This window comes from Rhodococcus sp. ARC_M6 (assembly GCF_022810305.1).
GTDB lineage: Bacteria > Actinomycetota > Actinomycetes > Mycobacteriales > Mycobacteriaceae > Rhodococcus_F.
Map to the genome: position 1 here is coordinate 1 of NZ_JALGQH010000013.1, position 56,240 is coordinate 56,240.

At 61.6% G+C, this 56,240-nt stretch carries 57 protein-coding genes and 5 pseudogenes (1 of these 62 running past the window's edge); 25 read left to right on the forward strand and 37 right to left on the reverse strand.

What is annotated here, in order from left to right; genetic code table 11:
* Nucleotides 1–1,100: 1,100 nt before the first annotated feature.
* Both MTX36_RS15180 and MTX36_RS15185 read right to left on the reverse strand, forming a co-directional pair.
* A complete protein-coding gene (locus MTX36_RS15180; protein ID WP_243620586.1) occupies nucleotides 1,101–2,222 on the reverse strand; it encodes a YncE family protein in 1,122 nt (373 codons plus the stop codon).
* 600 nt (nucleotides 2,223–2,822) lie between these two features.
* Nucleotides 2,823–3,428, reverse strand: coding sequence for a TetR/AcrR family transcriptional regulator (locus MTX36_RS15185; protein ID WP_243620588.1), 606 nt, complete (start codon nucleotides 3,426–3,428; stop codon nucleotides 2,823–2,825).
* A 267-nt stretch (nucleotides 3,429–3,695) separates the two neighbouring features.
* Between MTX36_RS15185 and MTX36_RS15190 the strand changes: the two genes are divergently transcribed.
* The gene (locus MTX36_RS15190; protein WP_374230491.1) at nucleotides 3,696–4,607 is read left to right on the forward strand and encodes an IclR family transcriptional regulator; all 912 of its coding nucleotides are present in this window, start codon (nucleotides 3,696–3,698) and stop codon (nucleotides 4,605–4,607) included.
* A 217-nt stretch (nucleotides 4,608–4,824) separates the two neighbouring features.
* Nucleotides 4,825–5,307, forward strand: a complete 483-nt coding sequence (locus MTX36_RS15195) for a carboxymuconolactone decarboxylase family protein (protein WP_243620589.1) — start codon at nucleotides 4,825–4,827, stop codon at nucleotides 5,305–5,307.
* Between the two features lie 216 nt (nucleotides 5,308–5,523).
* On the opposite strand, the gene MTX36_RS15200 is transcribed toward MTX36_RS15195, so the two are convergent.
* From MTX36_RS15200 to MTX36_RS15215, 4 genes and pseudogenes are all read right to left on the reverse strand, one after another.
* Entirely contained in the window at nucleotides 5,524–5,817 is a 294-nt protein-coding gene (locus MTX36_RS15200) for a hypothetical protein (protein WP_243620591.1), read from the reverse strand.
* A gap of 245 nt (nucleotides 5,818–6,062) precedes the next feature.
* Nucleotides 6,063–6,605, reverse strand: a complete 543-nt coding sequence (locus MTX36_RS15205; RefSeq protein ID WP_243620592.1) for a hypothetical protein — start codon at nucleotides 6,603–6,605, stop codon at nucleotides 6,063–6,065.
* A 14-nt stretch (nucleotides 6,606–6,619) separates the two neighbouring features.
* Nucleotides 6,620–7,087: pseudogene (locus tag MTX36_RS15210) on the reverse strand (LysR substrate-binding domain-containing protein); the annotation flags it as partial.
* Nucleotides 7,087–7,176: pseudogene (locus MTX36_RS15215) on the reverse strand (NlpC/P60 family protein); the annotation flags it as partial. The pseudogenes MTX36_RS15215 and MTX36_RS15210, both read right to left, overlap by 1 nt.
* A 516-nt stretch (nucleotides 7,177–7,692) precedes the next feature.
* Here MTX36_RS15215 and MTX36_RS15220 point away from each other — a divergent pair.
* The 3 genes and pseudogenes from MTX36_RS15220 to MTX36_RS15230 all read left to right on the forward strand — a co-directional run.
* Nucleotides 7,693–7,847 (forward strand): annotated as a pseudogene (locus MTX36_RS15220) (IS3 family transposase); the annotation flags it as partial.
* A gap of 665 nt (nucleotides 7,848–8,512) precedes the next feature.
* A complete protein-coding gene (locus MTX36_RS15225) occupies nucleotides 8,513–8,707 on the forward strand; it encodes a hypothetical protein (protein ID WP_243620593.1) in 195 nt (64 codons plus the stop codon).
* 72 nt (nucleotides 8,708–8,779) lie between these two features.
* Nucleotides 8,780–8,968 carry a hypothetical protein gene (locus MTX36_RS15230; protein ID WP_243620594.1) on the forward strand — a complete coding sequence of 63 codons (189 nt, stop codon included), beginning with the start codon at nucleotides 8,780–8,782 and terminating at the stop codon, nucleotides 8,966–8,968.
* Nucleotides 8,969–9,398: 430 nt separating this feature from the next.
* On the opposite strand, the gene MTX36_RS15235 is transcribed toward MTX36_RS15230, so the two are convergent.
* Nucleotides 9,399–9,812: an ATP-binding protein gene (locus MTX36_RS15235; protein ID WP_243620595.1), complete on the reverse strand. Its 414-nt coding sequence runs from the start codon at nucleotides 9,810–9,812 to the stop codon at nucleotides 9,399–9,401.
* Between the two features lie 612 nt (nucleotides 9,813–10,424).
* Here MTX36_RS15235 and MTX36_RS29885 point away from each other — a divergent pair.
* From MTX36_RS29885 to MTX36_RS15250, 3 genes and pseudogenes are all read left to right on the forward strand, one after another.
* A pseudogene (locus MTX36_RS29885) lies at nucleotides 10,425–10,556 on the forward strand (transposase family protein); the annotation flags it as partial.
* Nucleotides 10,557–10,680: 124 nt separating this feature from the next.
* The gene (locus tag MTX36_RS30565) at nucleotides 10,681–11,085 is read left to right on the forward strand and encodes a DDE-type integrase/transposase/recombinase (protein ID WP_374230493.1); all 405 of its coding nucleotides are present in this window, start codon (nucleotides 10,681–10,683) and stop codon (nucleotides 11,083–11,085) included.
* Nucleotides 11,086–11,306: 221 nt separating this feature from the next.
* Nucleotides 11,307–11,420, forward strand: a pseudogene (locus MTX36_RS15250) (IS30 family transposase); the annotation flags it as partial.
* Between the two features lie 200 nt (nucleotides 11,421–11,620).
* On the opposite strand, the gene MTX36_RS15255 reads toward MTX36_RS15250, so the two are convergent.
* Nucleotides 11,621–12,100 carry a helix-turn-helix domain-containing protein gene (locus tag MTX36_RS15255; RefSeq protein ID WP_279394664.1) on the reverse strand — a complete coding sequence of 160 codons (480 nt, stop codon included), beginning with the start codon at nucleotides 12,098–12,100 and terminating at the stop codon, nucleotides 11,621–11,623.
* A gap of 111 nt (nucleotides 12,101–12,211) precedes the next feature.
* Here MTX36_RS15255 and MTX36_RS15260 point away from each other — a divergent pair, with 111 nt between their 5' ends.
* Nucleotides 12,212–13,084: an aldo/keto reductase family oxidoreductase gene (locus MTX36_RS15260; protein WP_243620596.1), complete on the forward strand. Its 873-nt coding sequence runs from the start codon at nucleotides 12,212–12,214 to the stop codon at nucleotides 13,082–13,084.
* 225 nt (nucleotides 13,085–13,309) lie between these two features.
* Here the strand turns inward: MTX36_RS15260 and MTX36_RS15265 are convergent, their stop codons facing one another.
* From MTX36_RS15265 to MTX36_RS15310, 10 genes are all read right to left on the reverse strand, one after another.
* Complete coding sequence (locus MTX36_RS15265) at nucleotides 13,310–13,693, reverse strand: IS110 family transposase (RefSeq protein ID WP_243620597.1); 384 nt, start codon at nucleotides 13,691–13,693, stop codon at nucleotides 13,310–13,312.
* A gap of 33 nt (nucleotides 13,694–13,726) precedes the next feature.
* Nucleotides 13,727–14,122, reverse strand: a complete 396-nt coding sequence (locus tag MTX36_RS15270) for an IS110 family transposase (protein ID WP_243620598.1) — start codon at nucleotides 14,120–14,122, stop codon at nucleotides 13,727–13,729.
* Between the two features lie 162 nt (nucleotides 14,123–14,284).
* Nucleotides 14,285–15,331: a hypothetical protein gene (locus tag MTX36_RS15275; protein WP_243620599.1), complete on the reverse strand. Its 1,047-nt coding sequence runs from the start codon at nucleotides 15,329–15,331 to the stop codon at nucleotides 14,285–14,287.
* Nucleotides 15,332–15,587: 256 nt separating this feature from the next.
* Nucleotides 15,588–17,822, reverse strand: coding sequence for an acyl-CoA dehydrogenase (locus MTX36_RS15280; RefSeq protein ID WP_243620600.1), 2,235 nt, complete (start codon nucleotides 17,820–17,822; stop codon nucleotides 15,588–15,590).
* 8 nt (nucleotides 17,823–17,830) lie between these two features.
* Nucleotides 17,831–18,778: an SDR family NAD(P)-dependent oxidoreductase gene (locus MTX36_RS15285; protein ID WP_243620601.1), complete on the reverse strand. Its 948-nt coding sequence runs from the start codon at nucleotides 18,776–18,778 to the stop codon at nucleotides 17,831–17,833.
* Nucleotides 18,775–19,587, reverse strand: a complete 813-nt coding sequence (locus tag MTX36_RS15290) for an enoyl-CoA hydratase/isomerase family protein (RefSeq protein ID WP_243620602.1) — start codon at nucleotides 19,585–19,587, stop codon at nucleotides 18,775–18,777. Before MTX36_RS15290 ends, MTX36_RS15285 begins: the two co-directional genes overlap by 4 nt.
* Nucleotides 19,584–20,597 (reverse strand): TIGR03617 family F420-dependent LLM class oxidoreductase, encoded by a 1,014-nt coding sequence (locus MTX36_RS15295; protein WP_243620603.1) that lies wholly within the window; start codon nucleotides 20,595–20,597, stop codon nucleotides 19,584–19,586. The genes MTX36_RS15290 and MTX36_RS15295 overlap by 4 nt, the downstream gene beginning before the upstream one ends.
* Complete coding sequence (locus tag MTX36_RS15300) at nucleotides 20,594–21,211, reverse strand: TetR/AcrR family transcriptional regulator (RefSeq protein WP_243620604.1); 618 nt, start codon at nucleotides 21,209–21,211, stop codon at nucleotides 20,594–20,596. Before MTX36_RS15300 ends, MTX36_RS15295 begins: the two co-directional genes overlap by 4 nt.
* Nucleotides 21,212–21,298: 87 nt before the next feature.
* Nucleotides 21,299–21,742: a PPOX class F420-dependent oxidoreductase gene (locus MTX36_RS15305; protein WP_243620605.1), complete on the reverse strand. Its 444-nt coding sequence runs from the start codon at nucleotides 21,740–21,742 to the stop codon at nucleotides 21,299–21,301.
* Between the two features lie 108 nt (nucleotides 21,743–21,850).
* Nucleotides 21,851–22,453, reverse strand: coding sequence for a hypothetical protein (locus tag MTX36_RS15310; protein ID WP_243620606.1), 603 nt, complete (start codon nucleotides 22,451–22,453; stop codon nucleotides 21,851–21,853).
* Nucleotides 22,454–22,672: 219 nt separating this feature from the next.
* Here MTX36_RS15310 and MTX36_RS15315 point away from each other — a divergent pair, with 219 nt between their 5' ends.
* The 5 genes from MTX36_RS15315 (at nucleotide 22,673) to MTX36_RS15335 (ending at nucleotide 26,193) form a co-directional block, all read left to right on the forward strand.
* The gene (locus tag MTX36_RS15315; protein WP_243620607.1) at nucleotides 22,673–23,260 is read left to right on the forward strand and encodes a hypothetical protein; all 588 of its coding nucleotides are present in this window, start codon (nucleotides 22,673–22,675) and stop codon (nucleotides 23,258–23,260) included.
* 138 nt (nucleotides 23,261–23,398) lie between these two features.
* Entirely contained in the window at nucleotides 23,399–23,863 is a 465-nt protein-coding gene (locus tag MTX36_RS15320) for a hypothetical protein (protein WP_243620608.1), read from the forward strand.
* Nucleotides 23,864–23,967: 104 nt separating this feature from the next.
* Complete coding sequence (locus MTX36_RS15325; protein ID WP_243620609.1) at nucleotides 23,968–24,834, forward strand: PhzF family phenazine biosynthesis protein; 867 nt, start codon at nucleotides 23,968–23,970, stop codon at nucleotides 24,832–24,834.
* A 389-nt stretch (nucleotides 24,835–25,223) separates the two neighbouring features.
* Nucleotides 25,224–25,757: a hypothetical protein gene (locus MTX36_RS15330; RefSeq protein WP_243620610.1), complete on the forward strand. Its 534-nt coding sequence runs from the start codon at nucleotides 25,224–25,226 to the stop codon at nucleotides 25,755–25,757.
* Nucleotides 25,758–25,803: 46 nt separating this feature from the next.
* Nucleotides 25,804–26,193, forward strand: a complete 390-nt coding sequence (locus MTX36_RS15335) for a hypothetical protein (RefSeq protein WP_243620611.1) — start codon at nucleotides 25,804–25,806, stop codon at nucleotides 26,191–26,193.
* Here MTX36_RS15335 and MTX36_RS15340 read toward each other — a convergent pair.
* The 5 genes from MTX36_RS15340 to MTX36_RS15360 all read right to left on the reverse strand — a co-directional run bounded on the left by MTX36_RS15340 (nucleotide 26,141) and on the right by MTX36_RS15360 (nucleotide 31,575).
* Nucleotides 26,141–27,682 (reverse strand): cobyric acid synthase, encoded by a 1,542-nt coding sequence (locus MTX36_RS15340; protein WP_243620695.1) that lies wholly within the window; start codon nucleotides 27,680–27,682, stop codon nucleotides 26,141–26,143. The genes MTX36_RS15335 and MTX36_RS15340 overlap by 53 nt on opposite strands.
* A 2-nt stretch (nucleotides 27,683–27,684) precedes the next feature.
* Nucleotides 27,685–28,542, reverse strand: coding sequence for a type I methionyl aminopeptidase (map, locus tag MTX36_RS15345; RefSeq protein ID WP_094272329.1), 858 nt, complete (start codon nucleotides 28,540–28,542; stop codon nucleotides 27,685–27,687).
* A gap of 29 nt (nucleotides 28,543–28,571) precedes the next feature.
* Nucleotides 28,572–29,291: a transglutaminase-like domain-containing protein gene (locus MTX36_RS15350; protein ID WP_243620612.1), complete on the reverse strand. Its 720-nt coding sequence runs from the start codon at nucleotides 29,289–29,291 to the stop codon at nucleotides 28,572–28,574.
* Nucleotides 29,292–29,318: 27 nt separating this feature from the next.
* Entirely contained in the window at nucleotides 29,319–30,704 is a 1,386-nt protein-coding gene (locus MTX36_RS15355; protein ID WP_243620613.1) for a hypothetical protein, read from the reverse strand.
* A 163-nt stretch (nucleotides 30,705–30,867) separates the two neighbouring features.
* A complete protein-coding gene (locus MTX36_RS15360) occupies nucleotides 30,868–31,575 on the reverse strand; it encodes a GntR family transcriptional regulator (RefSeq protein ID WP_243620614.1) in 708 nt (235 codons plus the stop codon).
* A gap of 110 nt (nucleotides 31,576–31,685) precedes the next feature.
* On the opposite strand from MTX36_RS15360, the gene MTX36_RS15365 reads away from it, so the two are divergent.
* From MTX36_RS15365 to MTX36_RS15390, 6 genes are read left to right on the forward strand one after another with little or no spacing between them, the layout of a single operon-like run.
* Nucleotides 31,686–32,813, forward strand: coding sequence for a TIGR03364 family FAD-dependent oxidoreductase (locus MTX36_RS15365; protein ID WP_243620615.1), 1,128 nt, complete (start codon nucleotides 31,686–31,688; stop codon nucleotides 32,811–32,813).
* Nucleotides 32,814–32,839: 26 nt separating this feature from the next.
* A complete protein-coding gene (locus tag MTX36_RS15370; protein ID WP_243620616.1) occupies nucleotides 32,840–33,517 on the forward strand; it encodes a phosphonatase-like hydrolase in 678 nt (225 codons plus the stop codon).
* A gap of 26 nt (nucleotides 33,518–33,543) precedes the next feature.
* Nucleotides 33,544–34,593 (forward strand): 2-aminoethylphosphonate ABC transporter substrate-binding protein, encoded by a 1,050-nt coding sequence (locus tag MTX36_RS15375; protein WP_243620617.1) that lies wholly within the window; start codon nucleotides 33,544–33,546, stop codon nucleotides 34,591–34,593.
* A gap of 2 nt (nucleotides 34,594–34,595) precedes the next feature.
* The gene (locus MTX36_RS15380; protein ID WP_243620618.1) at nucleotides 34,596–35,771 is read left to right on the forward strand and encodes an ABC transporter ATP-binding protein; all 1,176 of its coding nucleotides are present in this window, start codon (nucleotides 34,596–34,598) and stop codon (nucleotides 35,769–35,771) included.
* Entirely contained in the window at nucleotides 35,768–36,676 is a 909-nt protein-coding gene (locus MTX36_RS15385) for a 2-aminoethylphosphonate ABC transporter permease subunit (RefSeq protein ID WP_243620619.1), read from the forward strand. Before MTX36_RS15380 ends, MTX36_RS15385 begins: the two co-directional genes overlap by 4 nt.
* Nucleotides 36,651–37,436, forward strand: a complete 786-nt coding sequence (locus MTX36_RS15390) for an ABC transporter permease (protein WP_243620620.1) — start codon at nucleotides 36,651–36,653, stop codon at nucleotides 37,434–37,436. The genes MTX36_RS15385 and MTX36_RS15390 overlap by 26 nt, the downstream gene beginning before the upstream one ends.
* A 53-nt stretch (nucleotides 37,437–37,489) precedes the next feature.
* Here the strand turns inward: MTX36_RS15390 and MTX36_RS15395 are convergent, their stop codons facing one another.
* Nucleotides 37,490–39,112, reverse strand: a complete 1,623-nt coding sequence (locus MTX36_RS15395; RefSeq protein WP_243620621.1) for an AMP-binding protein — start codon at nucleotides 39,110–39,112, stop codon at nucleotides 37,490–37,492.
* Between the two features lie 174 nt (nucleotides 39,113–39,286).
* On the opposite strand from MTX36_RS15395, the gene MTX36_RS15400 reads away from it, so the two are divergent.
* Nucleotides 39,287–40,099, forward strand: a complete 813-nt coding sequence (locus MTX36_RS15400; protein WP_243620696.1) for a LuxR C-terminal-related transcriptional regulator — start codon at nucleotides 39,287–39,289, stop codon at nucleotides 40,097–40,099.
* Between the two features lie 4 nt (nucleotides 40,100–40,103).
* Here MTX36_RS15400 and MTX36_RS15405 read toward each other — a convergent pair whose 3' ends face one another.
* The 5 genes from MTX36_RS15405 to dxr all read right to left on the reverse strand — a co-directional run bounded on the left by MTX36_RS15405 (nucleotide 40,104) and on the right by dxr (nucleotide 46,506).
* Nucleotides 40,104–41,918, reverse strand: coding sequence for a penicillin-binding transpeptidase domain-containing protein (locus MTX36_RS15405; protein WP_243620622.1), 1,815 nt, complete (start codon nucleotides 41,916–41,918; stop codon nucleotides 40,104–40,106).
* Nucleotides 41,919–41,966: 48 nt separating this feature from the next.
* The gene (locus MTX36_RS15410; protein WP_243620623.1) at nucleotides 41,967–42,803 is read right to left on the reverse strand and encodes a GNAT family N-acetyltransferase; all 837 of its coding nucleotides are present in this window, start codon (nucleotides 42,801–42,803) and stop codon (nucleotides 41,967–41,969) included.
* 92 nt (nucleotides 42,804–42,895) lie between these two features.
* A complete protein-coding gene (gene ispG / locus MTX36_RS15415) occupies nucleotides 42,896–44,053 on the reverse strand; it encodes a flavodoxin-dependent (E)-4-hydroxy-3-methylbut-2-enyl-diphosphate synthase (RefSeq protein WP_243620624.1) in 1,158 nt (385 codons plus the stop codon).
* Nucleotides 44,054–44,127: 74 nt separating this feature from the next.
* A complete protein-coding gene (locus MTX36_RS15420) occupies nucleotides 44,128–45,342 on the reverse strand; it encodes an RIP metalloprotease (protein ID WP_243620625.1) in 1,215 nt (404 codons plus the stop codon).
* A gap of 6 nt (nucleotides 45,343–45,348) precedes the next feature.
* Complete coding sequence (dxr, locus tag MTX36_RS15425) at nucleotides 45,349–46,506, reverse strand: 1-deoxy-D-xylulose-5-phosphate reductoisomerase (protein ID WP_243620626.1); 1,158 nt, start codon at nucleotides 46,504–46,506, stop codon at nucleotides 45,349–45,351.
* A gap of 120 nt (nucleotides 46,507–46,626) precedes the next feature.
* Between dxr and MTX36_RS15430 the strand changes: the two genes are divergently transcribed.
* Nucleotides 46,627–46,896, forward strand: coding sequence for a DUF2631 domain-containing protein (locus MTX36_RS15430; protein WP_243620627.1), 270 nt, complete (start codon nucleotides 46,627–46,629; stop codon nucleotides 46,894–46,896).
* Between the two features lie 83 nt (nucleotides 46,897–46,979).
* Here the strand turns inward: MTX36_RS15430 and rlmN are convergent, their stop codons facing one another.
* Nucleotides 46,980–48,089, reverse strand: coding sequence for a 23S rRNA (adenine(2503)-C(2))-methyltransferase RlmN (rlmN, locus tag MTX36_RS15435; RefSeq protein ID WP_243620628.1), 1,110 nt, complete (start codon nucleotides 48,087–48,089; stop codon nucleotides 46,980–46,982).
* Between the two features lie 102 nt (nucleotides 48,090–48,191).
* On the opposite strand from rlmN, the gene MTX36_RS15440 reads away from it, so the two are divergent.
* Nucleotides 48,192–48,602, forward strand: a complete 411-nt coding sequence (locus MTX36_RS15440; RefSeq protein ID WP_243620629.1) for a lipopolysaccharide assembly LapA domain-containing protein — start codon at nucleotides 48,192–48,194, stop codon at nucleotides 48,600–48,602.
* Nucleotides 48,603–48,697: 95 nt separating this feature from the next.
* Nucleotides 48,698–49,540 (forward strand): CoA ester lyase, encoded by an 843-nt coding sequence (locus MTX36_RS15445; protein WP_243620630.1) that lies wholly within the window; start codon nucleotides 48,698–48,700, stop codon nucleotides 49,538–49,540.
* An 80-nt stretch (nucleotides 49,541–49,620) separates the two neighbouring features.
* On the opposite strand, the gene MTX36_RS15450 is transcribed toward MTX36_RS15445, so the two are convergent.
* The 6 genes from MTX36_RS15450 to rpsB form a co-directional block, all read right to left on the reverse strand.
* Complete coding sequence (locus MTX36_RS15450) at nucleotides 49,621–50,349, reverse strand: class I SAM-dependent methyltransferase (protein WP_243620631.1); 729 nt, start codon at nucleotides 50,347–50,349, stop codon at nucleotides 49,621–49,623.
* Between the two features lie 6 nt (nucleotides 50,350–50,355).
* A complete protein-coding gene (locus MTX36_RS15455; protein WP_243620632.1) occupies nucleotides 50,356–51,252 on the reverse strand; it encodes a phosphatidate cytidylyltransferase in 897 nt (298 codons plus the stop codon).
* Nucleotides 51,253–51,304: 52 nt separating this feature from the next.
* Nucleotides 51,305–51,862, reverse strand: a complete 558-nt coding sequence (gene frr, locus MTX36_RS15460) for a ribosome recycling factor (RefSeq protein ID WP_094272308.1) — start codon at nucleotides 51,860–51,862, stop codon at nucleotides 51,305–51,307.
* A gap of 70 nt (nucleotides 51,863–51,932) precedes the next feature.
* The gene (pyrH, locus tag MTX36_RS15465) at nucleotides 51,933–52,661 is read right to left on the reverse strand and encodes a UMP kinase (protein WP_243620633.1); all 729 of its coding nucleotides are present in this window, start codon (nucleotides 52,659–52,661) and stop codon (nucleotides 51,933–51,935) included.
* Nucleotides 52,662–52,874: 213 nt separating this feature from the next.
* Nucleotides 52,875–53,702, reverse strand: a complete 828-nt coding sequence (gene tsf, locus MTX36_RS15470) for a translation elongation factor Ts (protein WP_243620634.1) — start codon at nucleotides 53,700–53,702, stop codon at nucleotides 52,875–52,877.
* Between the two features lie 114 nt (nucleotides 53,703–53,816).
* On the reverse strand, nucleotides 53,817–54,686 hold the full coding sequence (gene rpsB, locus MTX36_RS15475; RefSeq protein ID WP_243620635.1) for a 30S ribosomal protein S2: 870 nt from the start codon (nucleotides 54,684–54,686) through the stop codon (nucleotides 53,817–53,819).
* 304 nt (nucleotides 54,687–54,990) lie between these two features.
* Between rpsB and MTX36_RS15480 the strand changes: the two genes are divergently transcribed.
* The gene (locus MTX36_RS15480; RefSeq protein WP_374230492.1) at nucleotides 54,991–55,500 is read left to right on the forward strand and encodes a M23 family metallopeptidase; all 510 of its coding nucleotides are present in this window, start codon (nucleotides 54,991–54,993) and stop codon (nucleotides 55,498–55,500) included.
* Nucleotides 55,501–55,511: 11 nt separating this feature from the next.
* Here the strand turns inward: MTX36_RS15480 and MTX36_RS15485 are convergent, their stop codons facing one another.
* A protein-coding gene (locus tag MTX36_RS15485) for a MinD/ParA family protein (protein WP_243620636.1) crosses the window boundary here: on the reverse strand, nucleotides 55,512–56,240 show its 3' portion. 390 nt of this gene lie beyond the right edge of the window; the window shows 729 of its 1,119 coding nt (coding positions 391–1,119); the start codon falls outside the window, past its right edge — the gene reads right to left on this strand; the stop codon is at nucleotides 55,512–55,514.

Below are 56,240 nucleotides of genomic sequence, written 5' to 3' on the forward strand. Positions count from 1 at the left end.
ACTCGGATGGGGACTCGGAAGCCTCGGAGTCGGGGTCGCGTAGTCGCAGTGCCGCGATGCGGTCGGCTCGGGAGGACCTGTCGGCGCATGCGCGTGGGGTGGAGAGCATGAACGAGGCGTTGCACCCTCGACACGATTGATCGTCCGGCACACACGGCGCGGGTGAGCGACAGACACCTGGTGGATCACATCGTCCGGCAACCCAGGATGTGTTGCGACGTCGGTCACCGCCGCGAAACGCACGTGCGCCGGTCGAACACGGACGGATTACTACTGCGCCGGTCCGTGCCGGCACTCAACTCGACCTCTCTCCGATCGAGCCTCTGCTGCAACAACATTGACGGATTTCACATTTCCCCGACGACGTCGAGTGAACCGAGGCGCCTTGCCTCCGGGTGGCCGACAGAGCCCCCGAGGACGCACACTCGCGGCCATTTCGATGTTCGATCATCACCTGCAACTCGATACACATGTAACTTATTGCGGCAGAATGGTTACGAGAGCTGAAAGTGCGTTAAGCATCCACGTGTCGATCGAAAATGCTTCAGGTCCAGTGCTCGGACGACGCTGCCATGAGGCGATCCATCGTCTCGGGGAAAATGTGCTGGCGGGAACGGGAGGAGTCTTGGGGCTACGGCGGGGAACACCCAATTCCGGATACAACGTGCGCGAGACCTCACGAGCCGCGCGCATTACCAGTGGAGCTACTCGCTCGAGCTGAGCGGTGCGAAGGTCTCCGCGCAACACTGTGCACCGCGCCCGAACCGCAACGCCACTTTTTCCACAACCCAGCGCCCGTAGCCCTATCCCCCTCTGTGGGATGTGAACTTCAATCTCTTGCCAGCAAGCTCTCACCAACGCGCGCACAAGCTCACGCGGGCAAGACAATTCGCCCAACAACAACGGCACCTCGACCGATCGACCTACAACACACAGCCGCACAACTCACGCACTCAGCAACGTTCCGCCAGTGGAGGTTGTCGCAGACCAAATTCTCGAAGCCTTCCCCAGCCGAATACGCCCGCCAGAACGAGAATTGGTGAGAGAAGTTCCCGGATCGACTTTGCCTCCGCCCCCACGAAATGGGGATGGAGGCAACGTCAATATGTCGGTACCGGCGGAAAGATCAGCTGCCGAATCCGAAGATCTGCTCGAGCGATCCAAACAGGCCGCCCCCCCGGGGTGCCCGGAGCAGCGGGTGCCACGGTAAGAGTGACATCGAGAGTTGCGGGGGTTCCGATGCCGTTGGCGGCAGTGACCGTGAAGGCGGATGTGCCTGCTGCAATGGGGGTTCCGGACAGAACACCAGCCGGACTGAGGGTGAATCCCGCGGGGAGAGCGCCAGCAGTGACCGTGACGGCGGGTGCGGGTTCTCCGGTGACAGTGAAGGCGTGACTGTAGGTCTGGCCGACAACCCCGGCGGGCGGTACCCCTGTCAGGGTCGGTGCCTTGTCGATCGCAATCACCGATACCGAGCCGCTGATGTGGTTGGCGGTGTAGGCGTAGGCGCCGTCGGGGGTGATCGCCACCCCGTACGGCTGCGAACCGACGGTAATGGTGTCGATTGTGATGGGGGGCGTGGTGGTGGTGTTGATCACCGACACCGAACTGCTGTCGAAATTGCTGACGTAGGCGCGGGTGCCGTCCGGGGTGAACGCCACCGCGTACGGACCCGAGCCGACGGTGACGTCGGCGATCGTGATGGGAGGCGCAGTGGTGGTGTTGATCACCGACACCGAACTGCCGCCGGTGTTGGTGACGTAGGCGCGGGTGCCGTCGGGGCTGAATGCCACCCCCTGCGGATTCCTGCCGACGGTGACGTCGGCGATCCTGGCGGGAGGCGCAGTGGTGGTGTTGATCACCGACACCGAATTGCTGGAATTGTTGGCCGTGTAGGCGCGGGTGCCGTCAGGGCTGATCGCCACCGCGAGCGGCTGCGTGCCGACGGTGACGTCGGCGATTGTGGTGGGGGGCGTAGTGGTCGTGTTGATCACCGACACCGAACTGCCACTGAGGTTGGTGACGTAGGCGCGGGTGCCGTCGGGGCTGATCGCCACCCCGGCCGGATTCGTGCCGACTGTGATGGTGTCGGTGACGGTGTCTGCGGTTGCAGTACCGACCACGCCGCCAACAGAGAAGATGAGGGCGAGAGCAGCAGTACCGAATACCGCGGCAGTCCGGGACCGCCGTCGGCGTGGATGGGGTTCTACGATGACAGTCACGGGTAAGCGCCTTTCCCAAGCGGTGTCCGCACGGGGCGGTGCGGCCACAGGACGCAACCACCCGGCAAAGATAGCGGACATCGGGCACAAGATACCCAATTCGAATAATGGCCGCTTCAGGCCATCAATACGATAAGCACGTATGACCTAAAGCGGCCATAACGCAAACGTAAATGTAGAACACCGATTTTGTAGGTTGACCAGCCCTTATCAACAACGCGGGCCACGTCACGGAACACCGCACCCATCTGAAACGAGACTGCGAAATCTGCGACGAGAATCTGAAGTATCCGCTTCGTAGAACGAACACGCTCTCGTTTCTCGTGGCCACAGTCGTCCCCGGTCACCACTGCATTCCGCGGCCGCGTTTCTTCTGCTGCTCGGTCGTCTTCCGACATTCTGGGTTCAGAAGTGCGATGCACTCGGGATCTGCACTCGGCCGTACCACCGGAGGCGTGCGCTGGATGCGAAGAAAATCAGCGTCCTCAAGGGCGGTGTGCTGACAGCGTCAGATGAGTCGACGCAAACTCGGCCGAGGTTCGCGATCTTGACGCCACTGGCCGGCTTGGACACCGTCGGTTTCACAGCCAACGTTCACTGTCAGGGAAGCAACTTGCGTGTGGCCTCTTCGAGGATCATGAGAACTTCATCGGCGTCACGCCCTGCCGCCACGCCGACCATTGCGCCCAAAAACAGGCAGCTGAGAATCCGGGATGCCGACTCTATATCACCGTCGGTATTTCCCTGTGTATCGCCGGCACGGAGCGTCTCACCGATCCACTTAGCCTTCTCCGGGCCGAAGCCGACTGTCGGATCGGACGCGATCTGCGCCGGGCTGCAGGCGACGTACGCGCGGTACATGGCCTGGTAGAGAAGAGGTTTCCTACTCGCTTCCCTCAAGATCCGCCCGAACACCATCACGAGACGATCTGCGGGTGTCTCCCCGATCAACGTCCCGTGGCGCACGCTCTCTGTCGAGAGTCTGCCGAGAGCCATCAGAGCCTCTACGAGTAACTGGTCTTTCGAGCTCGCGTGTTGGTATGCCGTAGGAACCGACACGCCAGCCCTGGCGGCGATTTGCCGAATGGTGACTGCGTCATATCCGCCCTCTGTTGCCAAGGAGACAGTGGAATCGATCAGTCGCTCCCTGGTGGCCGCCCGGGCAGGCGACAGAATCTGCCGAACTAGATGAGATTTGGGTTCCATGACATGGAGTCTGGCCTGCGATCACCCTTCGACGCCAACGGCGGCGGTAAACATGCGGTTGACGTGTGTCTACTCTTCGGGTGATACTGGTCGGACCGAGGGGCAGACGTCCGGGAGTGAGATGAATCTTCATGGCGCCCACGGCCAGCAGCTCCGCAAAAATTCGTGAGTCTGCTGTACGACCTTGATGCCTGCGGATGAGCTGAGCGAGGTACCTGTCAGGTACCAGAGCGAGACGCCGCCTACGAATTGTTCGGGAAGGTGGCTATGGCCATTGACGTAAACGAACCGGTATCCAGCGTTAGGTCGACCACTACGCAATCCGAGAACGGGGAGTTCAAGAAGGACATACCGTCGTCGATGGTCGAACGGATAACGCTGATTCTCGATGCCTTCGACGGTCGGGCCGCGCGACTCAACCTCGAAGAAGTTGCGTACCGCACCCGGTTGCCTCGCTCCACCGTCCACCGGATTCTCGATCAACTCGTCAAACTCGACTGGGTCAATCATTCATCGATCGGATACGGACTCGGCCGACGCGCATTCGGACTGGGGGGCGGGCACAGTCAGATTCGTGAAGCTGCAGCTCCCGTATTGCACGAACTGCATCTGCGGACCGGACTGGTCGTTCATCTCTCTGTTCTCGACGTGCGCGATAGCGTCTACCTCGACAAGGTGGGCGGACGCTTGGCTACGGGGTTGCCCTCTCGAGTCGGTGGACGTATCCCTGCGCATTCGACGGCGGGGGGCAAGGCGATGCTTGCATGCATCACCCCGGAGCGTGTCGACGCATTGTTCGGTGCAACACTCCCTCGCCGTACCGAGAAGACCATCGGGGAGATCGGGGAGCTACATCAGGAGCTGAACCGCATCCGTCAGCGTCGAGGTTTGGCCTTCGAACGCGGAGAAGCGGCGCGGGGTGTCGCCTGTGTGGCCGCAGTGATTCGGGGGCCCGAAGGTTACGTCGGCAGCATTGCGTTGTGCGGTGACATTCGTACCGCACAACTCGAACGAGTGGCGCCCCTAGTAGGTGATGCTGCCCGAGAAGTCTCGCGGTCGCTGATCCCCGAACTGGATGCTCCCCGCCGCGGCCGTAAGGCTTTGACGGTTTCCGTGGATAACTTTTCGGCGGCGATGATGGACAGCCTTTTGTTCGCCTCCTCGGACCAGTGGATCTGAAGTACAGTTTTGGACGCGCTTTTAGGCAAATCCGCTCTGGGTCCAGGTCGCCCTTACCGGCCCTCGTCCCTGGCCGGGCGCCTCGCTCGAGGAATACGGGTACTTCGGCGCACCGTCCACGCCGCGTCCACGGTCGTGCCGACCAATGAGACTGCGCGCCAGCAACACACGATGTGGCACTACCGTCCACAGGAAATCAACAGAGCAGGAACCAACGATGCACATCACCGTCCCCGACGGCAAGGATCCCACCGAATACGTATGGACCGAACTCGTCCCGGAGATCGGCCGCGCGGCGCGCCGATTTTCACGGACGGTAACCGCGGAATCCACACTGGGTCTACGTGAGTTCGAAGCCGCGCGGCTGCGGATAGCGCAGATCAACGGATGCATCGTCTGTATGGATTGGCGTACCGAACGCGACGGGGTGAGAGTCGAGAGCACTTTCGGTGACGCCGTCGAGCAGTGGAAAACCACGGACAGCTTCGATGTCCGCACGCGACTGGCTGCCGAGTACGCCGAGCGGTACGCCGTCGACCATCACGGTCTCGAGGACGAATTCTGGGGCCGGATGAGTGCGCAGTACAGCCAAGCCGAAATCGTGGAACTCTCTATCAGTATCGGGTCGTGGATCACGTCCGGTCGACTCAATCACGTTCTCGGGCTTGACACAGTGTGTGCGATCCCGGTCAGCGACTGAGAACGTCGTCATGTCCGCGCACGTCAACGGTCGGAGCCGGTTGACCCGGCCCCGACCGCTGGCGCCAATCGCATCGACTGTAAACGACGGTTGAAAGCGGGCTCTGGAACACTTTCCGCGACCGATTCTGAAAGTATCAGTCGCTGAAGAGCATTCGTTTGCGAAGCAAGTCAAATCCAGCACGTCCGTACATTTGCCGTTTGAACAGCTTGATAGTTACGTGGAATCTGAATGGTCAAGGACATTCTCGTCTGCTCTGGTTGACAGAAACAATCGGAGCAGGGTCGCGGTCGCCGGCACCTCGATTTCGCGTGGCGTCGTTCCGGTAGGCGTCGGGACATCGAGCAGCCGGTCGATGAGGTTGTCGAGGGCGCGCTGGCCGTCCTCGACGGCTGCGCGTTCGTCGTCGTTGAGTGGGATGGCGGTGAGCATGCGTTGCAGGTTGTCCTTGGTTTCGAGCAGCTGCGCTTTTCCGGATGTCTTGGGGCGTAGAAGGCACAGCGGGCACACGCCATCCTGGGTGGGCGCTGTTCAAAGAAGGTCAGGTGCAATACTTGAGCCCGAGATCGTAGTACTGCCAGGGTGTTTCATCTCCGACCGCGTTGGAAGTGACAGCGTCGCGATGAGGATCTCGATGGTGCGGCTTTGCGGGCGAAGTACCCGGCGTCGGTGTCGGCCGAGTGAGCGTGGTGGGGCTGATTTTCGCGTAGTACTGGGTGGATTGGGGTGAGCGGTGGCCGAGTCAGGCTTGCAGGTCACACTTCGGTCATCAGTTCCTTGGCGCTATAGAGCTGGCTAGCGATTTCCGGCCGGGCCCGGTGGCTCGTGATGCTGCCTCGGACGTCGGCGGCCGGACACCTGCCTCGTGGCAGAGCATCGAGATGATCGCGTTGTTGACGAAAGGACGAGGAGACTCGGCGGGCACGGAAGGCGAACAGCAGGTCGACCCGCTCGTCTGTGGGGCGGTCGAGAAACTGCGGCTGGGTGGGGCACATCGCCTGCCAGATGTCGAGGGCCTGGCCGAGGATCGGGTCGACCGGCCTGGTGAACGCGGTGCCGGTCTTGTGCGGCGGGACGTCGAGCAGGGTTCTGGCCGAGCAGCGCGGTGATGCTGCGCGGAGTGGCCAGCGCCCGCCCAGGGTCGAAACGCCTTGGCAGCCATTCCCATTCCTGACAATCGTCGAAGAACTTCCGGATCGACGGTCAACCCAAAAGGATATTAGTGCTTCGACGGTTTGACGAAGCCTGCCACAAACCCTCTTAGCAGTACGGACATGCACAAGAGCATAGGACGGCATTGCACGAACGATGTTTAGCGACCGCTCCCTGTCCGCAGGCGAGTGACATTCATGAGAATCACCTCGCGCAACTCAGACTCCGGTTCACTCAACACCCTGCGCCGTGCAACCAACACGAACTCTATGTCACCGGCGTCAGGCAGGCCCCGCGAACTGATCTGTTCCAGACCGTGCGGTGGCAAACTCTCGGCATGCAGCACAACCCCGAGCCCTGCCAGCGCAGCCGCACGCAAACCATTGAGGCTGTCGGTGGTGCAGGTGATCCGACTACCACGTCCACTGCCTCGCAAAACGTCGAGCGCAATTTCACGCGTCAGCGACGGCGCTGGATAGGTAACAAGAGGAACCGGCCCCTCCAGATCAACGAACTGTACGGGGGCAGCATAAAGGACCAGCCGATCCTGAAAGATGAGCTCACCGTGCTGCTCCCCCCTTCGACGCTCGCCGAACATGAGGTCGATGTCGTTGTTGGCGAGCAGACGTAGGTGGTTCGTGAGATCGACACGCCCGCTTGCATATAGGTCCACTGGGCGAGTCCCGAACAATCGAACTCGCCAGGTCCCGTCGCGCCAACCATCCCGCGATCCGGTGCGGTCGAACCGAAGACAACGGGCAGGACCAACGGTCGTCGAAAACTCTATGCCGCGCAACCATCCGCCTGGCCGATTACCAAGGTTGGTCGAATCGCGCCGCCCTCCTGGGTCCGGATCAGACTGACATTCTCACACCCCTCCGTCTCGACAGGTTGACCCTGTTCACCTTGGAAAGGCGACACAACCTCACACTGCACAGCGAGGACGAACCGACACCAGAGCTGCTTATGCGCCGAATTCCGATGAGCGGCAGCGTCAGACGTCCATCCCGCTTCCCCACTGAAGAACGGTCGCCCCTCGTCGGTGGCCGGACGCAGTTCATCCGGCGGCATGCTCAGAGACCGGTTCGGCAACGACGGAGGATTCACGACGTCGTGCTCGGCCGTCGGGAGGAACGCTGTGCGTGCTCGGCCTCCGTGCGTCCGCCTTGGATGAAGTCGGCGTCCACGAGCAATAAGCGACGCCCTCACGAACGATGGTCGATTCGGTAATCGCCGGCGCGGCAGCGAGGCGAGGTATCGTCCGACTCCGTGTTGGAGGAAGAAAACCAGCAGCTACGGGCCCAGATCCGCAAGCTCGAGTCCGAGCGAGAGATCCTGCACAGGGCCGCAAAATATTTCGCGGGCGAGACGAACTGGTGACCCGCTTCGGAGCATCACCGTGTTCGACGCCCACCTGGACCGTTGCCCGGGTGGCACGGATCACGTCCTTGATGTACAAAGTTAGGGCAGCACATCGTGTTCGTTTCACTGTTACTGCTGGAGTCACCTAGAACGTGCCTTAAGCCACAGGGCCGTCGGGGCCGGACCGTATCGCAGGTCCGGAGCACTGATGGAAAGGCCCTGATCTTGCTCATACCGATGTCGCCGAGCGATTCGACGTTTTCGATAGAAAAATCCCTGGATCCGATGTGGAGCGGGGTGCCTGGCGCTGTTCGACGGCCACGGCGCCGCCGCGCGAGATCGTCGAACTGTATTCGGCAACGCGCTCGCCCCCAGTGATGGAACGCCGCAGCAGGTAAACACCCCACCGTTCGGCAACCACACTGACGGATCACCGAGAACTTCTGGAACTCGGTTTCCCTGCGCGGGTGAATTTCACAACCGCCGTCGCCCAGTGTGGGACATGCGCCTGAGCGAGGATTCGCGGACTGCCTCGACGACGATCCCGCGCCCTCGAACGGGCTATCCGCCTGAAGATCCCGGCGAGACGCTTCGCCCACCGCGTCATCAACTGTCCCTCCCCCCCCAGACCCGATATCCACCAGGTCGACTCGGGAAACGACGTAAACCCGGGAAACAACAAGGACACCACATGAACCACCCAGACCGAGACACAAACCCATCCCGAGTACAGGCTTCACGGTTCCGATCGACCTCATGCATCGCCCTCGGCTCCGCCGTGCCGGCCTCCGCGCCGGCGCTGGCATTGACCGGATCGATCGCACTGTGCGCCCTAGTCGCGGCCCTCGTCGTGGCGTGTATCGCTCTAGCCGCCCTCCTCATCTAACCTTCGAATGGCTTTCGAAACGAAACCTTTTTCAGCACAAACCAATTCGAAAATCTCACTGGAAGCAAACGTATGAACACATCGAAGCCTTCTGCAATCCCGCAGCGTGTCGTACCCCGTGGCACGATCAGCACCGAGGAAATCAAGGCACGCATCGAGACGATGTTTGCAGACAGTCCTGCGTCCGACCACCGCGAGAGCGTCCAGCGCCGGAAGGCTCGCATGGCGATGACAGCGCCCAAGCCTGAAAGGCACGGATGAAGCTCTGAACTGGCGCGATACTGTCGCCGACCTACTCATCGGAGGGTGCACGCTCTCTGGAGGATGTACGGTCTCGGCGCCAGCCGAAGGTGTTCGCGGCGGCGGTGATCAGTCATCACCCACGAGATTGCGGATCGCCCCGACTCGCTCGACCAGTCGTACTGAGGCAACGTCGGTGAACCCGCAATTGCTCCACCGTTGGGATTGCCCCGGTCGGAGTCGAGGTTCTTCCGTCCTGCCCTAACAACAGGCCTCGTTGATGTGCGATATCGTCGATGCGCGTACTCGCTTTCTCGAGTGTGGCAGCCGATTGGAGCCACTGAGACCAGGCTGGTGCCGAGCCTTGCCGCACGAATGCGAGAGCACCGGCGCCCACGGTGACACCGCCTGTTCGGTGACGGTGGGCTCGTCGTTGGTGCTCTCGCCATGGCTACGCCTTTGCGTGCAGCGCTTTGGTCAAGATGATTGCCACGTCCCAGCGTTCCAATTCGTGGGGAGTCCGGATGTGTTCGACGGTGACTGCATCGACCAGCGTGTGGAGGACGAACCATCCGAAGGACGTAGCGCTGTGGTCGATCGGTTCCGTGGTCGTCGCAGTGAGGTGCACGCGCAGACGATTGCCAGGGTCGACATCGAACGCACAGGTGAGAACGCTCAGGGGATTAGTATGGTCGAGGAGCGTACTGGCGGCTTCGTCGACTGCGAGAACGAGATCGGCCAGATCGTCCGCCGCAAGACCGCGATGGGTGGCGACAGCCCGCACATAAGCCCGCAGCACACGGAGTTGCTCAGGGGAAGCCGCAACGGACAGCACAGCCGATGAGGTTGACTCGTCGATAATCATCAATGTTCCATGACGATGCACTGGTGGCGCCCCGCACGGCTGGGTGTCATCGGAGACCTTCCCGCTGCGTGGACACACTGATCGGTGCCGGCATTCACACGGGACCATCGCAGCGGCGCGTTTGCCGAGTGACTGTTGTCGCTGAGGGTCATGGTGTGCACCTTTCGAACGATGTTCGTGCCGGCGGATTCCGGTATGTAAGGAGAGGTGTCGGGTTCTCGTGGCGCCGAACTGAGGTGATCCGGCGTGGCCCAGGGGTAGAGACTTCCTATGGTGCATTCGTAGCCACAGCAAGGGCGGATTGGTGAGGGTGGGACGCGATTTCACTGCGGGCGGCCAGATGCTGGCGGATCGCTGGACAGCGAAACTGCGCATCTCTCGGTGTGACGGCTCGTGTAGACGACGGTTGAAAAGTGGTTCTGGCCCACTTTCCCTGACGGCTCCACCTTCGCGCCGTCTGTCGTTCGGGCACGACGTGGATCGGGCGGGAGATGATCGTTCTGGTGTCCTGAGAACTGTTGTGACCTGCGTGCACTTCTTCCGCATCTGTCGGGCGTCGACATCGATTCGGTCGATGCGACCGCAGGCGGAGTCCATATTCGTGCGTCGCCGTTGCCTGTTTCGGCGAGCTGCCCGACGTGCGGTGTTTCCTCAAAACGAGTGCGCAGTCGATACGCACGCATGCTCGCCGATACGGCTACAGCTGGCCGATCGAGCTACGTTTTCCTGCAAGTGCGTCGGTTTCTGTGCTCGAACACCGGTTGTGACCGACGCACATTTGTCGAGCAGATCGACTTCACTGACCACGGCTTACGCGCCGACGTCCACAACCCGGTGCCACATGGCACCTCGACGAGGGTTCATCAAAATGAACGGCACCCAGCATTACCTGTGGCGGGCGGTCGATCAACATGGCAACGTTCTCGATGTGCTGGTTCAGTCACGCCGAAACGCGTTGGCAGCCAAGAAGTTTTGCCGGGGGCTGCTCAAAGGTTTGGAGTATGTGGCACGGGTGGTACCGGCACCCCGTCGCGGTCGAGGAGTTGACGGCTTGAATGGTCTCGCGCCAAAGCGCATACACCTTCGACGAACCGGGATCGAACTCTCGGCGTTTCATGTGCAGTTGCTCTGGCCTACATTGCGTGACCTTGCAGAGCGTGCCGGGTACAAACGCTGCACGGATGCGAAGTGCTCGTTCAAGGCTCCGGACATCGCCGAAGATCTGGACGGACTCGGGGAGTGGGTCAACATCGACATCGCTGCCCGCCACTGATCTGCCTGTCCGAATACAGAAAACGTGGCCGCCCACCCCGGAAATAGGGTGAGCGGCCATGTTTGGCGTGTGATGGCGCCTACAGGGTCAAGACATCTCAGTCGCGACCCGAAGCCCTCCAACGATCCGAGTGATCCGGTCGAGGGCGGCTCCGGGGCTGCGGTGACTGTTGGGAGGTTCCCCGTTGATGGAGTACGTCCAAGAAAGTTCTGTCACTTGGCGATTGCGGCGAGGAGCTCTCCGGGCATGCCCAGTTCGCGCTCGATACCGGCACGAGGGCGTTCTTCGCCGATCCGCATTCGCCGTGGCAGCGACCAACGAACGAGAAGCTCAATAGGTTTTGTCAAGCACGGCCGCAGGCCGTTCCGAGCTGTGGAGCGGCACGCGATGCGGGGCAAATCTCCCGACGATATGTGAATGTGAATGACGAATCGGCAACTGATCGTCTGCGCTGTTGGGCGCTTGAGACGGTGGTCTGGTTCTTCACAGTTGAAGGCGTAGCGCGTGAATTTTCTGAGCTGATGAACGTGAGTCGTCAGATGGTGTGAGCGTCGTGGTTTTCGCGGTTGGCGAACACCTCAGTCATGTGCGTCTGGGCCCAACTCCTGAGTCCGCGCGTCAGTTGGTAGAGCGAGAGGCCGAGATCGGTCAACTCGTAGGAGACGGTGACCGGCACTGTCGCCGTTACGGTGCGAGTGAGCATGCCATCACGTTCCAGCGACCGTAAGGTCTGGGTCAGCATCTTTTGGCTCACCCCGGCCACGAGACGAGAGATCTCGGAGTAACGCAGCGCCTTCGGATCGTGTACTGCATCGGGAACAGGGAAAGCGTCACCGCCCAGCGCGCACAGAATCAGGACGACCCACTTGTCCGAGATTCGATCCAGCAGCTGGCGACTGGGGCATACCGCCAGGAATGCGTTGTACTCGATCTTTGCCTGAGCCTTCTTCTGAGCTGCTGTCGTCACACGGATCACACCACTCTCTCGAGTCTTTTCACCTTCGGGTCTCTTCATGGTGAGTTACGCACTCCAAAGTGCCTACTTCCCGTTAGAGAGCTGCTCTCCAATACTGGTACAGGGACGCGGAACACGCCACCCCAGCGAACAACTACGAAGGGCACCACGTTGAGCACCTCCTCCACTTCTCTTCCCGGCGGCACCTGGACTCTCGGCGACCTGACGGTCACCCGACTCGGCTACGGCGCCATGCAACTAGCCGGACCATGGGTCATGGGGTCACCCGCCGATCACGACGGTGCACTGGCCGTATTGCGCGAAGCAGTCGAGCTGGGGATCACCCACATCGACACCAGCGGCGCCTACGGGCCCCGCGTGACCAACGAGTTGATCCGAGAGGCACTACACCCCTACCCCGAGTCGTTGCACATCGCGACCAAGGTAGGCGCGGAACGTGATACTGACGGTGGCTGGCCTACCGCCCGGCGACCCGAAGACGTGCGCAAACAGGTCCATGAAAACCTTGCGATCCTCGGAGTCGAGGCGCTCGATCTGGTCAACATGCGCATGGGCAACGCTGAGGGCCCGCAACCTGATTCGCTCGCCGAGTCGTTCTCGGCGCTCGTCGAGCTCCAGCAAGAGGGCCTGATCCGCCACCTCGGGGTCAGCAACGTCACCCCCGAGCAGGTCGCCGAAGCTCAGAGCATCGCCCCGATCGTGTGCGTGCAGAACATGTACAACCTCGCCCACCGCCACGACGACGAACTCATCGACCGGCTCGCCGCCGAGGGTGTCGCGTACGTCCCGTTCTTTCCCCTCGGTGGCTTCAGCCCGTTGCAGTCCTCGGCGCTTTCGGCAGTCGCCGGCCGACTGGACGCGACTCCGATGTCGGTCGCGCTGGCCTGGCTGCTGCAGCGTTCCCCGAATATTCTGCTCATCCCGGGGACCTCCAAGGTGGCGCATCTACGTGAGAACGTCGCAGGTGCCGGCCTTTCCCTGTCCTCTGAGGATGTGGCAGAGCTGGACGCTATCAACATCTGAATACCCCAAGGAAGTGCCTTCGGAGTCGACGGCGTGGAGGCTACGGTGCCGACGCCTGGCAGACGGTTTTCCCTGTCTACCTGCACGTGATTCCTCGGCATCTCGATAAGACCAGGGGTCGGCTCGTTCTGCCCTGGCAGTCAGGAACGCCTCACGACGGTGGGCACGATCAATGCCCTGGGTAGCCAGCTCTCCAGAACTTTGGCCGGCCGATAGACCGCGTAGTCACGAAGCATCGCCCACAGCACGTTCAACCTGCGCCGTGCGAGAGCAAGAACCGCCTGCGTATGCCTCGATATTCATCACCTGAACCGCGAACTTCGCGGTGGTTCTCGCTGCTACATCCTGGCCCGCAACACGCGTATGCTGCGACTGAGCGGCGTCGATCGCCTTCACTGCAATCTGATTGGCGTTGTACGCCTTACGTTTCCGCAACCACGTCTCCGGGCAGGCGTGCCAAAGTCTGCGGATCCCATCCGGCGTCTGATACCCCGACAATAAGATCAGCGCCGCTTTGACGTTACTGATATCCAACGACCGCTCAAGACTCGGGAAATAGGTACTCAGGAGTGCACGGAGGCGGTTGATGGTGCGGGTTCGGTCCCGCATCAGATCCGTCCGCCGCGAGGTCAGAATACCCAGTTAGATACTGATCTCGTCGCTGACCCGCACCGAATGCAAGTCTCGGCGCATCCGCGCCCGATCAACGATGATCGCGGCATCTTTCGCGTCGGATTTGCTGTCACCGCGATAACCACCAGTCGCATGATGAACCACTCGGACAGGGATGTAGAGCAGCCGCTGCTCCCGGTCGGCAACCAGTGCGATCAACAACGCAGCACCGCCGTTGGTGAGGTCCACCGCCCACGTCACGTCGTCCTCGTCGAGGCACTGCCGAAGGGCGCAACGGGAAAGATCCTCAAGCGGGGGATCGTCGTGCCGTCCGAGATCCGAAACGGACAATCCGCCGTCCGCTGAGCCGCCGACCAGTTCCGGGCGTCGTTCCCCTGCTACATTTTTCGAGGATGTACCCGGCACCGGATCAATGTTCACTTCGGAGGTGAAAATGGCGAGAAACCTCGGACTCGAGGCCGGCGTGGACGTGGCCGAGCAGATCAGAGTCGAAGCGGCGCCGTTGTTTCGCCACCGTGATTACGGAATGACCGCGATCCGCGAGATGCCGCCACCTCTCCGGCGGCCCTATCTTGTCGCGATCGCGCCTAATGGCTTGTTACTACTGAAGGTCGCCAGAGGTGCCGACGGTTGACCCTGGGACGAGTAGGCCTCTCCCACTGGCAGGAGATTAGTTCCGGAGTAGGGCGCGTTGGGAAAATCAGTCGCTCCGACATTGAGTCCGTCGTACGGGCAACCGACCGAGGTAGAGAAGCACGGGGCTGATGTACCGATCGGACTGTCGCCGAAGGAAGTTGTGTTGTACGCAACCGTCCAGACAACCCGATCGGGAAGTGTGGTCCCAGCGGGGAACGGGAAGTTGACGACCGCGCCAATGGAGCTCTGACACCGACCGCCACTTGGCTGGGACCCGCTAACACCTTGCGCCCCATCAGCATTGAATCGCCGGCCCGCGAATGCGCCGGTGCAGTTCACATTGTCTGCCGAAGGTCGGTACGGAATTGCAGCGGTTTTGGTCACCACAGCCAGGGGCGTAGCCAAGTTATCTGCAGCGTAGATTCTGGCCGTAATCGGAACATTGAAAGTATCCCCGGGGTTCGACACACAGTCTCCGGTGGACCACGCTCCGCTCACGCTGCATGCCCAGCTCGCGAACAACACGTCCAGCGACACGAGCCCTCTCGCCGTGCCCGCGAGGCCTACCGCGTCACCGTATTCATTTACCCTCTGAGCCTGGAAGCCCAAGGAGGGGCCATAGCAGTTGAGCGCGCCAGTGGCCAGGGAATTGTAGGCAAAAGCCGTGTTGCCGCTGTCGCATGCCTTCGACTTGTCGTCGACAGCACTCAGGATCGGATCGACGGGACTGCTCGACGCCGGATCGAGTGAACCGCTCGACCCCGGATCGAGTGAACCTGAACCTGAACCGAACTCGAACCCACCGGACGAACCGAACTCGAACCCACCGAAGCCCCCTGAGCCGAAGCTGCCGGAAGCGCCGGCCGGCGCCACCAGGCCGGTGGCCAGCAGACCGGCAACCAGCAGCGTTCCGGCGGCTACGAGCCCGCAACGTGACCTCCGACTAAAGAGCGAACGGTCTTTTCCAGATCTGAACATGTGTGTGCCTCCGGACTCTCTGAGTTCAACGGACGTCACGGCGAGAACTACAGCTGCCGAGGCATGCCGTACTTGTTCTTGGTTCGAGCTGGGCCCGTCACCGTCCTGCGTCTCCTCATCGAAGTCGACCGGCCGACATGATATTAACTCCACCGCACAGTTTTTGAGGCATTAATCCCAATACAGCTACCGGGGATTCAGAAAGTCGTTTCCCCGCAATATCAGCGGTGACAATGACTTTCAACGTGTGTCTGAATCAGCGTGGCAATCCCAGCACACGCTGAGCGATGACATTGAGCTGAATCTCGATGGTGCCGCCGCCGATCAGGACGGCCGGAACACCGAGGTAGTCCTGAACATACGGCTCTTCCGGACTTCCCACCGCGCCCAGCGGCCCGAGCAGACCAACCAACGCACGGGACCCGTCGCGCTGTGCTATTGCGTGGAAGACCTTCTGCACACTGGTCGCCGATCCAGTCGTGTCCTCCGTTCCGTGCAATCGTTGCAGGACGCTCATCAGATTCATCGCTCCCACGGACAGCTCGCGGCCGGTGTTGCGTCCGAGAACTCGAACCACCTCGTCGCGGGTACTCCCGTACTCTCCCCCGTCGAGCAATTGCCGGACTGTGTCCGCGGATCCGTGTCCGAACTTGGCCGTGCCCATCTTGAGTCGCTCGTTCGACAACGTGGTGACGGCCAGTCGCCAGCCGTCGCCCGGTCCGGCGACGACGCAGTCGTCGGGTACGAACACGTCGTCGAAGAAGACCTCGTTGAATTCCCAGACTCCGGTGGCCTGCTGCAGCGGGCGGACGTCGACGCCGGTGGAGTTCATGTCGATCAAGCAGTAGGTGAGGCCGGCATGTTTCTTCACGTCCGCGTCGGTTCGGGCCAAGCAGACGCCCCAGTCCGCTTCCCTCGCTTGCGAATTCCAGACCTTCTGACCCGAAAGCACCCAACCGCCGTCGACCTTGCGGGCCTTGGTGGACAGACCGGCGAGGTCCGATCCAGCTCCCGGCTCGGAAAACAGCTGGCACCACACGAGTTCACCTCGCAGCGTCGTTGGCACGAACCTCTTCTGCTGTTCCTCGGTGCCCTGCGCGATCAGGGTGGGCAACACCCACTCGGCAATTCCCGTGTCGGGCTGAACAAGTCCCCGTTGCGCAAACTCGTCACCGATGACAGCTTGCTCCAACGGTCCGGCGTCGAGGCCGAAGGGCTGCGGGTAGTGAGGCGCGGTCAAGCCTTCGGCAGCGAGTCGGGCGCGGCGGGCGCCGCCGCGTGACGGTGCCCACCCTTCCGTCGCGACCTCGTCTTCCGGGAGTGCGAGAATATCGTCGAGAACCTCGCCGACGCGTACTCGCAAGTCCGGCAACGTGTCCTGATCCACAAAAGAAAAGTCGCGAGTGGCATGTTGCGCTACCTCGCCAAGTCGCTTGGACCATTCGTCCTCGGTGCCGACGACGGACGCGATGCTCACGGCCCGCCGCCAGTACAGGTGCACGTCGTGCTCCCAGGTGAATCCGATGCCGCCGAGCAGGCTGATGCAATCGAGGGCCTGGTCGATCCCGGATGGGGCGGCATTGAGCGCCGCCTGCGCTGCTACCAGTTGCTGCTGATCGGACGTTCCCTCGGCAGCCCGGGCTGCGTCCCACGCTGCAGCACAAGCAATCTGCGAGCGGACGAGCATCAGCGCAGCCTTGTGCTGGACTGCCTGGAAACTGCCCACCGGACGCCCGAACTGGTGTCGCGTGCGCACATAGTCCACCGCGGTTTCCAGACACCAGGCTGCGATCCCGCTGGCCTCCGCCCCCAACAACGCCGTGACGATGAGGTCGACACGCACCTGGTCGATGCCTGCCAGTACCTGGTTCTGAGCGATCGAATGGCCGGCAAGTTCGAGCCGTCCTACTGACCTTGTCAGATCGAGGGCGTCGCAAGGTGTCACTGTCGCAGTCGCAGACGCCCCGGCCCCGTCGAGCCAGAACCACAGGTTCACGTCAGGCGCATCTACATCTGCCGCGCGCACGAGAAACTTGGCCGCACCAGGTAATCCGAGTGTCGGATCCGAAAGACCGTCCACAACCCAGCCGGTGGCCGTCTGGCGTGCCGTCAACCGATTCCCCGCAACGATCGCGCCGGTGGAACCCTCACTGAACGCGAGGAGCAGATCGCCGGCACCACTCGAGGCCGTCGCCGCAACAGCACTCGCAATCACGGTCGGCACATAATGTCCGGGGAACATGGACTTGCCGAACTGCTCGACCACTACCGCGAGAACATCAAGCCCGCACTCCGAACCGTCAACGGACTCCGGCAAGTGCATGTTGTGCCATCCTTGACGCACCACCGCATCCCACACCATGCCGGGTCCGCTACCAGCAGACAACGCGTCGACATGAGTCCTGGTCTCGGCGATCGGCGCGGTCCGTCGGGCAAATGCCGCAACAGAATTCGCCAGCGCCTGCTGATCCTCGTTGATCGGTAGAGCCATCAGTCCTCCTATTTCACGTGCATGGTGGTGAGCTTGGTGGAGAGTTCCCACAGATCGGCGGCGGTCGTGGGGTCGGTCGCATGGGCACTGGCCGCGCCGACGCTGCAGTCCGCGAGATAGCCACCGCCGATGGAATCGAGCTCGGGCGCGATTGCACCCCAGACCGATGTCGCTGCGGCAGCCGGGATGGACTTGAGATTCGAGAGTGAATTCGACGTCCCCGACGCCAGACGCTTCATCTCGGCCATGTCTTCTCGAGACATGTGACGCGCGATTCCGGTGGCGCACACCCCCGGATGAACTGCGAATGCATGCACACCGTCCCCTCCGACCCGTCGTTCGAGTTCGACGGTCATCAGCACGTTCGCCGACTTGGACTGCCCGTAGGCAACAAACTTGTCGTAGGCGCGGCGTTCGAAATTCGGATCGGCGAGATCAACCGGGTGAGCCCGATGTGCGTCGGAAGACACCGTGATCACTCGGGCCGCTCGACCGGATTTATCGGCGGTAGCTACCAACATCGGCAACAGCGCGGTGGTCAGCGCAAAGTGACCGAGGTGGTTGGTACCGAACTGACGCTCGAAACCGTCCCGAGTGTGCTCGAACGGCGTGTACATCACCCCCGCATTGTTAATCAGAACGTCCACCGTCATAGATCGTTCCGACAGTCGATCTACCAGTGCGCCAATACTTTCCACGTCACCGAGATCAACCTCGAAAACATCCAACTCGGCGGTGGGGTGCGCGGCGCGGATTCGAGTCGCCACTGTCCCCGCAGCAGAAATGTCACGCGCGGTGAGGACGACGTGGGCACCAGCACCGGCGAGGGCTCGGGCCGTCTCCGCGCCCAGTCCACTCGAAGCGCCGGTGACGACAACGGTTCGACCGGTCAGGTCAACGCCCGCGAGGACATCGCCGGTGGTGAGCGCCGGAACGTCTGTAGGCTGCGACGTCATTTCGGCGCAACCTCCTGCCATTCCTCGGACAGTTTCGAAACCCATTGGGGGTCACGCTTTTCCAAATAGGCACCGACACCCTCAGCGGCGTCGGGTTTGCCCATGACCCGCAAGTGCAATTCAGTCTCGAGTTCCGCCACCCGTTCAGGTTCGAATCCCCGCCGTGCGGTCTGCCACAGGAGGCGTTTGGACAACGCTGCCGACATCGGCGCAACATTTACCGCGATATCACGGGCGATGTCCAATGCGGCGGGCAACACCTCGTCGGCCGGCAGACAACGGCTTCCCAGGCCCAATCGCACGGCCTCGGCACCGTTGAATGTGCGACCGGTCAACAGAATATCTGCCGCGACCGCCATCCCCGCGATGTGCGGAACTGTCCAGTGCGACATGCCGTCCGGCAGCACGCCCCGCCGAACCTGCGGTATCGAGTACTTGGCGTTATCGGCGAAGATCCGAATGTCTGCCTGCATCGCGATAGTCAAGCCGATTCCGATCGCATGCCCGTTCACCGCGGCGATAACAGGCTTACGAAGATCGAAGGCGGGCGGATTCACGGGAGACGCCGTGAACGTGTCAGCCGGAGCGTCGAAGGTATCTGCGCCGCCACCGAGATCCGCGCCCGCGCAAAATGCCGGAGGTGCGCCGGTCAGCACGATCGCGCGAACCGCGTCGTCGTCATCGAGGGCGCGGTAGGCCGCTCCCAGCGCCCGACCCATCACCCCGGTGAACGCATTGCGCTGCTTCGGACGATTGAGCGTAATGACGGCGACGCCACAGTCAACTTCCACCGATAGCCCCGTTGTCATTGATCCACCTCGAGCGCTGAAATCATCTCCGCGATATGTTGATCCACCACCGGATAGCCCGGGAAATAGCAGCACACACGATCAGCATGGCCTCCGAAGCGCGCGATGATCTTTGCTGCACATTCTTCGGGAGTTCCCACCACCGCAATGGCGTTCATCATGTCGCGATCAATCAGGTCTCTCATCGCGTCGAATTCGCGATTCCGCGCCAGCGAATTGAGTTCCGGTTGAACGTCTTCCCACCCGTCAACCTCGAGCACCGGCCGATACGCCGGGGTGGATGCGTAGAACCCGAGCAGGCTCCGGACCCCACGCTCGGCAGCATCCAGTTCATCGGGCGTGCGACCGACACCGACCAGAACCTGGGGGTAGATCGCCAGGTCCGATTGCGTGCGCTCGCCCAGTGCGAGCCCCTCCTCGATCGCGGGCATCGTACGTTCCCGAAAGTGCCGGGCACTGTTGAAGGGCATGACGAGCAATCCGTCCGCCACCTCCGCTGCCGCCCGAGTCATCAAGGGACCCAAAGCTCCCAGACAAATTTCCGGCCTGCCGTACGGATTTGGGCCGGGGTCGAATGTCGGGGGCATGAAGGTGTGCCGCGTAAACTCGCCGACGAAGTCGAGTGGTGAACGTTCCTCCCACGCAGTGAAGATCGCCTTGACCGCCAAAACCGACTCCCGCATCCGGGCCGCCGGACGCGACCATTCGGTGCCGTAACGTCGCTCGATGTGCGGACGTACCTGCGAGCCCAAGCCCAGCCGGAATCGTCCCCGACTCAAGGACTGTAGGTCATTCGCGACATGAGCCAGATGTAACGGGCTGCGGGGCAACGCAATTGCCACGTTAGTCATCAGGTCTGTTTGGACGGCACCCGACGCCGCGACGAGCGGGACGAACACGTCGTGCGCTCCCTCGAACGTGAAAAGGCCGTCTGCGCCCAGGGCGACCAGTTCTTTCGCCCGTGCTGCCGCATCCTCGGGTCGGCCATTCAACTGAAGGTCGATCTTCACTTATGCACCGCTTTCATCTCGCGCGTCTCGGTGGCGTGCGCAGCCAACACGAACAGGGAACCCGCAAGCGAATCGACAAAGTCGTCTTCGTCCTCGGTACCTCTGGTCAACCCGCGCATTGTCGTTGCACCGGACATCAAGTCGAACAGGAACATCGCGTCTACGCCGGCCGGTACTTCGCCTCTGGCTGCGGCACCTTCGAGCAGACCTTGGAAGGCCTTACGGACCGGCGCACCGATCGCCAGCAGTCGTTGACGGGCCTCGTGGCTTTGCGAATCGGCAAGTAGGCCCGGCACACCGGCGCGCGCAGCCGGACGCGCAGCACGAACGAGGAAAACACGTACCCAGAGGGCAAGATCGGTCCGGAGGTCACCGGATTCATCAGGCAGCGGGTGCCCTCCCGTGCCATGCACTGCCTCCTCGATCAAAGCCTCCCGCGTAGGCCACCGACGATAGATAACAGGCGTATTCACGCCGGCCAGACGCGCGATCGCCGCAATCGTTGTCTGTTGGTAGCCGACATCTGCCAGGAGTCGACGTGCTGCAACGAGCACTGCCTGATCCTTGCTCAGGTCACGCGGACGTCCAGGGCGCAGTTGGATCTCGGAATTCACTATTACATAGTAACTCGTAACGTTATTATTCCGTGGAGATTTGCAACTATTTAAGTAGCGCGCCTGAAGCCTTCACCACTCGTTTGCCTACTTTCCGGGCGCTCCGTACACGTGATCCGCGCGCAGGCTCAGAATCTGGCGGCGCTCGGCGACCATGGCGCGGCGGTAGTCCTCCCAATCAGGATGCTCCTGGCCACTGATGTCGCGGTACAACTCGACCAGCGCATCAGCAACCTCGTCATGCGGGTCCGCCGCCACCGGAGTCAGTTCGGCCAGCCCCTCGATCACCGCATAACTCCAGAAATCCGGCGCGCTGACATGTAGCGATACACGCGGGTCCCGGGCAGCATTTTTGCTCTTCGCGCGGTCTGCCGTAATCGACACCGATGCAATTCGCGACTCTGCGTCCCAGGAAAAAATTATGTTGGACAGCTGAGGTCGACCGTCGCGTTTGATTGTCACCAAGACTCCATGTTTCCCTTTGGCAACAAGCTCGAGCAACGTGTCCCGGATTTCGGTGTTGTCAGTCATAGTTCGATCAACCACGACGGAGTTCACGTTGTTCCTGACGTCGGGCTGTGACTCCCGGAATTATTGGCACGTTTGCGCCAAATGATTTCCCTTGCCATCCAACGTCATTCAGAAGTAGCGGTCGGGATCGGTGGCGGCGTACGGGGCAACGGCTACTGCATCGATCCGCGGATCTGCGATGAGAAGTTCGATCGCCTCGGCCGGCCCTCCGATCACTGCGAAGTCAGGATCGATATCGTTTGCGACACACCACGCGTGATCCGACGGCCAGATGAACGCCGGGTCAGCGCCAGACGCACCGCGCGGACTGAACTGAGCATCGCGGCCCCAGTCCTTCCAATCCGTGAGTGCACCGCGGAACAGCCAGTAGTCACGGTTAGGGATCTTCACCATCGGAACGTCATCGCCGATGACCTCACATCCCCAACCGTCCCACAAGCAGAAGTAGCAGTTGTCGGGTGTGGAGGTGTAGTGGGACAGTATCTCCAGGACAACTGTGAACTGCTCGGATTCGGTGTTGTCCTCGTACCAACTGTCTACAAAGCCCACATCAGTTGTCTTCTGGCCCTCGAAGGGGGCGTCGGGAAGGAACCGGAGCCTCGCATAGGCCGGAAACCCGACCGGACCCTTCACGGAAAGTTGGTACCACGGCATATCCTGCCCAACCAACCAATCGGACGCCGATATGTCGGTACACACGCTCAGGCTCATCCGCTTATTCTTCCCGGACAATCTGCCAACCGTTCACATCTGAGTACAACGACACGCCACCACATCAAATGTCTCCCGATTCCCTACGGCACCCAACAATCGAGCTGAAATGGTAGACAAATAGAACAACGTCACTGTCCGGGCTGACAGACTGCGATCTGAAAAAGTACTTCGGGAATCATTACCGAATCCCGCGGCTACTCTGACAATGTGCGAAGAATGAGAGGTCACCGTGACAACAAGCTTCTCAGAACACATCCGCCTGGACTCGGCTTCGCTCTCGCCCCAGTCCCGTTCCTAGCCCTGCTCGCTGGGGTCCGTTACGACTGGTGGCGATACTCCCGTCCCGCAGTTATCCTCCTCGAAGCTGCAACGGTTGGGATAGCTCTTCTAGGGTTGACTGTTGTCGGCTCACTCTGGATCTTCCGGTCCTACGGTTACTGGAAACGTGAGCAGCAGTTGTCGTGGCGAATCGGGCTTGCCCCACTGGTCGTGGCGTCGACAGCCTTGGTGTTTGTGCTGGTTCCGACGCCGACGGAGAGCGCCTTCGACCGGGCTCGGGGCGAGATGGAGCAACTCGCAGACTCGATGCAGCAGAACCAGACACCCTATACCGGCCGAAGAACCGTGATCGACGTACTCGAGTTCCACGTCTATATCAGAGAGGACAACTGCGTGTATTTCGCCGACCTCGAGCAGAGCGTCGTACTCAATGCCGGGTGGATATACACGGCGAACTGCGCCCCGAACCCGGACCAATTCGGTCGTTATAACGTGGTTGCTGACAACTGGTACGCATTTCCGTAAGTAGCGGCCACGCAACAGGCCGGCAGGAGGCACCCCTGTACGGAGCGTGCACAGCAGAATCGAGCAGCTCAACAGCCTCATTGAGATCCTCGAAAGTGCAGGTGCCCAGCCGGTTTCACGAAGACTCAAGGAGTCAGAATGGAAATACGAGACACGGAAGGGCTTGTCATTCGCCTCTACCCTGACTATGGCCATCCCAGTTCTCTCTGGCCTTCGAAGGAACTGGTAAGAATCAGCCGGCCGAGGCAGCCGTACGTTCTCCCCAGCCAAATTGGGATTCACGATGCTCTGGGAAAGAAGATACTGGCGTGGACTGACCGCTTCCAAAAGTTTTTCGTGGAGGAGGTCGACGGTTTCGCATCGCGTCCGCGTTGGCTTCCCGGGATAAATGTCTTCGACTGGTATGACGAGGGCTACGAAATTATTGAGGAGCTTCGCGCACAGTTCCCCGACGTGCAGGTTAAGCCCCAATTTGCGCAGTATGTTTTTTCGGCTAACGAGCGCCGGGAAAGCATGGGGCTATTGCCGATCAGCCTTCCCAACGAACCGAAGGCTGGGTATATAAGCATTTCTGATGTCCTGCACCCCAAGGGACCGAAATAGTCGACGCGTGACCTACAAGTCAATTCCGAGTCACGGCGTCGGGCAGTCCAGTTCCGAGAATCCGGCCCTTCCCGCACCGCATTTCCTCGGTGGAGAATAGATCCATGGCCCTCACACCCGATATCCTTCGCTACACCGCGTTCAGTTCCGATCCCGCCGGCGGCAATCCCGCAGGAATCCTTTTGGATGCCCGCGGAATCGACGATCAAGAGTTGCAGGCAATCGCGACTCACATCGGATATCCGGAGACCGCCTTCATTACCGAACCAGGGTCTGCAGAGAACCAGCAGCACAGCACAATTCGATACTTCTCCCCCATTTCGGAGATCCCGTTTTGCGGTCACGCCACCATCGCCACCGCCGTGGCACTCACCGAACGTGACTGCGCCGGCACCTTCGTGTTCGAGACTTCCGTTGGGCCGGTGCCGATCACGACCCAGATCGACGAGTCAGGCATCCGTGCCACTTTCACCAGCGTCGAACCGTCGGTGACGGATATCGACCATGCTGTACTCACCGCCCTACTGGGACTCGTCGGTCTCGACTCCTCGGCCATCGACACCGACTTCCCTCCTCGACTGTCCTATGCCGGCAACACCCATCCCGTAGTGGTTCTTCGGGACCAGTCGACATTCGACCAGTTCACCTTCGACCCGTCGACAATGCGCGGACTGATGGATGCGCAAGGCTGGCCTGGGACCGTGACATTCCTGCATCGATTGGACGACAACACCTTCGAAGCGCGGAACCTTTTCCCCGCCGGCGACATCATTGAAGATCCGGCAACAGGATCCGCCGCAGCCTCGACGGGCGGATACCTTCGTGCTCTCGATCCCGCAAACACTCCCCGCCGCATCACCATTCACCAGGGCCGGCATGTCGGTAGGCCAAGCATCCTGCTGGTCGACATTCCGACGCAGGGCGGTATCTCGGTGACGGGAACAGCGGTCCCGATCACCGCAGCCGACTGATGAGACTTCTCGCCATCGCCTCGGTAGCGTCTCTGTTTGCCGTGACTGGTTGCGCGTCCACAATCCCTGAAAGAGGCCCGGTCCGCGCACCGGCCGAGATTGTCGAGGCCGCCGCGTGCGCTGCCCCGTTTACCCCCGAAGCGGTCGCGTCGACGGACCGGATAAGCAACCTCAGCCCGAGGCCGGGCACGGTACCCACCGGCTTCCATCCCGTGTCAGCGATAATGTGTGAGCTGCAAGCAGATTCAGTCGTAACAGAAGGACCGACTGCCACGTTCTACGAGGTCCGATGGACTGGCGATCTGACTACCACCATCGAATCCCTGAATGGACCGTCGACAGCACCAGGCACTGCAACTCGCGTGTGCGCGCTGTCATCAGAAGCATCGATGCCGGATCTTTGGTTGATCGACGACAAGGGTCGAGGAATGCGTGCCTCCTATCCCGAGGATCAGTGTGGGTACAACATTCCCGACGGACTCGGCGAGGTACGCGCGCTCACGGAGTCGAGCCGAACCGCGCGGCCAATCACCCTCTCGGCCAGCGGCTTACACGGATACACCGGCTGTGACCTCGATCTGCCACTGCCGACACCTGGATTGACAACCATGGACGCCGACGCCCTGTCAGTCCCAGCTCGCTCGTTCTGCCACTACAACATCGACGGGTCCGAAGTTTCGTTCGTCGAATCGGCCCGGGCGCACGACATTGCATCCCTGCGCGGGATTGCGTTTCTGGAACCAGCGTCCGAGTGCTCGCTACCGGCATCCCGTGCTTCTGCGCTGACGATAGAGGTCCGAGGCGCAGACGGCGTCGCTATGGAGAAAACCGCCGTGGTCGAAATGGACGGTTGCCAGCGGGTCCTGATCGACGGGTTTGTTCCCACCATGTCGACGCCACTGCTACTGAGCATGCTCGCGTAGCCGAACCCTGACCGATCGCAACCCAACGTCGAGCTACATTCGAACGATGACACGAGCACGTCTTCGACGGATGACGCCACTTCTGGCTGTTCTCATCGTCCTGATCCTGATCTTCGGCAGCGTCTACATGCGGGCTCGCTACCACTCGTTCAATTGGCTTGAAGCGCCGCCGCGAATTGACGTCGCCGGCAGGACGTACGAAGGTCCCGAACCGTTCACACGGGCACAGGTTCTCGAAGATTCGACGCTGCCCGACGGTCGGACTCGGGACGGTATCTCGTTCAACAAGATTGGGTGGCTGCCACCGCTGCATTCGATCTACGCATTCGGCCCGACCGAAGGGGTGTGCCGATGCGGGTATACCTCGAGTGTGAAGATCAGTTTTACGAGTACGGAATTCTCGGCGGCCCTTGACCAAGCCCGACCCGAGAAGTGATGATGGGCAATCCATTCGGCACTCCCCCGCCGATCAGTTTGTCGAGCGCATCCTGATCGACATATTTCTCGACGAGGTCGGCCAGGAGGTCGAGTTGCTGTTCACGGACCTCAGCGACCGAAACATTCTCGGCAACAACAAATCCATTACCGGCGACATCCGTCAGTAGCATCCGGCGATAGTCATCGCTTTCCAAAAGCCCGTGCCAGTGAGTCCCGCGAACCGAGCCTCGAATGCTTCCCTCCGGAGTGCCGTCGGCATTGTGCAGGAGTGGCGAGTCGCCGTTGCAAACCACCCGTCCATGGTGAATCTCGTACCCGGACACTGCAACACCGTCGGCGTTCCCCTTCACCTGGGCCAGCACCTTGTCCGCAGCGAACTCGATTTCGAGATCCAACAAACCGAGACCAGGCGTGGTGCCGGATCCCGATTCCACGTCATCGACAATCGTCTTACCCAGCATTTGGTACCCACCACAAATGCCGAGAATCGGCTGCCCGCGACCCGCTCGGGCAATGATCTCGTCGGCCAGTCCGGTACTGCGCAACCATTCCAGATCGCTCACGGTGGACTTGCTGCCCGGGATCACCACGAGGTCCGCATCGCGAACCCGCGAGGGATCCGTGATCCACGAAACCGCAACGCCCGGTTCACAAGCCAGCGCTTCGACATCTGTCGAGTTGGAGATGCGAGGCAATCGGATTGCGGCAACGGTCAGCCACGACGATCCAACTGGTGGCCCGGGTCGACCTACGGGAGCATTGCCGGTCACCCCCAAGGAGTCCTCGGCGTCGAGCCACAGATCTTCGGCGAAGGGAATGACACCCAGCGTCGGACGCCCCGTCAACTGGCGCAGTTGCTCGAGTCCCGGTTCCAGCAGTCCGACCTCGCCGCGAAACTTGTTGATCACAAACCCGGCGATCAAGGCTTGGTCACTTTCCGACAGAACCGCGACAGTTCCGAAGAGATGCGCAAGGACTCCCCCACGGTCGATGTCACCGACCACGATCACCGGAATCTGCGCCGCCTCGGCCAGCCCCATGTTTGCGAGATCTGTTGCCCGCAAATTGATCTCGGCCGGAGAACCAGCTCCCTCACAGATCACGACGTCGAAGTCCTCGCGCAACGACGCCAGATCTTCCGCCACGACGCCCCGCAACCACGCTCGATGCTGCATGTAGTCACGCGCACCGACCGCTGTCATCGCTTTGCCGCGCACCACCAGCTGCGACGTGCGATCACTTCCCGGTTTGAGCAGTACGGGATTGAAACGCACACTCGGCTCGAGCCCACAGGCCCGTGCCTGAAGTGCCTGCGCACGTCCGATTTCGCCACCATCCAGGGTGACGACGGAGTTATTGGACATGTTCTGCGCCTTGAACGGCGCGACACGAACACCGCGGCGTGCCAACATCCGGCAGAGACCGGCCACAAGCACGCTCTTACCCGCATCCGACGTCGTGCCGGCTACGAGCAGGGCACCGCGCAGGGTCAAGGCAGGGTCAGGATCTCGGCACCGGTGTCGGTGACGACCAAGGTGTGTTCGAACTGCGCCGTCCACTTACGGTCCTTCGTGACGACGGTCCAGTCGTCTTCCCAGATCTCGTAGTCGATGCCACCGAGGTTGATCATCGGTTCGATGGTGAAGACCATGCCGGGCTCGATGATCGTCTCGACGGTGGGCTCGTCGTAATGCAGAATGACGAGGCCGTTATGGAAGGTCTCACCAATGCCGTGGCCGGTGAAGTCGCGGACGACGCCGTAGCCGAAGCGATGAGCGTACGACTCGATGACGCGGCCGATGACGTTGAGTGCGCGACCCGGCTTGACTGCCTTGATTGCCCGCATCGTGGCTTCGTGGGTGCGCTCGACGAGCAGTCGATGCTCCTCGGATACATCCCCGGCAAGGAACGTTGCATTGGTGTCGCCATGGACGCCACCGATGTACGCGGTGACGTCGATGTTGACGATGTCACCGTCCTGAATGACGGTGGAATCGGGGATACCGTGGCAAATCACCTCGTTGAGGGATGTGCAGCAAGACTTGGGAAAGCTCTTGTAGCCCAACGTCGACGGGTAAGCGCCGTGGTCGATCATGTACTCGTGGGCGATGCGATCAAGCTCGTCCGTGGTAACGCCGGGAGCAACCGCTTTGCCGGCCTCTTGCAGCGCCTGCGCAGCGATTTTGCTGGCGATACGCATCGCCTCGATGGTCTCCGGAGTCTGGATCCACGGCTCGTTGCCTTCCTTGGCGGTCGGCCTCCACGCGTACTCGGGCCGCTCGATCTTGGAGGGCACGGCAAGTACAGGTGAGACGGTTCCGGGGACCAACGGTGTGCGCACAGACATGCAGAACAGCCTAGACCTCGATCCTCGAGCTAGCCGGACGCACTCCAATTCCGGAACACAGGATCGATGACAGCCCTGATCGGAGTAGACATCGTCTGACCGAATTCGGTGAAGAGTACATCGCGAGAATCGAAGGTACCCAGCTCCTTTTCAACGAACTCGGAGAAGTCCAGGCAATCGCACGAACTGGTTTCACTCCAGCTGATCGGTACCCGCGAAAGTGCGTCGAACAGGGTCTCGGCTCCGGCGTTGGCGAACGGCTCGAACGACGTCGCCTCGGCGGGTTCCACCAGCACCTCGGATACGTCACACCAGTTGCCGTCGATCAGGAACTCCGGCCAGGCCAGCAACACGCGCTCGGGGATGAAGGCATGCAATCTACGGAATCGGGGGTACCAGAACTCGCCACGCAGGATCAGCCCGGTCACCCGCGTCGTAATCCCGTGGCGACGCGCCAACGCCTCGAGAACGGCCAGACGCTGACTGCACGAGCCACGTCCCCGTCCGAGAGTGACAGAAACTGGCTGGGTGTCATCAAGTGCGTAGACAGCGCGAACTTTCTGCTGGATCGCTCGATGCGCAACCATGAGGAACTCGCGCTCGGACATCGCATCGTGCGTGATATCGGTATAAAGCTGTTCGACCCTCAGGTGACCCCAATCGAGAATCGCCGACGCGTGGACGCCGCCCACAGCATCACCACGGGTCGCGTCGCCGATTCGAAGGCCTGACATCACAGCGCACGTCATCCCTGCACAGTAACCACGTTCCGCCTGTCACACCCACACTCGACCGAAAGCGTCCGGTGATTGTGATCTCAACCGTCGGACGCCGCCGGTTTCCATGATGTCCAGGTGTATCGAACCCAGCAGCGTCGGCGCACCTCGCCACAACGCAGGTTGACCATCGCGATTGAAGAGGCCGAAGCGTCGAGCGCACACAACGCCGCGCAATTCCGAAAGTTGGAACGTCACCAACACAGTGGTGAACGGGAACCATCCTTCGATCTCCACGTCGATCAAGCCGAGGTCCCTGTTCTCCTCGATGAGTCGCGCCCGTTCCCGGCAGGCCCACACTTCGGGATCGCCAACTTCGGCTGGTGGATTCACCGGCAGGTAGGGCATGGGGAGGTCCTGTTGATCCGCTTCACGCAACTCGATTTCACCGCCTCGGCCCAACGAATCCGGTTCGGAGACATACAGATCCTCGGTCGTCGAAATCCACAATTGCCCAGAAGACGCCAGCACTGCAAGGTCTTTCGGAAATCCCGGCGCGAACGCCCAAGCGGCCGGACGGGTGAGGTGGCGGTCGAGTCGATAGTAGGCGAAACTCTCAGCCCGAGAGTTGAACACGACGTCGAACCGGTCGTCGCGATGTGCACTCGCGACATGACTCCCGGTTGCCGCGAACCACGGCCCACCCACCACAGGCCACGGCCCGAAGGATGAACTCAAGGGAATCCTCAACGCCGGGAAGAGGTTGTCGTCGAGAACTTCAGCGGACATCGAGGACCGTGACACCGCCAATGGTGCGCCGATATCCACCAACTGCACATCCATCGTCTTCCAGTACCGCCGCGGCCACGCTGTACCGATCGTGCATGTTCCGTCCAACGCGACTCTCGCGCACCAACATCCGCGGTCGAATAGTGCAGCACTCGTTCCTTGCACGCCGGTTCGCATGAATACCAGAAATCCAGACTGCTCGACGCCGATACTCTGAACATCAGCCGGTACCGTGACCTCTTTCACGCTCCCCTGAATTGTCCGGAGCCGGATCGGCGTCGGTGCGCCGCCATCGCGTCCGTATCGATGGGTCGTGTATGCGAGGACTCCGCTTACCAGTGCCGCACTAAGGACCGGAGCCTCGTCGAGCACTCGCACCACGCCTGCGGAATCACAATGCGCGATCCCGTCCGGGCCGGTGATCCAGCATCCGGACTCGTCGGCCCACAGTGACCGAATCTTGTATCCCACAATCCCCGAACCACGTATCGGTCCTGGTATGACGTGCTCGGCAACCTCGCCGTTTCCGACCCGACGCAGCAGAAGTGGGTGACTGACGTCGAGTACCCAGAGAACACCGCCGTGGCCGGCCATCGAACCTGCCTTGAATGCACGTCGCGGCGGCGCAGCGCGGAACTCGTCTTGCGGGGCGCTCATGCGCCTTTCATAGTGTCGCATTCACTCATACCGGTCACGATACCGGCAGCAGACTAAATATGACCGTACATTCGACCGACCCGAGGTAGCCCGCAGTGACCCGGCCACTACCGGGCAGACGTACTACAGGGATCGGTCGACGCGTCAACTTCGCGCGCCGGATCTACTCGCGCAGAGTTGTCAGGAACGCAATCCGATCACCGCGGTAGAGCGAACGCACACGCTCAATGGGAATGCCGTCGGGATCCACGGACGTACGGTGCAGCAAGAGCATCGGCATCGAGGTCGTGGACTCCATCAGTGTCGCCTCGCGGGGCGAAGCCAATACTGTTTCAATTCGCTCGGTGGCCGATCCGAAGACAACGCCGATGGAACGAATAGCCGCATAGAGCGACGTCGTGGCGTCAAAGGTGTCCAGCATTTCACCAAACCTACTGTCCGGCATATACGTTGATTCCAGTCCGATCTTCTCACCGTCCGCGAGCAGGACGCGTTCGAGATGTACGACAGAATCGCCGACGTCGATTCCTAACTCGGCCGAAAGTCCGTCGTCGGCGAGGATGCGCTCAAATGTCACCACCCGTCGTCCCGGGACTCGCCCCGCACTGACCGCACCTTCCGTATACGACCGCAGCGAAAGCGGTTGCACCAGCTTGGGACTCGAGACAACGGTTCCGCGCCCGCGGCGTTCGATGCGCCCCTCGACCAGCAGATCACGCAGTGCCTGACGCACGGTTTCGCGGGCGACGGTGAATCGAGCGGCAAGTTCCCGTTCGGACGGAACCGCATCTCCTACTTCGAGCCCATCCAGAATCGTCTCGATCTCTGTGCGCACGCGGTAGTACTTGGGTTCCGGTTCTGCAACACTCATCTGGCGATTCACGGGGATCAGATTACGCGAAAATTGGTCTATACCAAACGTTAACCTACTGTTCGCCTCAATTATCCCCATTGGTCTAGACCAAACGTCATTATCTCTACATGCGAATTTTGATTGTGGGTGGAGGAATCCTCGGAACGGCCCATGCCGACGAGGCAATCCGCCGAGGACACGAAGTCATCCATCTCGAACGCGAGCGTGAAGCCCGCGGTGCCACGGTACGGAACTTCGGGTTGGTCTGGGTATCGGGGCGCGCTCCCCACGAACTCGAGGCTGCCGTGCGGTCACGTGAACTGTGGGCTGACCTGGCAGTTCGAGTACCGAAGATCGGGTACCGCGCAGCTGGTTCGATTACGTTGATGCGCACCGACGAAGAAGTGGCCGTCGCAGAAGAAGCCTTTGCTCGTCCCGACGCCGACACTCGCGGTTTCACACTCCTCGACGCCGACGGTGTCCGCGCCGTCAACCCAGCACTGCGCGGCACGTTCCTCGGTGGTCTGCACTGCTCACTCGACGCCGCCGTCGAATCCCGCCAAGCCCTCCCCGCCATCCGCTCCTACCTGGAAGCCACTGGTCGGTACACCTTCCAGGCCGGCACCGAAGCCCGCGAGATCACCACCACCGAATCCGGCGTTCACATCCGCGACGACCACGGCCGCAGCTACGACGCCGACTTCGTGATCGTGTGCCCCGGAGCAACACTGGGCGGACTAGCCCGCGACCTCGCCGGTGACCTGCCGCTGCGCCGCGTGCGCCTCCAGATGATGCAAACCGCGCCGCTCGGCGAAAAGCTCACCACCGCAATCGCAGACGGCGACAGCTTCCGCTACTACCCTGGCTTCGCGGGTTCTGCCCTGGACACCCTGCGCACGGTTCAACCGCAGGAACCGACCGCCGAAGAGCACCGCATGCAACTCCTGTGCGTCCAGCGCCTACACGGTGGCCTTACTATCGGCGACACCCACGAGTACGAAGAGCCCTTCAACTTCGATGTCGACGAGGCCCCTTACCAGCACCTCGCTTCCGTCACGGAAGCCCTTCTCGGGCGCGATCTTCCGCCGATCGTCAAGCGGTGGGCCGGCGTGTACAGCCAGTGCCTCGATCCCGCACAACTAGTGCATCGCGCGCAGGCCGCCGACAACGTCTGGGTAATCGCCGGCCCCGGCGGACGCGGCATGACGCTCGGACCAGCCCTCGCTGAGCACACCGCCGATCAACTCGGTCTCTGAAACTTCTCCGACACAAAGGAATCCCCATGTCTCCCATCACACTGGCCGTTCTCGACATGGCCGGCACCACAGTCGCCGACGACGGCCTGGTGCTTCGCGCCTTCGCCGCCGCGGCCGAAGCCGGCGGACTACCCGCCGAGGGCCCGGACGCCGATGCCGCCCGTCAGTACGTCCTCGACACCATGGGCCAGTCCAAGATTGTGGTCTTCCGCGCAATCTTCGGCGACGAGGATCGTGCTCAGGCCGCCAACGCGGCCTTCGAAACCACCTACGACGCGTTGATCGATCAGGGACTCGCGCAACCTATTCCGGGCGCCGAGAAGGCGATCACCACATTGCGCGAAGCCGGCATCAAAGTAGCCCTGACCACCGGATTCAGCCGATCAACCCAGGACAAGCTCCTTGCCGCCCTGGGCTGGGAAACTCTCGCAGACCTCACCCTCTCCCCCGCCGAAGCCGGCCGCGGGCGCCCCTACCCGGATCTGATTCTCACCGCACTCCTTCGCCTGGGAATCGACGACGTCCACCAGATCGCCGTAGTCGGCGACACGTCCAACGACGTGCTCAGCGGAATCCGTTCCGGTGCATCGATTGTGGCCGGAACCTTGACCGGCGCCCACGACGAACATCAGCTTCGTGATGCCGGCGCCACCCACATCGTCGAGTCCGTAACGGACTTCGCCGAACTCCTCGTCAACTCCTGATCTCACCTTCTGAAAAAGGAATCGTCATGCGTCTCCGCCCGAACCTTGCTGCGGCCGCCCTCGCCGTGTCCGTCCTTTCCCTCACCACCGCCTGCGGTGGAACCGGCACTGCCGCGGGATCAGGTACCGAAACAGTCACCGTCTACAGCGCCGACGGTCTGTCCGGTTGGTACGAAGGAAGATTCGCCGCCTTCACCGCCCAAACCGGCATCGCGGTCAACCTCGTAGAAGCCGGATCCGGCGAAGTTGTCTCCCGAGTCGAGAAGGAACAGTCCAACCCGCAGGCCGACGTCATCATCACGCTGCCGCCGTTCATCCAGAAGGCTGACGCCCAGGGACTGCTCGAGCCGAGCGGAATCGATACCTCCGCCGTTCCCGCCGCCGAGAAGGACGCCGCCGGCAAGTACGTCCCCGTCGTCGAGAACTACCTTTCGTTCATTGCCAACCCGACCGCGTCACCGGCGCCGACGACGTGGGACGACCTGCTGACCGAACAGTTCAAGGGCAAGTTGCAGTACTCCACCCCCGGCCAAGCCGGCGACGGAACCGCCGTACTCCTGCTGCTCCAGCACCTCATGGGCAAGCAGGGCGCACTCGACTACCTCGGCAAACTACAGACCAACAACGTCGGACCGTCGTCGTCCACCGGAAAGTTGCAGCCCAAGGTCAGTAACGGCGAACTGCTGGTCGCCAACGGTGATGTCCAGATGAACCTCGCATCCATCGCCGACGACGGTTCCAAATTCGACATCTTCTTCCCCGCTGCAGCCGACGGCAACCGCACCACTATCGCGCTGCCGTACGTCATGGGTCTCGCGAAGAGCGCCCCGAGCAGCGAGCAGGCCAAGAAGCTGATGGAGTTCCTACTCTCCGAAGAATCGCAGAAGACCATTGCGAAGGATGCGCTCGGCATATCGGTTCGTGAGGACGTACGCAGCGCTGCAGGCGAATCCACCGACAAGAACACACCCAGCGGTGTTCTCCAGGGCGTCACCGTCTGGACCCCGAACTGGAACGACGTACTCACCACCCTCGACGCCGACGTCGCCGCGTACCAGAAAGCCACCGGGAGCTGATCATGGCCAGAACCAGACTGGGGCGCACGCTCCCACAAACATTGGGTGTACACGGAGCAATCGAACATTCCGCTCCCGCCATCACCTTCGACCGTGTCAACGTTGCCTACGGCCGCGGGAAGACCGCGACTCACGCATTGGTCGATTTCAATTTGCGAGTAGCGCCGGGTGAAACCGTTGCACTGCTAGGGCCCAGCGGTTCCGGCAAGTCGACGGCCCTCAAAGCCCTCGCAGGCTTTGTGCGCCCCACGTCTGGTTCTGTCAGGCTCGGCACCCGCGACATCACCGATCTCCCTCCGGCGCAACGTGGTATCGGCGTCGTCGTACAGTCGTATGCACTTTTCCCACACATGAAAGTTTCCGACAACGTCGCGTTCGGACTCCGAGCGCATCGTGTACCTCGATCCGAGATCGCGGCTCGGGTGGCGGAAGCCCTCGAGATGGTCGGCATGTCCGCCTACGGAAAGCGGCTCCCCCGTGAGCTTTCCGGCGGCCAGCAGCAGCGCATTGCCATCGCCCGGGCACTGGCGATTCGGCCGGGCGTACTACTACTCGACGAACCACTCGCCGCACTCGACGCTCAACTCCGCGAAAGTATGCTCGGCGAGTTGACCCGACTTCGTGCCGCTCTGCCCAATACAGCAATGCTGTACGTGACTCACGATCAGAGCGAGGCACTGGCCCTTGCCGACCGTATTGCGGTCATGCGCAACGCCCGTCTTGCGGATATCGATACGGCACAAAACCTCTGGAAGCGACCGCCGTCCAGCTTCACGGCCGCATTCCTCGGCGGCGCGAACCTACTGCCGTGCAACGTAACCCGGGTCATCGGAACGTCCGCGTTGGTGTCGATCGGCGGCACGCCGTTCACGGCACACGCACCCCAGCCCGAGGTCGGGCACATCGAGTGGGAGTCCGATATGGCCGCCTACCTGTGTGTTCGACCCCATGCCGTATCCGTGACATCGGCCGGAGCACGCGGATCCTTCTCCGCGCGCATCGTTTCCAGCGTCTGGCGTGGATCGACGACGCGCATCACCCTGGCTGTCACCGGTCTCGGTGACATTCGTATCGACGCCGAGGTGACAGGCCACGACGAGCGCCCAGTCGACGCCGAGGTCGGGGTTGTCCTACCACTGGACGGCAGTGTCCTCGTACCGTCGGATCGAACTCCATGACAACCACAATGGAACGCCCCCAAACACCAACGCCTGCACCGACTCGCAGCGATCCGATACCGTGGCGTCAGATCGCCTGGGCGCTGCCACCGCTCCTGCTGGTTCTGGTCTTCGCGGTGTACCCCACCGCACGCGTCCTGACCGAATCTCTGAACACCCCGGACGGCACCGGACTCTACACGTGGACTTCGGTCCTCGGATCCGAATTGTTCCGAAACGCTCTGTGGCGGACCATTCAGATCGCAGTGCTATCCACCCTGGGCTGCCTGGTCCTCGGCACCTTCCTTGCACTGGTCCTCGCGTTTGTTCCCTTCACCGGCTCCAAAGTGGTAGGACGCCTGATCGACACAGTCCTCGCGCTACCGTCGTTCCTGATCACGCTCGCCTTCACGTTTCTTTACGGAACTGCCGGCGCCGTCAACGCCTTGATCGTGCACATCACCGGCGATTCGACCGGACCGCTGAATTTCCTGAACACTCCGTTCGGCGTGATCGCAGCCGAAATCACCTTCTTCACACCGTTTGTCGTACGGCCACTGCTTGCCGCATTTCTGCAGATTCCTCGCGAACAACTCGATGTGGCTGCCAGCCTCGGCGCATCTCCGGTCCGCGTTCTCCGCCAGGTAGTCATGCCAGAGGCCTGGCCTGCGCTGCTCGCCGGCGGATCGCTGGTTCTGCTGATGACCCTGAATGAATTCGGCATCGTACTGTTCACAGGCGCGAAAGACGTTGTCACGCTTCCCGTACTCATCTACACCCGCGGAATCGTCACCTTCGACCTGCCGGGAGCCGCCGTGATCGCCACCGTCCAGGTAGCACTCTCACTCGGGCTGTACTGCCTCTACCGATTCACCTTCAACTCTCTGATGGGAGGCAGCCGTGCTGCTGTGGACACGAAGCTCTAGAGCCCTGGTTCTCGGATTCTTCACCCTCGTTGTCGGAATAGTTTTTGCGGCGCCCATCGCTACCGTGGTGGCGGCTGCGCTCGCCGGGTCGTGGACCGGCCCGCTACCATCGGACCTCGGCACCAAGAACTTCTCGGCAGCATTGTCCGACGCGAACTTCGCGAGCCTGACAGTGAGTTTGCAGACCGCCTTCATTTCCGGCGCACTCGCTTTGGTGGTCGGAACCTGGGCAGCGTTGGCAGCGAAGGAATCGCCGATGTGGCTGCGCCGCATCACCGATACCGTGTTCCATCTGCCCATCGCGGTGCCATCAGTCGCCATCGGTCTGGGTCTACTCATCACGTTCAACGAGCGCCCGATACTGCTCGGCGGTACCAAATGGATCGTCATCCTCGCGCACACCGTATTGGTGCTGGCCTTCGCATTCAGTTCGGTAACGGCAGCATTGGAACGGCTCGACCCGGCCTACCGTCAGGCAGCGGAATCCCTCGGCGCCGGCCCCTTCCGGGTACTGACCCGCGTGACCCTACCGCTTCTACTGCCGGCCCTCGGCGCGGCAGCCGGACTGTCCATCGCACTCTCGATGGGCGAGCTCGGCGCCACCGTCATGGTATACCCGGCAACATGGAAGACATTGCCGGTCAGCATCTTCGGACTCACCGACCGCGGTCAGGTGTTTCTTGCCGCAGCAAATACCACCCTGCTGCTGGCCGTCACCCTGATCGCCCTCATGGTGGTCGGCAGGATCCGCCGACGCTGAACCTGCTGTGCGCCTTTATTAACCGCGGGCGGTTAATAAAGGCGCACAGCAGATTATCCCTTGCGCAAGATGTACCGCTGAACCTTGCCGCTGGGGGTCTTGGGCAGACCCGGAACAAAGTGCACCGTCCGCGGATAGGCGTGGGCGGCAAACTTCTTCTTCACCAGGGTCTGCAGTTCCTTCTCCAGATCATCGTTGCCGTCAACACCGTCGCGCAGAACGACAAACGCTTCGAGAACCTCGCCGCGCAACTCATCGGGCATGCCCACAACGGCAGCCTCGACAACGTGCTCGTGCATGACCAGCACGCTCTCGACGTCGAAGGGTCCGATGCGGTAGCCCGCCATGATGATCACGTCGTCATCGCGGGAGGAGAAGTAGAAGAATCCGTCCTCGTCCGTCATGCCGGCGTCACCGGTGATGTAGTAACGACCATCCTCGGTGAAACGCTGCTTCGTCTTCTCGGGAGCGTCGACGTACCCGGTGAACCACATCAGCGGACTGTTGTGGGTATCGATCGCCACCCGACCCGGAGTGCGTGCGGGCGCCACCGCATCCGAATCATCTTCCAACACAGCAGCAGACCAGCCCGGCAGCGGACGACCCATCGAGCCCGGCCGTACATCCTCACGAATTTCGTCGGCCCATGCATTGACGATAAACATTCCGTGCTCGGTCTGACCGTAGTGATCGCGCACCTCGACGCCCAGTGAACCCTTGGACCACGCAACAACATCCGGCGTCAGGGGTTCTCCGGCTGATGACGCTCGACGCAGCGAAATTCCGTCGGGAACCGGCGCCTTGTCCGCACGCAAGCTGCGGTAGACCGTCGGCGCCGCAGCAAAATTGGTGACGCCGAACTTCTCGATGATCTGCCATGTCAGCGGTGCCGAGAACCCCGCGTGCAGAAGCAAACTGCGAGTTCCGGCCGCCAGCGGGCCGAGCAAGGCGTAGTACAACCCGTACGCCCAACCCGGGTCTGCAGCATTCCAGAATACGTCGTCCTCACGGACGTCGAGACCGAACTCCTGGTAGGCGTGGAAAGAAGCCAACGCGCGTACCGGCACCGGCACACCCTTGGGAGTTCCCGTCGTACCGCTGGTGAACAGCTGAACCATCGGGGCGTCGCCACCGACAGCTTGCGCAACACCGCGCGGGTCGTCGGCATCCTGCGCCGCAACGAGTGCGTCGAAGTCCAACTCGTCGCCTGCTGCGCCGCCGGCAACAATCACGCGCCAGGACGCGTCGGCCGGAATGTCTTCGCTCGGCGCGAGTTTTTCCAGCTGATTTGCATCGGAAACAACAACCTTCGCGCCGCTGGCCGTCAACCGGAAGGCGATGGCCGGAGCGGCAAAAGCCGTGAACAACGGCACGTGGACCGCGCCGCGACGCCAGATCCCGAGTAATGCCACTACGAGATCAGCAGACTTGCCCATGAGCGTCGCAACGTTGTCGCCCGGCTCCACCCCGAGATCCGCAAGCGCCGCGGCAAAGCGCGACGACTGCTCGCGGAGGAAACCGTAAGTCAAGTCTACCGAGCTGAGGTCCGCCTCGACGACGGTGAACGCAACACCATCCGCAGGGTGCCGGTCGCAGAGGAGTTCTGCGGCGCTGGCGCCTGGGGTGTCGTACTGTTCCAACAGCTCACGCACCCGTGCGGTGGGATCGGTGCTCATCGACGTGCTCCTTTGATGGTCGTATGGTTGGGCGGCGGGTTCGACGACCGACTCGTCATACATACTGCCTTGCACCTATGATCCAGCTCACAGGGAAACTTCACTACCCCCGGAAAGGGGTACGGCGTGTCCAGACTTGCATCACACCTTCTACGCCCCCGCGACGGGGACGCCATGCGAAGCGAACTTCGATCAATCGCAGCTCAGGGAGTAGTTCCAGTACTCTTCGGCGGCGAAGTGCAAGACGAAACTTTGCACCTGACCGAGTTCGTGGGCACCCGCACCAACAATCTCAAAGGTCTCGCTATCCCGCCGCGATCGGGCATGGGCGGACGCGTCGTTGCCCAACGCTCGCCGTTCGCGGTCAACGACTACGGCAATTCTCAATCGATCACCCATCATTTCGACCGACCGGTACTGAGCGAAGGACTTCATTCCATCCTCGCTGTCCCGGTCATGGTGGCGGGTAAATCGCGCGCGGTGCTCTATGCCGCCATCCGAGACTTCGCCCCGATCGGCAACCGAACGGCCGACATCATGGTGTCCGCATCGCGGCGCCTGGGCACGGAGTTGGCGATCCGCGACGAAGTCGACAGACGGCTCCAACTCCTACAAGCCGCATCCGCCACTACCGGCGACGGAATGTCCACCGAAGAGATTCGTGATGTACACGCCGAACTACGCAGCGTTGCAAACACTGTCACCGATTCCGACCTGCAGATCAAACTTCGTGGACTTTCCCAACGGCTGGCACTTCTCCTGAACCCCACGGGCATCGACCCCGAAACCACCGTGACGCTCACACCACGCGAGGTCGACGTGCTGTCCCAGGTCGCTCTCGGATGCACCAATCTTGAAACAGCGGGACGACTTTCGGTCAGCGCGGAGACCGTCAAGAGCTACCTGAGAAGCGCAATGAGCAAACTCGACGCACACTCACGGCACGAAGCCGTCGTGACGGCCAGAAAACTGGGACTACTGCCCTGAGCCGTCAGTATCCTTCGGGAAGCGCCGCCAACATATCTCGCGTCACACTCACTGCATTGTCCGAACTTCCGCCCCGGACAACAAGAGTCGCAAAAGCCAAGTTCCCACGGTAGCCGACGAACCAGGCGTGCGAGCCGCCATCGACCTCCGCTTCACCGGTTTTGCCGTACACCTCACCCTGATCCTTGACTCGCTCAGCGGTACCGCTGGTGACTACCAGGCGCATCATTCCGCGCAAACCGTCGACCATCTCCGTACTGATCAACGGACTATCGCCGTCGATGGTGGTTTCTCGACCCGAAATCAGGTGGGGCACCGGAGTGGACCCATGGGCAACCGTCGCCGCAGCCAATGCCATTCCGAACGGGCTCACTACAACCAGGCCCTGCCCGAAGCCGTCTTCGGTGCGCTGCACCAGATCCGGCGCCGGCGGTACCGAACCCGACTCCGTCGGCAAGCCCACCACGGTGTAATCCGGTCCGATACCGAACTGCGAGGCTGCGGTAGTCAAGGCATCGGGGTCCATTTCGCTGGCCAACTTCGCGAAGGACGTATTGCACGAACGAGCAAACGCAGTCGCCATCGGCACTGTGCCCAGCGAGAATTCGTTGTAGTTGGGCACACTGCGTTGCCCGATCTCGATGCGGCCCGGGCACGGCACCATCGTGTCGGGCGTCGCCTGACCGCCCGAAATCGCAGCGCCGGCAGTCACGATCTTGAACGTGGAACCCGGCGGGTAGAGGCCCATCGTCGCAACCGGACCATCACGATCGGCGGCCTTGTTCTGAGCCACCGCAAGAATTGCGCCTGTCGAAGGCTCGATGACCACCATCATCGCCTGATCCGCACTGACCGCGACGGCCCGCTGAGCCGCGATCTGAATGTTGCGGTCGAGACTGATCGTGAACGACGGAACCGGTTGCGGCGCAGTCTCCGTCAGCACGCCGATGTCGACACCGTTCTGATTGACCGTGACGACGCTCCAGCCGGCTTTGCCGTCGACCTCGTCGATGATGGTTTTCTTGATCTGTCCCAACAGATCTGGCGCAAATTCCGGATCCGTGGAAACCAGATCCGATTCGTCGGACACAGTCACACCGGGGATTCCAGCCAATTGCGCGGACACTGCTTGGTAATCGTCACTGCGCAAACGGGTCACCAGGTAATCACCCTTGACCGCGGTCGACGACTCGGCAATCGACTGACCGGTCAGGGACGAGTCGAACCGAACCAACGTCGCGGCCAAGGCATTTGCCGCACCGATGACATCTGCACTCTTCGAGCGATCGAACTTGACCCGGTACACGATTCCCGGAACCAGGACATCGGTCCCCGAATGCTCGTTGACCCGAGCCCGCGGCGCTGCCTTCGATCGAAGAGACATGGTCTGCTTGTCGCCGAGACGGGGATGCACGTCGGTAGAACTCCAACGGACAGACCAGTTTCCGTCCTTGCGACCCATCTGGATCTCACCGTCGTACGTCCAGACACGATCTTTCGGGAGGTTCCACACGTAGGTGTAGCCGACCGTCGCGGTATCACCGTTCATCTTGACCGACGTCGTTTCCGCAGTCATGGAATCGGCCTGCAACGCATCCCAGGTATCGCTCATGACCGCTCCCGCAGAATCGGGACGGTCCGTCACCGAGGCAGCTTCCTCGATGTCACGATCACCGAACGCACTCAGAAACTGCTGTGCGACGGGTTCCGGCCCCGAAGGCTTCGGAGTACACGAGCTGAGCGCCACCGCCAGGAATAAGACAGTGCAGGACGCCAAAAATTGTGCGGGGCGACTACGAGAGAACGACCGAGTATTCATCGAATCCCATACTAGGTCGAGGCCCACTCGGCAAAGCGCAGGCACGACTCAATCGAGGAGAACAGTCGCGAACGTCGCAACCTGACGGAAACCGACCCGCGAATAGGTAGAGCGCGCGATTGTGTTAAAGCTGTTGACGTACAAACTCGCAATGCGGCCGCTCGCCATGATGGACTCGGCCACGGCAGCAGTGCCGGTGATCCCGTACCCCTGACCACGGAATTCCGGGTTGACCCACACCCCTTGGATCTGACCACACCGCGACGACACCGAACCCACCTCGGCTTTGAAGACGACCTGCCCGTCCTCGATATGAGCCCAGGCCCGGCCAGCCGCGATCAGGCTGGCCACGCGATGCCGATATCCGCGTCCTCCGTCGTTGGCCCGCGGGTCGATACCGACCTCTTCGATGAACATCGACACCGCAGCCGGCAGATAGATGTCGAGCTCATCCGAGCGGACCTGGCGTACCGACGGGTTGGGCGCGCACGCCAACGGCTCGGAAACAGCCATCAGCGGCTGCTCTGCGCGAACCTCCCGAGCACTCCCCCAGTCCAGCTCCAGCATCTCCCACAGAGGCAATGCCAGTTCCGCCCGACCAACCAGCGACGAGCACATTCGCGGTATCCGGCAGGCACGGTCGGCGAACGCACGAATATCGTCGAGTTCCCCGCGTAGCGGTACCAGATTTGCGCCGGCGAAACAGAGCGACGACGTCGGGCCACCACGACTCCACAGCTCACCGTGGATCATGCGCGGGTCGACGCCGAATTCCTCGACCCGCGAGGCGATCATGCACGAGGCAATCGGATCGGCGTCGAGGACACGACGTACATCGTCGAGGTCCCGACTCCCGATCTGCTTGGCTCCAAGGAGTTTCAGCATCGACCAACCCCTCCGCTCATCGTGCGTCCATTCTTACCTGGACTGGTAATGCACTCAGATTGCCACGAACCTGAAACTTACGGGCCAGTATCTCAGCTGACGGTAACTACCGGAGCACCCTCCGACGAATCACCTTCCATGCTTTCGGCGATCTTCATAGCCTCTTCGATGAGGGTCTCGACGATCATTGCTTCGGGCACAGTCTTGATGACCTTGCCCTTCACGAAGATCTGGCCCTTACCGTTGCCCGACGCGACCCCGAGATCGGCTTCACGTGCTTCTCCCGGACCGTTGACGACGCAACCCATGACCGCGACGCGCAGCGGGATCTCCATGCCTTCGAGACCGGCGGCGACCTGGTCGGCCAAGGTGTAGACGTCGACCTGGGCACGCCCACACGACGGGCAAGACACAATCTCGAGCTTGCGCGGGCGCAAGTTCAACGACTGCAGGATCTGGTTGCCGACCTTGATCTCTTCGGCCGGCGGAGCTGACAGGGAGACGCGAATGGTGTCGCCGATTCCTTCGGCGAGCAACGCACCGAAAGCCACTGCGGACTTGATGGTGCCCTGGAACGCCGGACCGGCCTCGGTGACGCCGAGGTGCAACGGGTAGTCGCATTTTGCGGCGAGCTGGCGGTACGCCTCGACCATGATGACCGGGTCGTTGTGCTTGACGGAGATCTTGATGTCGCCGAAACCGTGCTCTTCGAACAGACCGGCTTCCCACAACGCAGACTCGACCAGCGCTTCCGGCGTCGCCTTGCCGTACTTCTCCATCAACCGGGGATCCAGGGAACCAGCGTTGACGCCGATACGAATCGGGATGCCCGCGTCGCCGGCAGCCTTCGCCACCTCTTTGACACGACCGTCGAATTCCTTGATGTTGCCCGGGTTGACACGGACAGCGGCGCAACCGGCATCAATGGCAGCAAAAATGTATCGCGGCTGGAAATGAATATCCGCGATAACCGGAATCTGGCTCTTCTTGGCGATAATCGACAGCGCGTCGGCGTCCTCCTGCCGGGGGCAGGCAACTCGGACGATGTCACAACCCGAGGCCGTCAGCTCTGCGATCTGTTGAAGCGTCGCATTGATGTCGTGCGTCTTGGTTGTAGTCATCGACTGCACCGAGATCGGGAAGTCACTTCCGACACCGACATTGCCGACCATCAACTGTCGGGTCTTGCGTCGCGGAGCGAGAATCGCTGCGGGTGCCGAGGGCATTCCCAAACCGATAGGGATGGTCACGTCTGTGCCTTCTTTCATAGCTTCACTGCAAGTTTAGCCGGGGTGTCACTCGCGGATGATTGCGCTGGTCGACGCTATCCGAAGATCTTGATGGGGTTGACGATGTCTGCCGTCAATGTCAGCAACATGAACGCGCCGCCAATGACGATGAAGACGTAGGTGATCGGCAAAAGTTTTGTGTAGTCGACCGGACCACCGGCGATCAGACCGCGACGTGCACGGAACCAGTCACGAATCCGTTCGTAGAACACGACTGCGATGTGGCCACCGTCGAGAGGCAGCAACGGAAGGATGTTGAACACACCGAGGAAGAAGTTGATCGACGCGAGCAGACCCACAAACATCGCCCATTCAGCTCGATCAGCTGCTTCACCGCCGATGACGCTGGCTCCGACAACACTGATCGGTGTGTCCTGCGCACGCTCACCACCGGTGACGGACTCCCAGAGCGCGCCGACCTTCGACGGAATATCAGCCAACGCCTTCACCGAGTCGACCAACAACTCGCCGGTGTAGTCGAACGCCGCGGGTACTGCAGTGAGTGCGTTGTACTCGATCCACGTCGCGCTGGGACCGCCGATTCCCACCGCCGACACTTCTTGCTTCACCGGGACTCCGCTGGCGGAATTCACGTATCGCTGGACCCGGTCCGGCATCACCGTGATCGACATCGACTGCCCGTCACGCTCAACCGAGAAGACAACGGGACCCTCTACTCCGCGGATCGCCTTGGCAACTTCGGGAAAGGTCTCCGTCTTCTGCCCGTCGACGGCTGTGATGCGATCGCCGGCACGCAAGCCCGCCTCCCCGGCGGGGCCTCCGCCGGAGCATTCCGTCAGATCGAAGTTTCCTTCCTGACCCAACTGATCAGGCGCAACACAGGTGACTGCCTGTACCACGGGCGGCGCCGGCTCACCCCGCCCCCAGCCGAGTAGCAGGCCGTAGATCAGGACGAGCCCCAGGATGAAGTTCATCGCGATGCCACCCGACATGACGACGACGCGCTTCCACGTCGCCTTCTTGTACATGGCGTGCGGCTCTTCTTCGGGCGTCATCTCGTCGAGTGCCGTCATGCCCGCGATGTCGCAGAAACCACCGAGCGGGAGTGCCTTGAGTCCGTACTCCGTGTCACCACGACGGAAAGAGAAAATCTTGGGACCGAAACCGATGTAATAGCGGCGGACCTTCATGCCCAGCGCCTTGGCCGTCCACATGTGGCCGGCCTCGTGCAGGGCGATGGACACGCCGATACCGAGGGCGAACAGCACTACGCCAAATGCGAAAACCATGAAGCTCTAGCCCTCCTGCTTCACGAGCTGACGCGCTCGCGTGCGTGCCCAACCGTCTGCGGCCAGAACGTCGTCCACCGTAGTCGGTTCCGCCGACCACTCGCCCGCATCATCGAGAACAGCGGACACCGTGCGAACAATGGTCGGGAAGGTAATGACTCCGTCGAGAAATGCCTGCGCAGCAATCTCGTTGGCGGCGTTGTAGATTGCCGTGAAACAGCCGCCGGCCTTGCCGGCGCTACGGGCCAACTCGACGGCCGGAAAGACCGTTTCGTCGAGCGGCTCGAAATCCCACGTCGACGCCCTCGTGAAGTCGCAGGCCGCAGCGGCGCCGGCAATTCGATCGGGCCAACCCAACGCGAGGGCGATCGGGAGCTTCATGTCCGGCGGACTCGCCTGAGCCAGCGTCGAACCGTCAAAGAATGTGACCATGGAATGGACGATGGACTGCGGGTGGACCGTGACGTCGATCCGGTCGTAGTCGATACCGAACAGCAGATTCGTCTCGATCAACTCGAGCCCCTTGTTGACCAGGGTTGCCGAGTTGAGAGTGTTCATCGGACCCATCGACCAGGTGGGATGGGCCCCGGCTTGCTCAGGCGTCACCGACTCGAGAGCGTCAGCCGTCCAGCCGCGGAACGGCCCACCCGACGCTGTGAGAACCAACCGCGCCACTTCGTCGGCGGTACCGCCGCGCAGGCACTGAGCCAGCGCCGAGTGTTCGGAGTCGACAGGCACGATCTGACCGGGAGCCGCGGCCTTGGTGACCAGCGCGCCACCGGCGACCAACGATTCCTTGTTGGCGAGGGCCAACCGTGCACCCGACTCGAGAGCCGCCAATGTCGGTTCCAGTCCCAGCGATCCGACTAGAGCGTTGAGCACGACGTCGGCTCCGCTCTCGCGCACCAACTCCGCTGCAGCACCAGGACCGGAACGCGCCGTCACGGAATGAAGCGAAGCCGCGGCGTCCGGATTGGCCACGGCGACATCTCTGACCCCCGTCGCTGCGATCTGCTCGGCCAACAACTCGACGTTGTTCCCGCCGGCAGCCAGACCGACCACTTCGAACCGTTCAGGGTTAGCGGCGATGACTTCCAAGGCCTGAGTACCGATGGAACCGGTACTGCCGAGGAGAAGGACGCGAGTGGGTCTGGTTTCCTGCACTCGTCCATTGTTCCTGATAAGACCTGAGAACAACCTTATCGACGCCCAACTACGTACGACGGCCGGTCGTATGTCACGATATTGGGCAGTAGTTCAACCGAATGAGCAGGAGGATCGACCGTGGCCGATACCCAGTTGGACGTCAAGTCCAGCGCCCCCGTCGTGGTCTCGCACGTCGATGAGGCCGAGGTCCCCTCAGCCGCATGGGGGTGGAGTGGCGAAAGCCTCAAGGCGATGCGTATTGCCGGATGGTTCTTCACGGTATTCCTTCTCCTGATGATGATCGGCAATCACAGCGGCAAGGTCGAAGACCTGTGGCTGATCGGCACTGCCGGCTTGATGGCGATCATCTTGATCCGCGACGTGATTGTCCGCCGCCACCCGCGATAGAGACAGCCGCACGCGATAGAGACAGGCAAACAAAAAGACCTCCACGAACCCAGTGTTCGTGGAGGTCTCTTGTGTTGGAGTTCTTAGTTTTCGGCAGCCAGCTGACCACAAGCGGCAGCGATTTCCTGGCCACGTGTATCGCGAACCGTGCAGGAAACACCCTGAGCGATGACGCGGCGAACGAACTCGCGCTCGACATCCTTGGGGCTGGCGTCCCATTCGCTACCCGGGGTGGGGTTGAGCGGAATGAGGTTGACGTGAACAAGGCCGCCCAGAGCCTTCTTCAGTTTCTTGCCGAGCATGTCGGCGCGCCACGGCTGATCGTTGACTTCCTTGATCATCGCGTACTCGATCGACACGCGTCGGCCGGTCTGATCGGCGTAGTAACGTGCGGCTGACAAAACCTCGGCCACCGACCAACGGTTGTTCACCGGGACCAAGGTGTCGCGAAGTTCGTCGTCAGGCGTATGCAAGGACACAGCGAGCGTGACGCTCAGCCCCTCGTCGGCCAACTTGCGGATTGCCGGAGCCAAACCGACCGTCGAGACGGTGACGGATCGCTGCGAGAGCCCGAGTCCGTCGGGAGCCGGTGACGTGATGCGACGCACGGCAGCAACCACGCGCTTGTAGTTGGCCAGGGGCTCTCCCATGCCCATGAACACGACGTTGGAGAGTCGGCCCGGTCCACCGGCGATCTCGCCGTCGCGCATCGCGGCAGCCGCGTCACGAACCTGGTCGACGATCTCAGCCGTGGAAAGGTTCCGGTCGAGGCCGGCCTGGCCGGTTGCACAGAACGGGCAGGCCATTCCGCAACCAGCTTGGCTCGAAATGCACAAAGTCGCCCGTTCCGGGTAACGCATGAGGACGCTCTCGAGCAGCGTGCCGTCGTGCGCCTTCCACAGGGTCTTACGAGTGTCTCCGGAATCACACGAGAGATGCTTGATCGGCGTCAGCAATTTCGGGAACAGCGACTCCCCCACCTTTTCCCGCACCGACGCCGGAAGATCGGTCATCTTCTCGGGATCGGCTTCGAGCCGCGCGTAGTACTGCCGAGCCAACTGATCGGCCCGGAAAGCGGGCAGACCCAGCTCTTTCACCGCTTCTTTGCGCTCTGCGGAATCGAGGTCGGCGAGGTGCCGAGGAGGCATTCCACGCTTGGGTGCATTGAAGACGAGGGGAAGAGAGGCAGCCATAGTTACACCATTCTCCCATTGTTTTGACGTTCACCCCCACCGCGGCCCGATTGTGAGCCCGTAGAGCGTGCATGTTCACCGCCATTGCGTGATGATCGACTCATGTCCAGCACACCCGAAGATCCGTCGAACGCACCCGTGTACGGTCCTACGGACGGATTCGGATCCGACCCGGAACTACCCAAGACCGACGATACGACGGCCCTCGAAAAGCACTATCCTGAACCTGTTGCCCCACCCACTTCGACGCCGCCCGGAACTGCCGTCACCGACCGCACCCGCGCCGCGACAACCTGGGTCGGCCTGGTCATCGGCGCGATCGTGCTGATCCTTCTGCTGGTATTCATCCTGCAGAATCTGGAAAGCGTTTCCGTCAAGATCCTGGCGTGGCAAATAGATTTTCCGCTCGGCATCACGATCCTGCTCTCGGCGATTGCCGGGGCACTGATCATGGCGTTGGCGGGCGGAATACGCATCGTTCAGATCCGACGCGCAGCGAAGCGGCAACTGTGACTGAAATCTAGTTACGCAATTGGCCTGAACCCGTGCTCACCAGGCATCATTGGTGTCGTGAAAATCACCGGAAAGGCCCTGATGTGACTACTCACATGGAGAGACCCGTGACCTTACGAATTGCACCTGAACAGGCAAGATCGTGGCTACTGGTCCCTGCATCCAAACCGAACACCTTCGACGCCGCCCTCGCCAGCGCGGCCGACGCCGTCATCCTCGATCTCGAGGATGCAGTCACCCCGCCCGACAAGCCTGCCGCCCGAAAAGACGTCGTCGATTTCCTGAGCGCACACAACCGTGCGTGGGTGCGCATCAATGACGCGACCACCCCGTTCTGGGAAGAGGACCTCGCCGCGCTGGCCGGACTCCCCGGCCTCGAAGGCGTCATGCTCGCAAAAACCGAGAGTGGCCAGCAGGTCGACGCCACCGCCGATCGACTCCCCGAGGGCACCAAGATCTTGGCACTCGTCGAATCGGCCGTCGGACTTGAAGCCGCACCGGAAATCGCGCGCACCGACGGAACCTTCCGGCTGGCATTCGGCAGCGGAGACTTCCGACGCGACACCGGGATGGACGACTCCCCCACCTCGATGTCCTACCCGCGCTCGCGCCTGACCATTGCCAGTCGCGCGGCCCGCATCGCCGCACCGATCGACGGCCCCACGCTGGGTACGGATCAAGATCTGCTTGCACGCGACTGCGCAATCACCCTCTCACTCGGCATGGCCGGCAAGCTGTGTATGACAACGGCGCAGACCGCCCCCGTCAATGCCGGATTGAGCCCGTCCATCGCCGACGCAGTCTGGGCACAGGACGTCATCGACGACCTCGGCGAAGACGGCTCACGGGTACGCGACGGCAGTGACCTGCCGAGACTCGCAAAGGCAAAGAAGATCCACAAGCTTGCCACCCTGTTCCACATCACGAATCAGCGCTAATTCTTCCTTAGTTCTGAATCGGTGCAGAAGGCGTCAGGCGCTCAGACTTTCGGGAGCGCCTGACGTGAGACTCCGGCGGGTCACATGATTTCCAACGACCGCGGCTTCAATCGGACATGCACGCGATAGCGAACGGGAAACGCCAGCCCGGAGACCTGCGCGAAAGCACGATCCGCAGTCTTCTCGGTGAACTCGATACCCAGAACCCGACGCAGATCGTCCCGAGTCGCGAACTCCCACCGAGTGTCCACACGGGCGAGCGAAAATCCTTGAGCCGCGAAGAACGCTTCAACAGCGGCCGCGTCGTACTTGGGGAGGTCGGCGCGCATCCAATCGCCGTACGGCGACGCATTGACGTCGAGATCCACGATCATCAGTGCACCACCCGGCCGAAGAATGCGCATTGCCTCACGGATCCCCGCGCCACATCCCTTGCCGAAGAAGTAGGCAGTCCGGGCGTGAACGAGATCGACCGAAGATTCGTCGATTCCCGTCGACTCGGCGGACCCTTCGACCACATCGATCAAGGCAGAAGCGCGTGTTCGATCACGCGCCAACTTCACAAGGGGTGGGTGCGGTTCCACTCCGACGACGCGACGCGCGTCGCGAGCAAATTCCGGAAGATGAAAGCCGGCGCCACAACCGATGTCGACGACGTCACGGTCAGTCCAGTCCACGGCGACCCGCATTGCCGCCCAGATTGCGCCGTCGACGTCCTGCGCTCGATTCTCGACCTCGTACACGTCCGGCCAGTGCCAGATGTTCGGACTGGGAATCGGCTTGGCCCGGCCCGAGAAGAACTCACGCACGAGAGATCAGACGAGTGCGTACAAGATCAGCCACGTGACAAACGCCGACGGGAGAAGCGAATCCAGCCGGTCCATGATTCCGCCGTGGCCCGGCAGGAGGGTGCCCATGTCCTTGATTCCGAGTTCACGCTTGACCTGAGACTCGATGAGGTCACCCAGGGTAGCAACGACGACGAGGACAACGCCGAGTAGAACACCGATCATCGAATTCGCGTCGAGGATCAACGTAACCGTCAGCAAGCTGCCGATCACACAGAAGATCATCGAACCGGCAAAGCCTTCCCAAGACTTCTTCGGACTGACCGCGGGAACCATCGGATGCTTACCGAACAGCACACCGGCGGCGTAACCACCGACGTCGGAACACACCACACCGATCATCAGGACTGCGACGCGCCCCGGGCCGTCGTCTTCGAGAACCATCAGGGCACCGAACGACGCCAGCAATGGAATCCACGCAAGTACGAATACCGTGATCGATGTGTCGCGCAGGAAGTTCTTGGGGGTGGCTTTCAGGCCGTGGTCGAACAGTCGCCACACCATGCACACCAACACGGTGGCGGTGAACGCGCTGATCACACCGGCAGGACCCCAGGGCCAACCCAACCAGATCGTTGCCTGGCCGCCGATCAACAACGGGATCCGGGGAACCTCGATGTCAGCTTCACGCAGACGCGTGGCAACTTCCCACGTCGCGATGAACATTGCGATGGCAACGACGGCTATCCAGCCGGGCGGCAGGAAGACCAAGGTCCCGATGACCAAGGCTCCGAGACCAAGTCCGACGCCGATGGCGGCAGGAAGATTCCTGCCGGCCTTCGACGTAGGCGGCTGCGCGCCAACAGCGCCCCCCGTCGGCCCGTCCGTGACGGGACCGCCGGCGGTTCCCTCTTGTGCGTGCACCCAAACTCCCTGATCTACTCCCGACAAACAAACACGTGGAACGCGCGGAGGACTAGACCTCCATCAATTCCGCTTCCTTGTGTTTGACGAGCTCCTCGACAACGTGCACGTACTTGGCCGTGGTCTTGTCGAGTTCCTTCTCGGCGCGCCCGACCTCGTCCTCGCCGGCGTCGCCGTCCTTCTGGATGCGGCTGAGCTCGTCCATCGCCTTGCGACGGATGTTGCGGAGCGTGACCTTGGAATCTTCACCCTTGGACTTGGCCTGCTTGGCAAGTTCACGACGACGTTCTTCGGTGAGCTGCGGAACAGAAATCCGGATGATGCTGCCGTCGTTGGACGGGTTGACACCGAGATCCGAGTTACGGATCGCGGTCTCGATGGCATTGAGCTGCGAAGCCTCGTACGGCTTCACGATCACCATGCGAGCCTCGGGCACATTGATGCTCGCGAGCTGCGTGATCGGTGTGATCGAACCGTAGTAGTCGATCACGATGCGAGAAAACATGCCGGGGTTTGCGCGTCCGGTACGAACCGAGCCGAGATCGTCCTTGGCCACCGCGACAGCCTTTTCCATCTTTTCTTCGGCCTCGAAGAGCGCTTCATCAATCACGGCTGTTCCTCCATGTCGGTCTGCTTCTTGTCGTTCAGGATCGAATTGTCGAACGAATTGTGGGTGTCGGTCACGACTTGACCAGTGTTCCGATCTTCTCACCGGACACCGCACGTGCGATGTTTCCCTCGATCAGAAGGTTGAACACCATGATCGGCATCGAATTGTCCATGCACAGGCTGAATGCCGTGGCGTCGGCAACCTTGAGCTCACGTTCGATGACCTCGCGGTGCGTGATCTGCGTGTACATCGTTGCGGTCGGATCGAGACGCGGATCGGCCGTGAAGATGCCGTCGACGCCCTTCGCCATCAAGACGACCTCGGCACCGATCTCCAGTGCGCGCTGCGCCGCTGTGGTGTCCGTGGAGAAGTAGGGCATTCCCATGCCTGCGCCGAAGATGACAACGCGACCCTTCTCCAGGTGCCGGCGTGCACGAAGTGGCAGATACGGCTCCGCAACCTGACCCATCGTGATGGCAGTCTGCACGCGGGTGTCGACGCCTTCCTTCTCCAGGAAATCCTGCAGAGCCAGGCAGTTCATGACCGTGCCGAGCATGCCCATGTAGTCGGAACGCGCGCGGTCGAGGCCACGCTGCTGCAGTTCGGCGCCGCGGAAGAAGTTTCCGCCACCGATGACCACTGCTACCTGCACGCCCGATCGGACGACCTCCGCGATCTGCTCAGCCACCTTGGTGACCACATCGGGGTCGAGTCCGACCTTGCCGCCTCCGAACATTTCGCCGCCGAGTTTGAGCAGGACCCGCTTGAATCCTGGACGTTCGTTGGCTGGTTCGGACATTGTTCTCCTCAGTTCGATACAAGACCCGGTGGGGTCCTTAATTCCTTATTCAATCGCCGAATTGGTACCGGCGATTCACAAATTTTCAGGACGATCTGTCGAGACGCGTCCCGAAGGCACTCTTATCCTGCCTCATCGGAGGCCACAGGTACACGTAGACCCCGCCGGATGAGCGATGCTCTTCTGGCGGGGTCCATGTGTACGGGCTCCGGATTAAGCGGAAGCGCCGACCTCGAAACGCACGAAGCGCTTGACGGTCGCGCCGGCCTCGTCGAGGATCGCCTTGACGGTCTTCTTGGAGTCGGTAACCGAAGACTGCTCGGTCAGTACGACGTCCTTGAAGAATCCGTTGACGCGGCCTTCGATGATCTTCGGCAGAGCCTGCTCGGGCTTGCCTTCTGCGCGGGCGGTCTCTTCGGCGATGTGACGCTCGGAAGCGACGATCTCCGCGGGGACCTCGTCACGCGTGACGTACTTGGCCTTGAGGGCTGCAACCTGCATAGCTGCTCCACGAGCAGCCTCGGCAGCGGCATCGCCTTCGCCGGTGTACTCGACGAGAACGCCGACAGCGGGCGGCAAGTCGGAGCTGCGCTTGTGCAGGTACACGGCAACGGGGCCGTCGAAGGTTGCGACGCGGCTCAGTTCGAGCTTCTCGCCGATCTTCGCGGACTGCTCCGTGATGACGGTCGCGATGGTCTTGCCGTCGAGCTCGAGCGCCTTGAGAGCGTCAAGGTCAGCAGGCTTACCGGCAGCGGCGACGGTGACGATTGCGTCGGCCAACTTGATGAAATCTTCGTTCTTGGCAACGAAGTCGGTCTCGCAGTTGATCTCGATCATGACGCCGTCCTTGGCGACGACGAGACCTTCAGCGGTGGTGCGCTCTGCGCGCTTTCCGACATCCTTTGCGCCCTTGATGCGCAACTGCTCGACAGCCTTGTCGAAATCGCCATCGGTTTCTACGAGTGCGTTCTTGCACGCCATCATTCCGGAGCCGGTGAGCTCGCGGAGCCGCTTGACGTCTGCGGCGGTGTAGTTCGCCATGGTGAGCGATCCTCCTCGTTTGTCTGTTTCGGACGTGGTCTTCGGTGAAGCAATGCCCTACCGGTGAAAACGGCCCCGACCAAAGGAACTCTGGTCAGGGCCGGTTTCAGGGAATCAGGCCTCGGTGGCCGGTGCCTCTGCGGCGGGGGCAGCCTCAGCCTCGGCAGCCGGAGCTGCTTCTTCGGCGGGAGCAGCTTCAGCGGCGGGTGCAACGTCGGAGAGCAGTTCCTGCTCCCACTCGGTGAGGGGCTCGCCGGCTGCAGTCTCGGGCTTTGCGTCCTTGTCGGCGCTCAGTCCGGCACGCGCCTGCAGGCCCTCGGCAACCGCGGAAGCGACAACCTTGGTGAGCAGTGCTGCGGAGCGGATGGCGTCGTCGTTGCCCGGGATCGGGTAGTCGACGAGGTCGGGGTCGCAGTTGGTGTCCAGGATCGCGATGACCGGGATGTTCAGCTTGCGAGCCTCGGCAACTGCCAGGTGCTCCTTGTTGGTGTCGACGATCCACACAGCGGAAGGAACCTTGGCCATGTCGCGGATACCACCGAGGGTGCGATCCAGCTTGGTCATCTCACGCGTGAGCATGAGGATTTCCTTCTTGGTGCGACCTTCGAATCCACCGGTCTGCTCCATTGCCTCAAGCTCCTTGAGGCGGATGAGACGCTTGTGGACGGTGGTGAAGTTGGTGAGCATGCCGCCGAGCCAACGCTGGTTGACGTAGGGCATTCCGACGCGAGTGGCCTCAGAAGCGATGGACTCCTGTGCCTGCTTCTTGGTGCCGACGAAGAGGACGCTGCCGCCGTGGGCAACCGTCTCCTTGACGAACTCGTACGCCTTGTCGATGTACGTCAGCGTCTGCTGGAGGTCGATGATGTAGATGCCGTTGCGGTCGGTCAAGATGAAACGCTTCATCTTCGGGTTCCAACGACGGGTCTGGTGCCCGAAGTGGGTACCGCTGTCGAGCATCTGCCGCATAGTTACAACAGGCATTGTTGTTCTCTCTCTCAATTCGGTTGCTGCGCAGTGCCGGTGGCACCGCGCCCTGGCGCCCACACGGCCGTCGGACCCGTATCCGGAAATACAGGACCAGCCGAAGGCCGAAAAAACGTGCGCGGGCGCGCGAAGTCGGACTGTGCGAACACAGACCGCTCGACAAGTGTACGTCCTTGTCCGGCAATGCCATAACCAGGCCGATACCGCAAGGCACTCTTCCCGATTGGGGATACCACCCAAACCTGTGGATAACCATCTTGATCTGCGCTTTCACGGCATCGGCAGAGCTCAGGATCAGGGGATGACACCTTCCGCATTGCTGCGGCGCATCGCCGTCACACTGTGCACGCCGGCCCTGATGGCCACCTTTTCCATCAACCCACAGGCCTTCGCGGATTCGCGATTCGACTGGCCGTTGATGCCCCAACCCCGGGTCGAGCGAGTCTTCGACAATCCGGAGAAGAACTGGCTCCCCGGGCATCGTGGTGTCGACCTGGCGGGAGCCATCGATCAGGCGGTGCTCTCAGCCGGCACTGGAACCGTGGCCTTCGCCGGGACGGTTGCAGGAAAGCCGGTGGTATCCATCGACCACGTCGGGGGCGTCCGAACTACCTATGAACCTGTCACGGCAGTGGTCGCGGCGGGCGAACGCGTGGGAATCGGAACGATGATCGGCACACTCGAACCGGGACACGAGGGCTGCGCCGTGGCCGCTTGTCTCCATTGGGGACTACGACGCGGCCGTGAGTACCTGGATCCTCTCGGCTTGATCCACGATCAGCCGCTCCGACTCAAACCACTTCGACGCTGACGAAGCGGGCATCAACGCCATTCGGCGACGGCGTGGCGCCCGGCAGAATCGGCGAAGTCGTCGGCAACCATGGCAGCCAACTCCATGAACGCCCGCTTGGTTGCCGGCCGGAGCAATTCCAGGTCCATGACCGATCCTTCGGCGAGGTGTTCGTCGAAGGGCACTACCTTGACCGCCCGGCACCGACGCATGAAGTAATCGGTGAGCGCGTCCATGTCGATGACACTCGAACCGGGGCGCGCGGCACTGACGACAACAACGGTTCGCTCGACCAAGTGCCCGTATCCATGCATCTGCAACCAGTCCAAGGTTGCAGCAGCGCTTCGCGCGCCGTCGACCGCCGGCGAACTGACCAGCACCAATGAATTGGCGAGGTCGAGAACCCCGGTCATTGCGGAATGCATGATCCCGGTTCCGCAGTCGGTCAGAATGATGTTGTAGTACACCTGCAAGATGTCGATGACCTGGCGATAGTCATCTTCACTGAACGCTTCGGAGATAGCCGGATCCTGCTCGCTCGCCAAGACCTCGAGCCGACTGGGCGCCTGCGAAGTGTGGATCCGCACATCCGAGTAGCTGTTGATATCCGGCCTCGCCGCGATCAGATCCCGAACCGTCGACCGTGTCTGCAACGGAACACGCTGCGCCAACGTCCCGAAATCCGGGTTGGCGTCGACAGCTACAACACAGTCGCCGCGAAGTGAGGCGAATGTCGATCCGAGTCCGACGGTGACCGTTGT

Bases quoted from the DNA above. Each gene is read 5' to 3' on its own strand.
- MTX36_RS15185 (WP_243620588.1), bottom strand. From the start codon at position 3,428: ATGGAACCCAAATCTCATCTAGTTCGGCAGATTCTGTCGCCTGCCCGG.
- MTX36_RS15190 (WP_374230491.1), top strand. From the start codon at position 3,696: ATGGCCATTGACGTAAACGAACCGGTATCCAGCGTTAGGTCGACCACT.
- MTX36_RS15195 (WP_243620589.1), top strand. From the start codon at position 4,825: ATGCACATCACCGTCCCCGACGGCAAGGATCCCACCGAATACGTATGG.
- MTX36_RS15205 (WP_243620592.1), bottom strand. From the start codon at position 6,605: ATGCCGTCCTATGCTCTTGTGCATGTCCGTACTGCTAAGAGGGTTTGT.
- MTX36_RS15225 (WP_243620593.1), top strand. From the start codon at position 8,513: ATGAACCACCCAGACCGAGACACAAACCCATCCCGAGTACAGGCTTCA.
- MTX36_RS15230 (WP_243620594.1), top strand. From the start codon at position 8,780: ATGAACACATCGAAGCCTTCTGCAATCCCGCAGCGTGTCGTACCCCGT.
- MTX36_RS15235 (WP_243620595.1), bottom strand. From the start codon at position 9,812: ATGATTATCGACGAGTCAACCTCATCGGCTGTGCTGTCCGTTGCGGCT.
- MTX36_RS30565 (WP_374230493.1), top strand. From the start codon at position 10,681: ATGAACGGCACCCAGCATTACCTGTGGCGGGCGGTCGATCAACATGGC.
- MTX36_RS15255 (WP_279394664.1), bottom strand. From the start codon at position 12,100: ATGAAGAGACCCGAAGGTGAAAAGACTCGAGAGAGTGGTGTGATCCGT.
- MTX36_RS15265 (WP_243620597.1), bottom strand. From the start codon at position 13,693: ATGCGGGACCGAACCCGCACCATCAACCGCCTCCGTGCACTCCTGAGT.
- MTX36_RS15275 (WP_243620599.1), bottom strand. From the start codon at position 15,331: ATGTTCAGATCTGGAAAAGACCGTTCGCTCTTTAGTCGGAGGTCACGT.
- MTX36_RS15280 (WP_243620600.1), bottom strand. From the start codon at position 17,822: ATGGCTCTACCGATCAACGAGGATCAGCAGGCGCTGGCGAATTCTGTT.
- MTX36_RS15285 (WP_243620601.1), bottom strand. From the start codon at position 18,778: ATGACGTCGCAGCCTACAGACGTTCCGGCGCTCACCACCGGCGATGTC.
- MTX36_RS15290 (WP_243620602.1), bottom strand. From the start codon at position 19,587: ATGACAACGGGGCTATCGGTGGAAGTTGACTGTGGCGTCGCCGTCATT.
- MTX36_RS15305 (WP_243620605.1), bottom strand. From the start codon at position 21,742: ATGACTGACAACACCGAAATCCGGGACACGTTGCTCGAGCTTGTTGCC.
- MTX36_RS15310 (WP_243620606.1), bottom strand. From the start codon at position 22,453: ATGAGCCTGAGCGTGTGTACCGACATATCGGCGTCCGATTGGTTGGTT.
- MTX36_RS15315 (WP_243620607.1), top strand. From the start codon at position 22,673: ATGAGAGGTCACCGTGACAACAAGCTTCTCAGAACACATCCGCCTGGA.
- MTX36_RS15320 (WP_243620608.1), top strand. From the start codon at position 23,399: ATGGAAATACGAGACACGGAAGGGCTTGTCATTCGCCTCTACCCTGAC.
- MTX36_RS15325 (WP_243620609.1), top strand. From the start codon at position 23,968: ATGGCCCTCACACCCGATATCCTTCGCTACACCGCGTTCAGTTCCGAT.
- MTX36_RS15330 (WP_243620610.1), top strand. From the start codon at position 25,224: ATGCCGGATCTTTGGTTGATCGACGACAAGGGTCGAGGAATGCGTGCC.
- MTX36_RS15335 (WP_243620611.1), top strand. From the start codon at position 25,804: ATGACACGAGCACGTCTTCGACGGATGACGCCACTTCTGGCTGTTCTC.
- map (WP_094272329.1), bottom strand. From the start codon at position 28,542: ATGTCTGTGCGCACACCGTTGGTCCCCGGAACCGTCTCACCTGTACTT.
- MTX36_RS15350 (WP_243620612.1), bottom strand. From the start codon at position 29,291: ATGACGTGCGCTGTGATGTCAGGCCTTCGAATCGGCGACGCGACCCGT.
- MTX36_RS15355 (WP_243620613.1), bottom strand. From the start codon at position 30,704: ATGAGCGCCCCGCAAGACGAGTTCCGCGCTGCGCCGCCGCGACGTGCA.
- MTX36_RS15360 (WP_243620614.1), bottom strand. From the start codon at position 31,575: ATGAGTGTTGCAGAACCGGAACCCAAGTACTACCGCGTGCGCACAGAG.
- MTX36_RS15365 (WP_243620615.1), top strand. From the start codon at position 31,686: ATGCGAATTTTGATTGTGGGTGGAGGAATCCTCGGAACGGCCCATGCC.
- MTX36_RS15370 (WP_243620616.1), top strand. From the start codon at position 32,840: ATGTCTCCCATCACACTGGCCGTTCTCGACATGGCCGGCACCACAGTC.
- MTX36_RS15375 (WP_243620617.1), top strand. From the start codon at position 33,544: ATGCGTCTCCGCCCGAACCTTGCTGCGGCCGCCCTCGCCGTGTCCGTC.
- MTX36_RS15380 (WP_243620618.1), top strand. From the start codon at position 34,596: ATGGCCAGAACCAGACTGGGGCGCACGCTCCCACAAACATTGGGTGTA.
- MTX36_RS15385 (WP_243620619.1), top strand. From the start codon at position 35,768: ATGACAACCACAATGGAACGCCCCCAAACACCAACGCCTGCACCGACT.
- MTX36_RS15395 (WP_243620621.1), bottom strand. From the start codon at position 39,112: ATGAGCACCGATCCCACCGCACGGGTGCGTGAGCTGTTGGAACAGTAC.
- MTX36_RS15400 (WP_243620696.1), top strand. From the start codon at position 39,287: ATGCGAAGCGAACTTCGATCAATCGCAGCTCAGGGAGTAGTTCCAGTA.
- MTX36_RS15405 (WP_243620622.1), bottom strand. From the start codon at position 41,918: ATGAATACTCGGTCGTTCTCTCGTAGTCGCCCCGCACAATTTTTGGCG.
- MTX36_RS15410 (WP_243620623.1), bottom strand. From the start codon at position 42,803: ATGCTGAAACTCCTTGGAGCCAAGCAGATCGGGAGTCGGGACCTCGAC.
- MTX36_RS15420 (WP_243620625.1), bottom strand. From the start codon at position 45,342: ATGGTTTTCGCATTTGGCGTAGTGCTGTTCGCCCTCGGTATCGGCGTG.
- rlmN (WP_243620628.1), bottom strand. From the start codon at position 48,089: ATGGCTGCCTCTCTTCCCCTCGTCTTCAATGCACCCAAGCGTGGAATG.
- MTX36_RS15440 (WP_243620629.1), top strand. From the start codon at position 48,192: ATGTCCAGCACACCCGAAGATCCGTCGAACGCACCCGTGTACGGTCCT.
- MTX36_RS15445 (WP_243620630.1), top strand. From the start codon at position 48,698: ATGGAGAGACCCGTGACCTTACGAATTGCACCTGAACAGGCAAGATCG.
- pyrH (WP_243620633.1), bottom strand. From the start codon at position 52,661: ATGTCCGAACCAGCCAACGAACGTCCAGGATTCAAGCGGGTCCTGCTC.
- tsf (WP_243620634.1), bottom strand. From the start codon at position 53,702: ATGGCGAACTACACCGCCGCAGACGTCAAGCGGCTCCGCGAGCTCACC.
- rpsB (WP_243620635.1), bottom strand. From the start codon at position 54,686: ATGCCTGTTGTAACTATGCGGCAGATGCTCGACAGCGGTACCCACTTC.
- MTX36_RS15480 (WP_374230492.1), top strand. From the start codon at position 54,991: ATGACACCTTCCGCATTGCTGCGGCGCATCGCCGTCACACTGTGCACG.